The sequence below is a fragment of the Methylovulum psychrotolerans genome (genome assembly GCF_002209385.1).
GTDB lineage: Bacteria > Pseudomonadota > Gammaproteobacteria > Methylococcales > Methylomonadaceae > Methylovulum > Methylovulum psychrotolerans.
On sequence record NZ_CP022129.1, the window covers coordinates 2,595,396 to 2,653,066 of the forward strand.

49 protein-coding genes (2 of these 49 cut by a window edge) are annotated in these 57,671 nt (G+C 53.6%); 33 read left to right on the plus strand and 16 right to left on the minus strand.

Going from position 1 to position 57,671, the window contains the following annotated elements; genetic code table 11:
* Window positions 1-246: the 3' portion of a GlcG/HbpS family heme-binding protein gene (locus CEK71_RS11795; protein WP_088619573.1), read on the plus strand. The gene continues 183 nt to the left of window position 1, outside the view; 246 of the gene's 429 nt are visible here — the last part of the coding sequence; its start codon lies off the left edge, out of view; it ends in the stop codon at window positions 244-246.
* 100 nt (window positions 247-346) lie between these two features.
* Window positions 347-559, plus strand: coding sequence for a hypothetical protein (locus CEK71_RS11800; RefSeq protein WP_088619574.1), 213 nt, complete (start codon window positions 347-349; stop codon window positions 557-559).
* A gap of 502 nt (window positions 560-1,061) precedes the next feature.
* Here CEK71_RS11800 and tyrS read toward each other — a convergent pair.
* Both tyrS and recD read right to left on the minus strand, forming a co-directional pair.
* The gene (tyrS, locus tag CEK71_RS11805) at window positions 1,062-2,264 is read right to left on the minus strand and encodes a tyrosine--tRNA ligase (protein WP_088619575.1); all 1,203 of its coding nucleotides are present in this window, start codon (window positions 2,262-2,264) and stop codon (window positions 1,062-1,064) included.
* Between the two features lie 388 nt (window positions 2,265-2,652).
* Complete coding sequence (recD, locus tag CEK71_RS11815) at window positions 2,653-4,296, minus strand: exodeoxyribonuclease V subunit alpha (protein WP_232463627.1); 1,644 nt, start codon at window positions 4,294-4,296, stop codon at window positions 2,653-2,655.
* A 106-nt stretch (window positions 4,297-4,402) separates the two neighbouring features.
* Between recD and CEK71_RS11820 the strand changes: the two genes are divergently transcribed.
* Window positions 4,403-4,747 (plus strand): hypothetical protein, encoded by a 345-nt coding sequence (locus tag CEK71_RS11820; protein WP_088619577.1) that lies wholly within the window; start codon window positions 4,403-4,405, stop codon window positions 4,745-4,747.
* Here the strand turns inward: CEK71_RS11820 and nirJ are convergent.
* The gene (nirJ, locus tag CEK71_RS11825) at window positions 4,728-5,876 is read right to left on the minus strand and encodes a heme d1 biosynthesis radical SAM protein NirJ (protein WP_088619578.1); all 1,149 of its coding nucleotides are present in this window, start codon (window positions 5,874-5,876) and stop codon (window positions 4,728-4,730) included. The two genes, CEK71_RS11820 and nirJ, sit on opposite strands and share 20 nt — an antisense overlap.
* 150 nt (window positions 5,877-6,026) lie before the next feature.
* On the minus strand, window positions 6,027-6,842 hold the full coding sequence (mutM, locus tag CEK71_RS11830; protein WP_088619579.1) for a bifunctional DNA-formamidopyrimidine glycosylase/DNA-(apurinic or apyrimidinic site) lyase: 816 nt from the start codon (window positions 6,840-6,842) through the stop codon (window positions 6,027-6,029).
* 1,121 nt (window positions 6,843-7,963) lie between these two features.
* On the opposite strand from mutM, the gene CEK71_RS11835 reads away from it, so the two are divergent.
* Both CEK71_RS11835 and CEK71_RS11840 read left to right on the plus strand, forming a co-directional pair.
* Window positions 7,964-10,018 (plus strand): acyltransferase family protein, encoded by a 2,055-nt coding sequence (locus CEK71_RS11835; protein WP_088619580.1) that lies wholly within the window; start codon window positions 7,964-7,966, stop codon window positions 10,016-10,018.
* Window positions 10,019-10,295: 277 nt separating this feature from the next.
* The gene (locus CEK71_RS11840; protein WP_157679164.1) at window positions 10,296-11,294 is read left to right on the plus strand and encodes a hypothetical protein; all 999 of its coding nucleotides are present in this window, start codon (window positions 10,296-10,298) and stop codon (window positions 11,292-11,294) included.
* 58 nt (window positions 11,295-11,352) lie between these two features.
* Here the strand turns inward: CEK71_RS11840 and pmbA are convergent, their stop codons facing one another.
* Window positions 11,353-12,684, minus strand: coding sequence for a metalloprotease PmbA (gene pmbA / locus CEK71_RS11845; protein ID WP_088619582.1), 1,332 nt, complete (start codon window positions 12,682-12,684; stop codon window positions 11,353-11,355).
* A 335-nt stretch (window positions 12,685-13,019) separates the two neighbouring features.
* Here pmbA and CEK71_RS11850 point away from each other — a divergent pair, with 335 nt between their 5' ends.
* The 9 genes from CEK71_RS11850 to CEK71_RS11890 all read left to right on the plus strand — a co-directional run bounded on the left by CEK71_RS11850 (window position 13,020) and on the right by CEK71_RS11890 (window position 25,421).
* The gene (locus tag CEK71_RS11850; protein ID WP_088619583.1) at window positions 13,020-13,619 is read left to right on the plus strand and encodes an FHA domain-containing protein; all 600 of its coding nucleotides are present in this window, start codon (window positions 13,020-13,022) and stop codon (window positions 13,617-13,619) included.
* A gap of 99 nt (window positions 13,620-13,718) precedes the next feature.
* Window positions 13,719-15,857 (plus strand): protein kinase domain-containing protein, encoded by a 2,139-nt coding sequence (locus CEK71_RS22610; RefSeq protein ID WP_157679167.1) that lies wholly within the window; start codon window positions 13,719-13,721, stop codon window positions 15,855-15,857.
* Complete coding sequence (locus CEK71_RS11860; RefSeq protein WP_088619584.1) at window positions 15,854-17,314, plus strand: polysaccharide deacetylase family protein; 1,461 nt, start codon at window positions 15,854-15,856, stop codon at window positions 17,312-17,314. Before CEK71_RS22610 ends, CEK71_RS11860 begins: the two co-directional genes overlap by 4 nt.
* A gap of 88 nt (window positions 17,315-17,402) precedes the next feature.
* The gene (locus tag CEK71_RS11865; RefSeq protein WP_088619585.1) at window positions 17,403-19,652 is read left to right on the plus strand and encodes a serine/threonine-protein kinase; all 2,250 of its coding nucleotides are present in this window, start codon (window positions 17,403-17,405) and stop codon (window positions 19,650-19,652) included.
* Window positions 19,653-21,269, plus strand: a complete 1,617-nt coding sequence (locus CEK71_RS11870; RefSeq protein ID WP_088619586.1) for an FHA domain-containing protein — start codon at window positions 19,653-19,655, stop codon at window positions 21,267-21,269.
* On the plus strand, window positions 21,269-22,723 hold the full coding sequence (locus CEK71_RS11875; protein WP_088619587.1) for a PP2C family protein-serine/threonine phosphatase: 1,455 nt from the start codon (window positions 21,269-21,271) through the stop codon (window positions 22,721-22,723). The genes CEK71_RS11870 and CEK71_RS11875 overlap by 1 nt, the downstream gene beginning before the upstream one ends.
* 94 nt (window positions 22,724-22,817) lie before the next feature.
* Entirely contained in the window at window positions 22,818-23,549 is a 732-nt protein-coding gene (locus tag CEK71_RS11880; RefSeq protein ID WP_088619588.1) for a PP2C family protein-serine/threonine phosphatase, read from the plus strand.
* Between the two features lie 155 nt (window positions 23,550-23,704).
* Complete coding sequence (locus CEK71_RS11885) at window positions 23,705-24,988, plus strand: trypsin-like peptidase domain-containing protein (RefSeq protein ID WP_088619589.1); 1,284 nt, start codon at window positions 23,705-23,707, stop codon at window positions 24,986-24,988.
* A 133-nt stretch (window positions 24,989-25,121) separates the two neighbouring features.
* Window positions 25,122-25,421, plus strand: a complete 300-nt coding sequence (locus tag CEK71_RS11890; RefSeq protein ID WP_088619590.1) for a VF530 family protein — start codon at window positions 25,122-25,124, stop codon at window positions 25,419-25,421.
* Between the two features lie 50 nt (window positions 25,422-25,471).
* Here the strand turns inward: CEK71_RS11890 and CEK71_RS11895 are convergent, their stop codons facing one another.
* Window positions 25,472-25,885, minus strand: a complete 414-nt coding sequence (locus CEK71_RS11895; protein ID WP_198328186.1) for a DUF4351 domain-containing protein — start codon at window positions 25,883-25,885, stop codon at window positions 25,472-25,474.
* A gap of 257 nt (window positions 25,886-26,142) precedes the next feature.
* Window positions 26,143-27,651, minus strand: coding sequence for a proton-conducting transporter transmembrane domain-containing protein (locus CEK71_RS11900; protein ID WP_088619592.1), 1,509 nt, complete (start codon window positions 27,649-27,651; stop codon window positions 26,143-26,145).
* Window positions 27,652-28,064: 413 nt separating this feature from the next.
* Between CEK71_RS11900 and CEK71_RS11905 the strand changes: the two genes are divergently transcribed.
* Window positions 28,065-30,290 carry a fused MFS/spermidine synthase gene (locus CEK71_RS11905; protein WP_088619593.1) on the plus strand — a complete coding sequence of 742 codons (2,226 nt, stop codon included), beginning with the start codon at window positions 28,065-28,067 and terminating at the stop codon, window positions 30,288-30,290.
* 109 nt (window positions 30,291-30,399) lie between these two features.
* Window positions 30,400-31,365: a DUF4351 domain-containing protein gene (locus CEK71_RS11910; RefSeq protein ID WP_088619594.1), complete on the plus strand. Its 966-nt coding sequence runs from the start codon at window positions 30,400-30,402 to the stop codon at window positions 31,363-31,365.
* A gap of 85 nt (window positions 31,366-31,450) precedes the next feature.
* Here CEK71_RS11910 and CEK71_RS11915 read toward each other — a convergent pair whose 3' ends face one another.
* Window positions 31,451-32,128, minus strand: coding sequence for a YggS family pyridoxal phosphate-dependent enzyme (locus tag CEK71_RS11915; RefSeq protein ID WP_088619595.1), 678 nt, complete (start codon window positions 32,126-32,128; stop codon window positions 31,451-31,453).
* Window positions 32,129-32,339: 211 nt separating this feature from the next.
* Between CEK71_RS11915 and CEK71_RS11920 the strand changes: the two genes are divergently transcribed.
* Genes CEK71_RS11920 through CEK71_RS11930 form a run of 3 tightly spaced genes read left to right on the plus strand, consistent with a single transcriptional unit; the run spans window position 32,340 to window position 35,464 of the window.
* The gene (locus CEK71_RS11920; RefSeq protein WP_088619596.1) at window positions 32,340-33,377 is read left to right on the plus strand and encodes a type IV pilus twitching motility protein PilT; all 1,038 of its coding nucleotides are present in this window, start codon (window positions 32,340-32,342) and stop codon (window positions 33,375-33,377) included.
* Window positions 33,378-33,387: 10 nt separating this feature from the next.
* Window positions 33,388-34,524, plus strand: a complete 1,137-nt coding sequence (locus CEK71_RS11925) for a PilT/PilU family type 4a pilus ATPase (RefSeq protein ID WP_088619597.1) — start codon at window positions 33,388-33,390, stop codon at window positions 34,522-34,524.
* Between the two features lie 46 nt (window positions 34,525-34,570).
* Window positions 34,571-35,464 carry a phosphoribosylaminoimidazolesuccinocarboxamide synthase gene (locus CEK71_RS11930; RefSeq protein WP_088619598.1) on the plus strand — a complete coding sequence of 298 codons (894 nt, stop codon included), beginning with the start codon at window positions 34,571-34,573 and terminating at the stop codon, window positions 35,462-35,464.
* An 81-nt stretch (window positions 35,465-35,545) separates the two neighbouring features.
* Here CEK71_RS11930 and CEK71_RS11935 read toward each other — a convergent pair whose 3' ends face one another.
* The 6 genes from CEK71_RS11935 to rodA form a co-directional block, all read right to left on the minus strand.
* Complete coding sequence (locus CEK71_RS11935; protein ID WP_088619599.1) at window positions 35,546-35,809, minus strand: YbeD family protein; 264 nt, start codon at window positions 35,807-35,809, stop codon at window positions 35,546-35,548.
* Entirely contained in the window at window positions 35,806-36,648 is an 843-nt protein-coding gene (locus tag CEK71_RS11940; RefSeq protein WP_088619600.1) for a D-amino acid aminotransferase, read from the minus strand. The genes CEK71_RS11935 and CEK71_RS11940 overlap by 4 nt, the downstream gene beginning before the upstream one ends.
* On the minus strand, window positions 36,638-37,810 hold the full coding sequence (locus CEK71_RS11945) for a D-alanyl-D-alanine carboxypeptidase family protein (protein WP_088619601.1): 1,173 nt from the start codon (window positions 37,808-37,810) through the stop codon (window positions 36,638-36,640). The genes CEK71_RS11940 and CEK71_RS11945 overlap by 11 nt, the downstream gene beginning before the upstream one ends.
* 184 nt (window positions 37,811-37,994) lie before the next feature.
* Window positions 37,995-38,453, minus strand: a complete 459-nt coding sequence (locus tag CEK71_RS11950; RefSeq protein ID WP_088619602.1) for a septal ring lytic transglycosylase RlpA family protein — start codon at window positions 38,451-38,453, stop codon at window positions 37,995-37,997.
* Window positions 38,401-39,447 carry a lytic murein transglycosylase B gene (mltB, locus tag CEK71_RS11955; protein WP_232463628.1) on the minus strand — a complete coding sequence of 349 codons (1,047 nt, stop codon included), beginning with the start codon at window positions 39,445-39,447 and terminating at the stop codon, window positions 38,401-38,403. Before mltB ends, CEK71_RS11950 begins: the two co-directional genes overlap by 53 nt.
* Entirely contained in the window at window positions 39,447-40,577 is a 1,131-nt protein-coding gene (gene rodA / locus CEK71_RS11960) for a rod shape-determining protein RodA (RefSeq protein ID WP_088619603.1), read from the minus strand. The genes mltB and rodA overlap by 1 nt, the downstream gene beginning before the upstream one ends.
* Before the next feature lie 333 nt (window positions 40,578-40,910).
* On the opposite strand from rodA, the gene CEK71_RS11965 reads away from it, so the two are divergent.
* Both CEK71_RS11965 and CEK71_RS11970 read left to right on the plus strand, forming a co-directional pair.
* Window positions 40,911-41,159, plus strand: coding sequence for a ribbon-helix-helix domain-containing protein (locus tag CEK71_RS11965; protein WP_088619604.1), 249 nt, complete (start codon window positions 40,911-40,913; stop codon window positions 41,157-41,159).
* Complete coding sequence (locus CEK71_RS11970; protein WP_088619605.1) at window positions 41,160-41,570, plus strand: putative toxin-antitoxin system toxin component, PIN family; 411 nt, start codon at window positions 41,160-41,162, stop codon at window positions 41,568-41,570.
* Here the strand turns inward: CEK71_RS11970 and CEK71_RS11975 are convergent.
* Window positions 41,567-42,832, minus strand: a complete 1,266-nt coding sequence (locus CEK71_RS11975; RefSeq protein ID WP_088619606.1) for a dicarboxylate/amino acid:cation symporter — start codon at window positions 42,830-42,832, stop codon at window positions 41,567-41,569. The two genes, CEK71_RS11970 and CEK71_RS11975, sit on opposite strands and share 4 nt — an antisense overlap.
* 253 nt (window positions 42,833-43,085) lie before the next feature.
* On the opposite strand from CEK71_RS11975, the gene CEK71_RS11980 reads away from it, so the two are divergent.
* The 10 genes from CEK71_RS11980 (at window position 43,086) to CEK71_RS12025 (ending at window position 51,830) form a co-directional block, all read left to right on the plus strand.
* Window positions 43,086-45,842, plus strand: a complete 2,757-nt coding sequence (locus CEK71_RS11980; protein ID WP_088619607.1) for an Hsp70 family protein — start codon at window positions 43,086-43,088, stop codon at window positions 45,840-45,842.
* Window positions 45,843-46,112: 270 nt separating this feature from the next.
* The gene (locus CEK71_RS11985; RefSeq protein ID WP_088619608.1) at window positions 46,113-47,585 is read left to right on the plus strand and encodes a sensor domain-containing diguanylate cyclase; all 1,473 of its coding nucleotides are present in this window, start codon (window positions 46,113-46,115) and stop codon (window positions 47,583-47,585) included.
* Window positions 47,586-47,668: 83 nt separating this feature from the next.
* Window positions 47,669-48,067, plus strand: coding sequence for a hypothetical protein (locus CEK71_RS11990; RefSeq protein WP_088619609.1), 399 nt, complete (start codon window positions 47,669-47,671; stop codon window positions 48,065-48,067).
* Between the two features lie 169 nt (window positions 48,068-48,236).
* Entirely contained in the window at window positions 48,237-49,091 is an 855-nt protein-coding gene (locus CEK71_RS23190) for an HNH endonuclease (RefSeq protein ID WP_198328193.1), read from the plus strand.
* A gap of 24 nt (window positions 49,092-49,115) precedes the next feature.
* The gene (locus tag CEK71_RS12000) at window positions 49,116-49,673 is read left to right on the plus strand and encodes a hypothetical protein (protein ID WP_088619610.1); all 558 of its coding nucleotides are present in this window, start codon (window positions 49,116-49,118) and stop codon (window positions 49,671-49,673) included.
* Between the two features lie 98 nt (window positions 49,674-49,771).
* The gene (locus CEK71_RS12005; RefSeq protein ID WP_088619611.1) at window positions 49,772-50,020 is read left to right on the plus strand and encodes a BrnT family toxin; all 249 of its coding nucleotides are present in this window, start codon (window positions 49,772-49,774) and stop codon (window positions 50,018-50,020) included.
* A complete protein-coding gene (locus CEK71_RS12010; RefSeq protein ID WP_088619612.1) occupies window positions 50,017-50,259 on the plus strand; it encodes a BrnA antitoxin family protein in 243 nt (80 codons plus the stop codon). Before CEK71_RS12005 ends, CEK71_RS12010 begins: the two co-directional genes overlap by 4 nt.
* 145 nt (window positions 50,260-50,404) lie before the next feature.
* The gene (locus CEK71_RS12015; protein ID WP_088619613.1) at window positions 50,405-50,929 is read left to right on the plus strand and encodes a hypothetical protein; all 525 of its coding nucleotides are present in this window, start codon (window positions 50,405-50,407) and stop codon (window positions 50,927-50,929) included.
* A 315-nt stretch (window positions 50,930-51,244) separates the two neighbouring features.
* Window positions 51,245-51,559 (plus strand): type II toxin-antitoxin system RelE/ParE family toxin, encoded by a 315-nt coding sequence (locus CEK71_RS12020; RefSeq protein WP_088619614.1) that lies wholly within the window; start codon window positions 51,245-51,247, stop codon window positions 51,557-51,559.
* Window positions 51,549-51,830 (plus strand): helix-turn-helix domain-containing protein, encoded by a 282-nt coding sequence (locus CEK71_RS12025; RefSeq protein ID WP_088619615.1) that lies wholly within the window; start codon window positions 51,549-51,551, stop codon window positions 51,828-51,830. Before CEK71_RS12020 ends, CEK71_RS12025 begins: the two co-directional genes overlap by 11 nt.
* A 183-nt stretch (window positions 51,831-52,013) precedes the next feature.
* Here the strand turns inward: CEK71_RS12025 and recB are convergent, their stop codons facing one another.
* Complete coding sequence (gene recB / locus CEK71_RS12030) at window positions 52,014-55,556, minus strand: exodeoxyribonuclease V subunit beta (RefSeq protein ID WP_088619616.1); 3,543 nt, start codon at window positions 55,554-55,556, stop codon at window positions 52,014-52,016.
* A 215-nt stretch (window positions 55,557-55,771) separates the two neighbouring features.
* On the opposite strand from recB, the gene CEK71_RS12035 reads away from it, so the two are divergent.
* Window positions 55,772-56,437, plus strand: a complete 666-nt coding sequence (locus CEK71_RS12035) for a hypothetical protein (protein WP_088619617.1) — start codon at window positions 55,772-55,774, stop codon at window positions 56,435-56,437.
* Between the two features lie 107 nt (window positions 56,438-56,544).
* A protein-coding gene (locus CEK71_RS12040; RefSeq protein ID WP_157679173.1) for a zinc-dependent metalloprotease family protein crosses the window boundary here: on the plus strand, window positions 56,545-57,671 show its 5' portion. It continues 337 nt past the right edge of the window; the window shows 1,127 of its 1,464 coding nt (coding positions 1-1,127); it begins with the start codon at window positions 56,545-56,547; the stop codon falls past the right edge of the window.

Consider the following 57,671-nt stretch of genomic DNA (forward strand, 5'->3'; position numbering starts at 1 on the left):
GGTGCGGTTAATATGGGGGTGTCTTCACGCGGTTTGGAAACCGTCGCCCAACAACGCCCCGATTTTATGAACGCCTTGATTACCATTGCTGACGGCAAAATCATGCCTGTTCCTGGCGGGGTGTTAATCCGCGATGCCGACAATCACCTGCTCGGTGCGGTGGGCATCAGCGGCGACAAATCCGATCAAGACGAACGCTGTGCCATTGCCGGGATTGAGGCGGTGGGATTTTTTGCGAGTATTTAAGCGTTAACCCCCCTGTGTGTTAGCCCGCCCCGGATGTGCATCATGATTCTTTCAAGGACGTGGCACATCCGTATCACCTTACTTTATCAGGATGCTAACCATGCCAAAACCGTTCCGCAAACTGACCCGTGCCGACTTCACTACCTCTCCGATTTGGGAGTGGCTTATGGACGAAAATACAGAAGATGAAGAGAGCGATGAAAGCTATGTTCAGGCAACGTCTTATACGCAAGTGAAATGGTCTAATAAAGCCGGACACTTCCAAAGGCATATTATAATGTCAGCAGAGGTGAAAAATGAGCAAAACAGATAAAGTCAAAAAACCCAAATTTACCCTGGAATTTAAGCAAGATGCGGCCACCGCCACAAGCACCCACACACATTATTTCGATCCGGTCTGTTAAAGAGCGTCGGGGTTGTCACCCCGGCTAAGTCCGACTATTATACAGAGCCAAACCAGCTTGTCAAATCTTTTTTTTCGTGCCGTCCCGAAGCAAGCTTCAGAACGGCCTCAGGGCAACCATCCCGCCCCCTTTCCGCCCCGTGGGGCGCTTCACGTTTCCGGTGAAGAGCCGACTATTATACTGACTTTTCCCCGCCCGTCAAACCCTTTCGCAATTTATTTCTTTAGCACCCTATCTTTTCCTGCCAACGCATTGCATTAGCGTTGTTTTTTAAAGACTTTCTACTACTAATTAATTTAACTGCCGTCCGGCAAGCCCTGCCGCAACTGCGCCCTGAATCTGCCTAAAAAATAACGCTCCATTAGGTCACACGGGGCAATTGATTGCCGCAACGCTTGCCGTATTGGGTTTTTAGCGGGAAGCCGTCAGTTTAATCTTGGCGAATTTGCGTTTGCCGACTTGGTAGACATGCTCGCTATTAACGGCAATCTCCAATTTAGTATCGGAAACCTTTTCGCCATCAAGCTTAACCGCGCCTTGGTTAATCATGCGGATGGCCTCGGAGGTGCTGGCGGTCAGGCCGGCATCCCTTAATATAGCCGTAATGGCGTAGCCTTCGCCCACTACGGTTAATTCCACTTCTTCTATATCATCCGGTATTGCGCCCCGTTGGAAGCGGGCTTCGAAATTGTCCAAGGCTTTAACGGCGGCCGCATCATCATGGAAGCGGGCAATGATTTCTTGCGCCAGTTTGACTTTATAATTGCGTGGATTAGCCCCGTCTTTACAGTCTTGCGCCCATTGGTTAATCTCGCTCATCGGCCTAAAGCTGAGCAATTCAAAATAACGCCACATCAGTTCATCGGAAATGGACATGATTTTGCCGAACATATCATCCGCCGCGTCAGCAATACCGATATAGTTATTTAAGGATTTGGACATTTTTTGCACCCCGTCCAAGCCTTCAAGAATCGGCATGGTCAGCACCACTTGCGGCTTTTGTCCGTAAATTTCCTGCAAATGCCGCCCCATCAATAAGTTAAACTTTTGGTCTGTCCCGCCCAGCTCAACATCCGCCTTCATGGCAACGGAGTCGTAGCCTTGTATCAAAGGGTATAAAAACTCATGGATAGCAATGGCTTGCCCGCCTTTAAAGCGTTTATTGAAATCGTCGCGTTCGAGCATTCTGGCGACGGTGTGCTTGGCGGCGAGTTGGATAAACTCGGCGGGCGACATGGCGTTCATCCAAGTGGAGTTGAACATGACTTGGGTTTTGTCAGGATCAAGGATTTTAAAAATCTGCTCCTGATAGGTTTGGGCATTCGCCAACACCGCTTCACGGGTCAGCGGTTTGCGGGTGACGTTTTTGCCGGTCGGGTCGCCGATCATGCCGGTGAAGTCGCCGATCAGAAACAGTACTTCATGACCCAAATCTTGGAATTGTTTGAGCTTGTTGATGAGTACCGTATGGCCTAGGTGTAGGTCAGGGGCGGTCGGGTCGAAGCCCGCCTTAATCCGCAAGGGCCTGCCTTCAGCCAGCTTCTTAACCAGTTCCGCTTCGACCAGCACCTCGTCGGCGCCCCTTAAAATTGTTGCCAATACATCCGCTTGCAATGCCTTTCTCCAAACTTGTCTTTGATAAATGCCGCCATTATAAAGTTAATGCGCGGCGGCTTTGAAAAAATTAACTTCTGTTACGCAATCATTTTTACGATATTGAAAAATATAGCGATGAGTCGCTGTCGCGACGGTTTTTTTAATCGGGTTCTCGCACCCGAAAGCGAGATACTTTCTTTTGCTCCGCCAAAAGAAAGTATCCAAAGAAAAGGCGGCCCGGTTGCCGCTTGATCCTGCGCTTCTCGATTTTGTCGGGGGTCGGCAGAGTGGGCTCCTGCCCACCTGCCGACGCGCGGCATCCCTGCCGCGCCCCTTCGGGCTGATCCCGACAAAACCTGCGATGCTCGGCGCGGCAAACGGGGGTAAAGCACGTTACTGCGTAACGTCAGAAATTAACGCACCCATCCTGAAACTTTGCCACTAATCCAGTGACCCGCGCCACTTTTTGGGCAATGGCCTGCATCCAGAGGGCTTTATCGGCCACTATTTTCACAGTGGTTTTGGCACGCGTGATGGCGGTGTACAGCAGTTCTTTGGTCAGCACCGGATTAATGGCTTCCGGCAGGACAACCAGCACTTGGGCAAATTCTGAACCTTGGCTTTTGTGGATGGTCATGGCGTAAACGGTCTCGCAGGGCGGGACGCGGGCGGGCAGGTACTTTTTGACGCTGCCATCGGCGCGTTGGAAGTACACCATGAGCTTGCCCTGTTGCCCCTGATGCGGCAAACACAAGCCGATGTCACCATTATAGAGCTGTAAAGCGGCGTTATTTTGCGTCACCATAATAGGCCGCCCGACATACCACAAGCCCGTAACATGGATATGGCGTTGCTCGGCGAGCTTTTGCTCAATCCGCTGATTAAGGTCAGCGACGCTGTGCTTGCCTTGGCGGTTGGCGCACAAAACCTGAAATTGGCTAAATTGCTGGTAAAGGGTAGGAAAATCCGCGCCGCTGTGCAGTAACTGCAAATAAGTACGGTATTGGGCGGCGGCATAGCTAATCGGGTCTTCGCTTAACAGCAGACAAGCCGGGTCGCCTTGCTGCAATACCTGCCAAGCCTGCTCGGCCTCTTGCTGGTTGACGGCATCCGCCAAGCGTTTAATCACGCCACCAAAGCGGTGCGAGGTTTGCAGCTCTAAGGTTTGTTCAGGCAGGCTATGGGTCATGTCTGCCAGCACCGCACCGGATTCGACCGAGGCCAACTGGTCTTTATCGCCTAATAAGATTAGCCGCGCGGAGGGCTTAAGGGCATCCACCAACTTGCTCATTAAGGCCAAATCGACCATAGACGCTTCGTCAACCACCACCAAATCATAAATTAACGGCTGTTGGGCGTGGTGGCGGAAATACGGTGACGGCGGCCTTGCGCCTAACAGGCGGTGCAGCGTGGTGACAGTTTCGGGAATCTGGTTTTTTATCGCTTCGGAACAGGGCAAATCGGCCTTGCGGCTACCGATGGACTCTTGCAGGCGCATCGCCGCCTTACCTGTCGGGGCGGCTAAAGCGATTAATAAGGGCTGAGCCGCCAGTTCTTGCAGCACCGCGAGGATTTTCACCACAGTCGTAGTCTTACCCGTGCCCGGCCCGCCCGTAATGATGCTAAAAGGTTGCTTAACCACGACCTTGGCGGCTTCGCGCTGCCAGTCGATAGCGTCCGATAACGGCGGAAAATACCGCGCCAGTAAACTATCGAGCCGCTCCGGGGCGGGCGTGGCATTGGCCATCATGGCCTTAAGCTGCCCGGCCAAGCGTTGTTCGTACTGCCAATAACGCTGTAGATACAGGCGGTTTTGCTCCACCACCAAAGGCCGCCCGCCTTCATCATCCGCCAAACCGGAAGCCGCCACCAGCGCTTGCTCAGCCGCGCTGATGGCAATGCAGTTATGGCCTTGGTTCTGCTCGTAAGACAAGCGGATCAGCAATTTTTCAAAGGCTGGCCGCTGGCTGTCTTCTAGGCGGCTACGCTGGCTAAGGAAACGCGCGAACGCGCTGTCTAGGCGGGTATAGGGTTGATGTTCTAGGCTCATGTTCTTAACAGTCAGGTTATCTATCATCAGGCGGCAGGCTCCACTTGCCAGCGGCGGGTTTTTCAGGAAGAATCCCCACTAAAAAACCCGTAATTAAGGAGGCTCCATGACTGAATCCCGCTTTAACCCCGCCAAACCTTTTGCCGTGACGGCCATTTGCATTATCGGCCTGATTAACGCCATCCAAATCCTGAATGTGCTGCTGTCGCCTATGGTCAAGCAACTAGGGGCTTTTTATCCGTTGTATTTCGGCACTTCGGCATTAATTAGCCTAGCCTGCATTGTCGGTTTATGGCTGTTACGCCGCTGGGCGGCCTTGACCTATATATTGGTATTGCTGGGCAACCAAGCCGTTTTGCTGTCTATGGGCTTATGGGAACCGACCGCCTTGGTCGTGCCCATTGTGATTATCGGCGTAATTCTTCGGCATTTTAAACAGTTGCGGGACTGATCTCGTCATCACTCAAATAGCAGCCCGGATCCTCCGCCCAGACATTGCCGGTCGTCTGCATCGCCCTGACGCGGGTGTTACCGTTGCAAATCGCCTGATAATGGCAAGTGCCGCACCGCCCTTCCAAGGGCCTAGGCTGGCTCTTCAGCCCCGCCATAACAGGGTCTGACACATCTTGCCATAATTCTGAAAACGGGCGTTTTTTGACATTGCCCAAATCATAATGCCACCAAAAGGTATCGGGGTGGACGTTGCCGAGGTTGTCGATATTGGCGACGTTGACCCCAGAGGCATTGCCGCCCCATTGCATCAGCTTGGCTTGGATATGTTCGGCTTGTTCCGGGAAGCGGCGGCGCACCCAGTGTAAGAAGTACACGGCATCGGCATCGTTATTGCCCGTGACGAATTCGCGGTCTTTACCCGCCGCCAACCAAGCGTAACAAGTCTCGAACAACAAATCCATCGCCGTGCGGGTACGCGCAAAATGGGCATCGTCTTTGCGGTTCCGGTTACCGCGCCCGCCGTAGTTCAAATGCGACAGATAAAATTTGTCGATGTCATGGTCATCCATCAGCTGCAACAGGGCGGGGAAATCGTGATAATTGTCTTGGGTTAAGGTATAGCGTATGCCGACCTTAATGCCCTTATCCAAACACAACTCTACCCCACGCAGGGCTTCGTCAAACGATCCCGCCACCCGCCGGAACGCATCATGCGTACCTTTAATGCCATCCAGACTAACGCCGATATACTGATAATTCATCTCGGCAATTTCATCGATATTATCTTTAGAGATTTTCGTGCCGTTGCTGGACAGGGCGACATAAAAGCCCATCGCTTTAGCGCGGCGGGAGATAGCAAAAATGTCAGGATGCAGCAACGGCTCGCCCCCGGACAAAATCAGCACCGGGACTTTAAAGGCTTTCAGGTCGTCCATCACCGTGTAAATCTCCGGTGTGGTCAACTCGCCCGGAAAATCAATATCCGCCGAAGTGGTGTAGCAATGCTTGCAGGTCAGGTTACAACGGCGGATCAGGTTCCAAATCACCACCGGGGCGGCGGGCTTACGGGCCGGTTTAAGCGGGGTCGGCGCGATAAGCTCGCGCATATACTGGCTGAGTCTGAACATAAAGGGTATTAAGATAAGTTTGCCAAGGACGGGTAAGGCCACCTTACCCTACATCGTTACCATTATACATGAGCCGATAAGGCAAACTGAGGAATGGGCTTTAAATAAGAGGGTGCGGGCAAAATGCCCGCACGCCCAAAAGGGCTACCCTTAGCGTTGGCAAGCCTGACAAAACACCGTCGTCCGGTTCGCCAAGCGGATCTCCAGCAAGTCTTGTCCACAGCGCAGACAAGGCGAGCCGCCCCGTCCATATACCTTAAGCTGCTGTTTAAAATAACCGGGCTTCCCCGTCTCATTAACAAAATTGCGCAAGGTCGTGCCGCCTTGGGTAATCGCCTGTTGCAGCACCTCACGGATACAGTCCGCTAAGGTTTCATAGTCGGCCAAGGCGATAGTACCCGCGTGCCGGGCCGGCAACAGCCCCGCCATAAACAAAGCCTCGTTAGCATAAATATTGCCCACACCGACAACGACATGGCTATCCATAATAAACGTTTTTACCGGGACTTTACGCCGTCTGGACGCTTGATAGAGCAACGTGCCGTTAAAGTCCGCCAGCAACGGCTCAGGCCCCAAATCCTTTAACAAGCTATGCGCCTCAGCGGGCTGGTCAGTCCACAGCATCGCGCCAAAGCGGCGTGGATCGTTAAAGCGCAACACCGTATCCTCGCAAAACACCAGATCAATATGGTCATGCTTGGCAGGCTCTACCTCGCTACTGACAATGCGCAAACTGCCCGACATGCCCAAATGCACCAGCAACGTGCCTGCGGCGGTGTGCAACAGCAAATACTTACCGCGCCGACTGACTGATTGCACCGCTACGCCGATGAGCAATTCCGCCAGATTAACCGGCACAGGCCAGCGCAACCGCCCGTCGCGGACCTGCACGGCGGTGATGGTACGGCCTTGGATATGGGGCGCAATGCCCCGACAAGTGGTTTCAACTTCGGGTAATTCGGGCATAAGTTAACACGCGATAATCGATTGCCGCGCCAGGCGGGATAATAGGCGCTTATTATGCCATTATAAGGACAAGCCAAGCACATCTAAGTAACCGTGCAAATAACATCTGATGTTACGCGGTCATGCGCCTTACAATTCCTTCGCCAAGCAGGCCTTCTTTTAAAATCAGCCAGCTTTCTTATGGCTTGCCGCAAAATGTATTAAATAATTTTATATTATTTATCAAATAGATAACGGCATTATATTGGTTTTTGTGAACAACTTCACAGCTTTTCTGGTTATAGTTAATTTTATTCGCTGTCCGGTTATTATATAGTACGCAAAACATTTTTAGGTTTGGCTCTATATGGGGTTTAAGGTCTTTTTACCATTAATACCATATAGAGAGCCTTAGGCTTTATCCTTAGCGGGGATAAGCATTGCCGTTATGCTATGGCAGCTCGCGGTTTTTTTCTGTGGACGGTATAAGGGTATGCCAAGTAGCCCAACTGAAATAGCCTTAAAACGGCGTTTTTCATCGGCTTACCCAAGCCCAGTTACTGCAACGTTAGCGTTACTGGGATGGGAGTAATACCTTACCGCCGCCTATTAGCCGCTGTTTAGGAACGTGCATAAAATTAAGCAGACGTTCCATTGCGCCTCAGTGTGTTAAACCCCACCCCAGCCCTCACTGCCATTAAGTTAAAGATTTATTCTTTATATTTCAATAATGTAGATATTAAGAGCGTAGTAAGTTAATCCATTCGTGGTGAGCCTGTCGAACCATGGACGGATTAACCGCCCACCCTTCGACGACCATCGGAAGTCCCTGTGGGACAAGCTCCCCCACAAGGGGGGTCTGGGGACAGGCGAACGGTTAATCCTATCTTTTTGAAATTACAAGTACAATTCCTTAACTTAATGGCAGTGACCCCAGCCCTCCCCTTCGCGCAGGGGCAGGGGTAATGCCTTCCCCGTCGTACAGGCGACAATCAGGGGAAAAAGCCCCTCCCCCTGTCTTCTTCGGCTTCGCTCAGGGAACGCGGAGACTGGGAGAGGGTGTGCGTCTGTACAACAGATTTTATTTCATGCGCGTTTCTTAGCTGACCGCCCGATTTTACCAACCTCCTTACCCCCAACTCATGAAACCATTACCGCCGCTGTCTTTGCTTATAGGCCTGTCTTGCCAAGATGCCGCCAAGCCCCCTGCATCCGCTTCGGGACATTTGGCCTATTTGGACGGTTTGCGGACGCTGGCCATTATTGCCGTGTTGGCCTATCACCAAGATAACGCTTGGTTGCCGGGCGGCTATTTGGGTGTGGAGGTTTTTTTTGTCATCAGCGGCTTTATCATCACCCGCCTGCTCCAGCAAGAATGGGCAAACGCCCGACACATCAATTTTCAGCGTTTTTACTGGCGGCGGTGGTTGCGGCTGTTCCCATCAATGCTGGCGATGGCCTTGGGGGTTTGGGTATGGCTGGTACTGTTCCATCCTAGCGATAGCCCGCAAATCCGCGCCGACCTGCCTTATGCCCTCAGCTTTACCGGCAACTTACATTACATCTTCAATCAGGTCTCCTATTTTGAAGGTATAGGACGGCCTCCGGTCTTTGAGCATTTGTGGTCGTTAGCGGTCGAATTCCAGTTTTACTTGCTCTGGCCGACCTTCTGCCTGTTGCTGTTCCGCTTGCCCACACGCTTGGCGGCACTCATGCTCGTGTTGGGCAGTTGGGGCAGTTATGCATGGATGGCGAGCCTGTATACGCCGGATGCGGATGCGTCGCGGCTTTATTTCGGCACCGACACGCGGGCGGGAGCTTTTCTGATCGGTGCGTTGGCGATGCTGGTATCGCAACATTGGCAACCCCGCCGCCGTGTCCAGATGGTGTCCGCTCCGATTGGGGCGGCGGCGTTTGGCGCGTTGGCGACAGCCTTGTACTTCTTGGAAGCCAATGACCCGCGCTTATATTCTGGTGGCTTTGCCGCCGTTGCTTTGCTCACTGGCGGGGTGATTATCCATTGCCATGCGAGTCATCGCTACGACCCTGTCCGGCTTATCTTAGGCAACCGCTTGACAGCGTGGCTAGGCAACCGTTCCTACAGCATTTATTTGTGGCATTGGCCGGTATTCTGTTTAAGCCTGCCGTGGGTGGATATACCTTTTGAAGGTAGCGAACTGTTTTTGTTACGGCTTGCGGTAACGTTAGCCTGTGCGGAAATTTGCCACCATCTGGTCGAAGAGCCGTTCCGCAAAGGCTTATTGGCGCGGACCTGGCAAGCGCTCAGCCAAGGCGATACCCTTCGCCGCTTGCAAGCGGCGGGCTTTTCCGGCTTGGCATTGGCCAGCACCGTCGGGGGCGGCTACTATCTGGTGCGCTCCACCGAAGCCGCCATACGCCAAGCCACTTCGGAAGTGTCCGAAGCCGCCAGTTTTGGCGAAGCACTGCCCATTCCGCAAGTGTTTGATGTGGTAACGGTAGGCAACACCCGCTTTAATAGCCGCTTGGGTACATTCCTTAACAGTGATTTTTCTATGCCGCCTGCCTTATTGGGGCCGACTATTCCGCCACCTGCGGGCGGCAATGCCGAAGAGGAGGAAGAGGACGATACGCCCGAATCTGTAACGGCGATGTGCGCTAACGCGGGGGGCAACACACGCCGAAAAGTCGTTTGGGAAAAAAATAACTCGAACGGTTATGTGACGCGTGTCCACACCAGCTCGAAAAAAAAACCGGCCATCCTGGCAATTGGCGATTCGGTGATGGTGGGCGCCGCCGCCGAATTGTTGCGGAAAATGCCCGGACTCATGCTTGATGCCAAAGTGGGCAGGCAGTTGGGCGATGCCCTGCAATTGTTGGACGGTACTTATACCCCCCAAGCGGACGGTACGGTGTTAATCCATCTCGGTAATAATGGGCCATTGAACAAAGCGCAAGTCGATAAACTGATTGGCCATCTGAAAAGTAACCAGCAACTGATTTTGGTCAATTTAAAACTGCCCCGCAATTACGAGTCGGCTAATAATCACCTGCTGGAAAAAGCCGCCCAACATGCGGGGGTTAAACTGCTTAACTGGCGCTCGGTAGGCTTGGCGGGCACGAAAATCTTTGCCGACGACGGCCTGCATCTGACCGGGAAAGGCATCAGGCTATATACCGAAACCCTGCTCAAGGCCTTATGCGTCGCCAGTAAATAAGCCGCGCCAGAAATTCCGCTGCCCTTAAACGAATAAATACCTATAGCTTTCAGTTTGTTAAAACCGTTATCCGATGCGCAAGTTTTTCATAAAGCGGCCAATATGGCGTAGAATGGGCAGTGAAGGCAAGCCTTAATAGCCACGCCCAAGCGTTTGGGCAGCAGTAGCGTTATTAATCGGCAAACGCCTATGTTTGGTGTTTGATGAAAAATCAGGCGACACCTGTCACTGCCCACCCGCAGCACCAGGGCTGTTGCCTAACGATGAGGTTTTAAAAATGACTGTTTTACCCCCTGTAGCCAAGACCCTGTCCGCTTTGGCATTCGTATCCGTTATCCTGACGGCGTGTTCCACTACCCCTCCGGCACCGGAAACAGACACGGCTAAATGGCTAGTGCCACAAAATAATGCCGCTAATGACCTGAATAATCCCGCCGCCGATGCCGATGCCGACCGGGGGGCGCAAGCCGCGGCCCGGTTGTTGGAAAAAGGCCCTATAAAAGTGCTAAGGCCCGCCGCCCCCTCCCATTACAACGATGAGCCGCTAGCGCGGCACAAATCCTATTCGGATGGTTCGTTAGCGCAGTTGGGCACAAACAAAATGGTCGCGTACGCGCCTATCAACAACAAGCGGGCGGACATTCACCTGCCCAATACTTACGCGGGTAAACGGCCCGTGCTGTTTATCGGCGACTCCCACTCCACCGCCGTATTTGGCGCGACGCTGACCAATTTGATCGAACAGGAAATTCCGGGGGCGCAAGTCACCGCCATTGCCAGTTGCGGCAGCTCCCCCGATTGGTGGCTGAACGGCAACAAGGCGACCCGTTGCGGGTTCTGGCGGCACAATGCCGACGGCAGTGAAGAAAAGGGCTTAAGGGGCATGACCCCGCAGGTTGACGAACTGCTAAGCTCGCTGCAACCGCAAACGGTTATCGTCGCCTTAGGGGCGAACCTGATCCCGCAACATCAGGAGGAGCGTATCCTCCAGACCGAAACCCTGATGCGGCAAGTCGCTGGCGCGGGCCGCCAATGTTTTTGGATAGGCCCGCCGGATGCGCGTAAATTCACTTCGGCGCAAACCGATGAAGTCTATGTCTTGCTGGACAGCTTAGCGCATAGCTATAACTGCCAGCTCATCGACAGCCGCAAATATACCCATTACCCCAGCAGCGGTAGGGATGGCCTGCATTACAGCGGCAAAGAAGGCGAAGCTATCGCCAGAAGCTGGGCGACCCAGATTTTCCAAAACCATCTCCAAAACGGGATGCTATAAGACCGTTGGCCGTAGCTTTTCTGCGGAGTGCGGGCCGTTTTTGCCCGCACTCTCCTCATCATTCCCCCGCGATAGCCATTTTCTCCAGCAAGATTGACCCCGTGCGGACATTGCCGCGATAGTCGATGTCGTTGCCGATGGCGACAATCTGCTTAAACATGTCTTTAAGATTGCCGGCGATGGTGATTTCTTCGACCGGATACTGGATCACGCCATTTTCTACCCAAAAGCCCGCCGCACCGCGCGAGTAATCGCCCGTAACCATGTTCACGCCCTGTCCCATCAGTTCAGTCACCAGCAATCCGGTATCGAGCAGCTTTAACATCGCGGTAAAATCCCCGCTGTTAGGGGTGATGCTCAGATTATGGACTCCGCCCGCGTTACCCGTGCTTTGCAAGCCCAGCTTACGGGCCGAATAAGTGCTTAACACATAGCCACGCAAGATGCCGTCGCTGACCAAGTCGCGGGTTTGGGTAGCCACCCCTTCACCGTCGTAAGCGGCACTGCCGAGCGCACCGATCAGATAAGGCTGTTCGTAAATATGCACAAAGTCGGGGAAAATTTGCGTGTCCAGCGCATCCAACAAAAACGACGATTTGCGGTACAAATTGCCGCCGCTGATTGCGCCGATAAACGAGCCGAGCAAGCCGGAGGCGATTTCGGCACTGTACAGCACCGGACATTGGCGGGTGCTTAAGCTACGCGCCCCCAAGCGGCGCACGGTGCGCTCCCCGGCTTTCTGGCCGACACTAACCGCCGACTCCAGTAGGGCGGCGTTGCGGGCGACCGTGTACCAATAATCACGCTGCATACTGTCGCCGCGTTGCGCCAGAACCGAGCAGCTTAAGGAGTGGCGGGTAGAGGCATAGCCTTGTAGAAAGCCTTGGGTGTTGCCCAAGACCCGGACACCTTGGTGGCTATTGACGGACGCGCCTTCGGAGTTGCTGATTTCAGGATGAAAGCCCCGCGCCGCAGTTTCGCATTCGATAGCCAAAGCGATGGCTTGGTCAGCACCGAGTTGCCACGGGTGATAGACATCTAAGTCAGGGAATTGGGTTTGCTGAAGGGCGGGGTCAGGCAAGCACGCATAATCGTCGGCACTGGTGTAACGGGCAATGCTGCACGCGGCGCTGACGGTTTCTTTGATGGATGCGGGCGACAGGTCGGTGGTGCTGGCCGAACCTTTGCGTTGGCCAAAATAGACGGTGATGCCTAAGCCTTGGTCACAATGGTGTTCGATGGTTTCGACATCGCCTAAGCGCACCGACACCGATAGGCCGTTTTCTTGGCTCAGCCCCGCTTCGGCGGCACTCGCACCTTGTTGTGTCGCCTCGTCCAATAAGTTTTGGACAAGGTTTTTTAGCTCGTTAATGTGTTCTTGTGGTTGCACAGGTTGTCCTTATTCGACAATGGGGTTGCAGAGGTGTATTGGGCGCAAAATGGCAAGCGGCGAAGCTTAACCACTCAAAAGCCATATCATGGGGTTAGTCTGGCGATTTAGCAAGCCGCCCCTGGGCTTAACCGGGCTTATCTTAGCGCCATGGCCTAAACAGCGTAACCGCTATCGGCCCAAATGCCAAACCTAAGCCTTACTTACCTCCCGACAAGAAGTTGTATCGGCTGAGCCAATAAACGTTAGCAGATGATTAACGGTAAGCCATGTAATTTGTTTAATTCTGTGTGATTTTAATTTATTATTAAGGTTATTCAAGTTGAGGGGGCGTTATGGCGTTAAAACGTTGTGATAATGGGCATTATTATGATGAAAATAAATATAGCGGTTGCCCATCCTGCGGTATACGCGATTTGGACATGGAAACCACCAAGCCGTTACGGTCGATGAATTGGCGGAACGCGTCGCTGGATGTCAGTGATGACGCACCGCCCGCCGATGCCGCACCCACCCGCCGCCGAAACGAGGCCAAACCGGAGCGGGAACTGGGCGTGACCCAAGCGTTTTGGTCGGCCAAGCTGGGTATTGATCCTGTGGTCGGCTGGCTGGTCTGCATTGAGGGGGCCGACAAAGGCCGGGATTACCGTATCCGTAGCGAACGCAACCTGATTGGGCGCGATCCCAGCATGGATATTTGCATTAACGGCGACGCCACTATCTCTAGGGAAAAACACGCGGTCATCAGCTTTAACCCGAAAAAAAACGCGTTTCTTATTATTCCTGGAGATAGCCGCGGTTTGATTTATTTGAATGATGACGAAGTCGCCATGCCCACCGAGCTAAAGCCTTACGACACCATCGAATTAGGGCGGACAAAATTGCTGTTCGTACCGTTTTGTGGCGTACAGTTCCAATGGTCTAGCGAGGGGTAAAGCCTGCTTAATCAGGTACACTGTAAGCGCTGCACCAACAAAAAACCACGATCTTTTACCGGGCATTCAGACGCGCTTGCCCTAGGGAGCGAACAGGCAATGACAATAAACTGGGCGGTATTATGTCCTGGCTGTTTCCAGGACAAGGGCGGGGTCACCGTGTGCCCCCATTGTGGTTATGATGAAACCCTCCGGCGCGGCCCGTTGGTTTTGCCGCATCGGACGCTGTTGCAGGGGCAGTATTTGCTCGGTGCGGTGCTGGGTAAACCGGGCGGTTTTGGCATTACTTATTTGGCGTTTGACACCCGTTTGGAAACCCTGGTGGCGATTAAAGAATATCTGCCTAGGGATTTGGCCGGACGCGAGACCGGTACCTTTACGGTCAGCCCCCATTCCCAAGATGACGGCCAGTTATTCCGCTTTGGCCTGGAACAATTTTTGAGCGAAGCCCGCACCTTAGCGAAGTTTGACCATGCCCATGTCGTGCGGGTGCGCAACGTGTTTGAGGAAAACGGCACGGCTTATTTAGTGATGGACTATTACGAAGGCATCAGCCTGGCGCAATATCTTGACAAAAAAGGCCAGTTAGCCGAGCAAACAGCGGTCGATATTATGATGCCCATCCTTGATGGCCTGCGCGAAGTGCATCATAAAGGCTTTCTGCACCGCGACATCAAACCGCAAAACATTTATATCACCCACGATGGCCGACCGATTTTGTTGGATTTCGGCTCGGCGCGGGTGGCGATGGGCGAACACAGCAACACCTTATCGGTGGTGTTGACCCCCGGTTACGCGCCGTTTGAGCAATACCACCGCAAGGGTGAACAAGGCCCATGGACGGACATTTACGCCTGCGCCGCTGTGTTATACCAAATGCTCACCGGGCAGATTCCGCCGGAAGCCCCGGAACGCGCCGAGTACGATAGCCTGATCGCCCCCAAGACCTTGGTTCCCTCCCTGTCCGCACCGCTTAACCAAGCCATTATCGACGGCTTGGCGGTCAAGGCGCGGGGCAGGCCGCAAACCGCCCGCGACTTTCAGGAACGGCTGAGGCCGCCAAGCCCCAACTTCAACCCCAGCACTAGCACTAGCACCCAAACCGTTACGCCGCCCAATCCCAGCGGCTATGCGGGGTTTTGGCGGCGCTTTGCCGCCGCCCTCATTGATGGCGTGGTAGTTCTGATTATCAACGTGCTGGCCTATGTCGCCATTGCTGCCGGGGTGGTTTTCAGCGGTTTCAATGAGGCCATCATGAGCGTCAGCATCCTAGTTTGTGCCGTTAACTTGCAACTGAATTGGTTGTACTTTGCGGGTATGGAAAGCTCAGGTTATCAAGCCACACCCGGCAAATTGGCGGTAGGCCTCAAAGTCGCCGACCTTGAGGGTCGGCGGCTTTCTTTTGCACGCGCCAGCGGGCGGTTTTTCGGCAAAATCGTCTCTTCGCTGACCTTAGGCATTGGCTTTTTAATGGCGGGCTTTACCCAACGCAAGCAAGCCCTGCACGACAAAATGGCCGGGGGCTTGGTGCTGGACAAAGCCGCGCCGCTGCTCCAAGCCACCCCTACCGCAACCGGCTTAACCGCGCCCGTTTGGCTAGGTATGGGCGGCGTTTTAGCACTGTCCGGCCTACTGTTTGTGATGGGGGCGAATAACGAACTCCGCCACCAGGCCGAACAAGCCGCCGCCTATACGCAAGAACAAGAGCTGGATCAAGAACAACGTGCCGAGCAAGCCGAACAGGCGCAGCTACAGGCGCAACGCGAAGCGCAAGCTGAGCAAGAGCGGCAGCAGCAAGTACAACGCGAATACCAAGCCGAGCAGGAACGGCTACAGACACAACGCGAAGCCCAAGCTGAACGGGAAAGCTCAAGGGAGGAGCCGTCTGGTGACACCAAAGATGCAGACATCCGCAAGGCCGAGCAACTGGCCGTCAATGTGGTCAACCGCTATTTTCAAGCCATGGGCAACGATACCGAAGCCGCGCTCAAACTATGGACTGACCCCCATAGCCGCAGCAAACTGGCCAAAGCCTTGGCGAATACTGAATCTGCCGAATTAGTCAGCCCGCCCAAGTTTTACGATTTTGTTCCCGGCCCTAAAGCACGCGTGTGGGTTGATGTTTGGGTACAAGCCAAAAGCGCCACCCCGGCGCAACGTTGGCGGGGGCTGATGATCTTAGAACTCGGCACTGACCGCTGGTTGATTGCTAAAAATGAATTGGTAGAGGTGCAATGAAGCATTTACACGGATTATTCACCGACGCGGCCAGCGTCGCCCGCTTAACCGCCTGTGGGCTAAGCTTACTGGGTTTGCCCGCCATTAGCCACGCAACCGCCGATGCTCCTGAGGCGGTGTTCATGGCATTCTACCAACACGTCGCCGACCATGACTGCGCGGCGGCGGTGGCCTTAGCGGAAGGCTACACCCTAGCGGACTGCCAAAATGTGCAAAGCCTGACCCCGCCGCCCATGCCGAACAACATAATGGTCAGCCGCAACAACCGTATCACCTTTCAGACCCAACTGGACTACACCAACAAAAATCCGGCGGCAACCTATAGCTGCGACTATGCCGTTACCGTACAACGGCGGCAACAGTGGCGGGTGATCATGCCCGCCAAAGCCTTGAAGGCCTGTCTGCCATCCTCATCAGCCCCACTGCCCTTAACGCCCGCCGAGCAATTGCCTGCCGTGCCGCCGCAACCGGACAAGACGGCAGACCAAACCAAACCCGCCGCGCCGCCACCGCCCGCCCTGCCCGCTGCCCAAGCCAAACCGACCAACAGCCTATTAGGCTTATGGCCCGCCGAAGTATTGCGCGGCAAGCCCGGCGAAGAGCGCATCACCCATCTCGCCAAACCGAACGTAGACCCGCCCGACTATCTCGAAGCACCGACAAAATTGCCCGCCTTGGCTGAGGCGTGGCAACACTCCATCCGCCGGGTACGCTTACCCGCCGATAAGCCGCTGGTTGCCCTGACCTTTGACTTGTGTGAGCAAGCCGACGATGTGACCGGCTATGACCGCGACATCGTCAATTATTTGCGCGACCAACAAATCCCCGCGACTTTTTTTGCGGGCGGTAAATGGATGCGCTCGCACCCCGACAAAACCCAGCAATTGATGGCCGACCCGAATTTTGAGATCGGCAACCACGGCTGGACGCACGGCAACTTACGCGTCTTGGGCGGCCAAAAAATGCGTAACCAAATCACTTGGACGCAAGCCGAATATGCCATACAGCGGGATAACCTGAACGCCAAAGCCCAACAAGCCGGCTTAGCGGCACAGATGCAGCACATCCCCCATCAGCCCATGACCTTACGCTTCCCCTACGGCACTTGTAACAAGGCATCCTTAGAAGCGGTCAACGGTCTAGGTTTGGCGGCGATCCAATGGGATGTGGTCAGTGGCGACGCCGCCCCGCGCATCGCCCCGACCGCGTTGGCGAACGGGGTCATCCGGCAAGCGCGGAGCGGCTCGATTATCGTTTTCCACGCCAATGGCCGCGGCCACGGCACCGCCGCCGCATTACCGAAAATTGTCAGTGCTTTACAAGCCAAAGGCCTGCACTTTGTCACCGTCAGCCAATTACTGCAAGCAGGCAGCGTCGAAACTGTCCAAGACTGCTACGAAATGCGTCCTGGCGATAATCAGTATATTGACGCGAAATTTGGCGAAGGCACCCAGTAAGAAATGGGTAAGAAATAATTCGGGCAAATACTAAAACGTGATGTTCAACCATTAACAATAACCTAAACAACTAATAGGCAGGTAAATAATGAGTGTGGATTGGCAAATGCTCTGCATGGGCTGTTTCCGGCAGAAAGGCCCGCAAGCCGTTTGTCAGCATTGCGGCTATGACGAAACCGCCCCACGCGGGCCGTTATTGTTACCGCACCGCACCCGACTGCATAAGCAATATCTGGTCGGGCGGGTCTTGGGCAAACCGGGCGGTTTTGGCGTGACCTACTTAGCCTTTGATACTGGCTTGGAGACCCTGGTCGCCATTAAGGAATATTTACCGCGCGAGTTGGTCGGGCGTGAAGCGGGGCGGACGACAGTCAGCGCCCATTCGCCGGAAGAAGGCGGGCTGTTCCGTTTCGGTTTAGAGCAATTTATCATCGAAGCCCGCACTTTGGCAAAATTTGACCATGCCCATCTGGTGAAAGTACGCCACGTTTTTGCAGAAAATGCCACCGCCTACTTGGTCATGGACTACTACGAAGGCATGACGCTGGCCGAATACTTACAACAAAAAAACCGCTTACCCGCCCCAACCGCCTTGGCGATTTTAAACCCCATCCTCGACGGCTTGCGCGAAGTGCATGAGAAAGGCTTTATCCACCGCGACATCAAACCGCAAAACATTTACCTCACCCGCCAAGGCCGCCCTATCCTGCTGGATTTTGGTACGGCACGGCTCGCCATGGCGGAACGCAGCCGGAGCATGTCGGTGGTGTTAAGCGCGGGTTACGCGCCGTTCGAGCAATACAGCCGCCGCGGCGGGCAAGGACCGTGGACAGATGTTTATGCCTGTGCGGCAGTCTTGTATTTTATGCTCACCGGGCAAACGCCAGCGGAAGCAATGGACAGGGTCGAAGACGATACCTTAATCCTGCCGCAACGCTTAGTGCCCGATTTGTCCGAACGCCTAGCCAAGGTCGTCGTGCAAGGCTTGGCAACGGAGGCCAAACAACGCTATCAAACTATCCGGGCATTTCAAGAGGCGTTACTGCACGCGGCGGATACTGACGCAAACCCTAAAACCCAAACCAGCCGCATCCCATTAGCTAATTTGGGCCATAACAAGGCCGCTGCCAGAAAACCGTTGCTAGGCATCGCTTTACTTGCCTTGGTCGGTATTGGCTTTGTTTACTTGTTGCCTGCTGCCAAGCTCTTGGTCTCTCTGCCTGTTGCCGATTCTATTGAGATGGCCGACCGAAAATTCTTCGCCCATCAATACAACGAAGCATTGCCTATCTACCAGCGTTTGGCGGAAAAAAATAATGGCTTGGCGCAATTTCGCTTAGGTAGCCTGTATGAAAACGGCTTCGGCGGAGTTGCTATGGACACGCATCAAGCTGCTGTTTGGTATGAGCGTTCGGCCAATGCAGGTAACCCATTCGGCCAATACAGTGTCGGCAGGCTGTACCATAATGGCCGGGATAAACCGATAGACGAAAACCAAGCCCAGCACTGGTTCGACAAGGCCATGGCCAATGGCCTAAAAGCTGCGGCCGAACCGCTTGCCAAAGCCGACGACCCGATTATGTCATTTATTGCGGCACGGATTGCCGGCGATGAAAAGCGCTATTCCCAAGCTTTTGCGTGGTATCAGTCGGCTGCGGAGCAAGGCTATGCAACCGCACAATTTAATTTCGCCATGATGTACAAGGAGGGTCAAAGCGCGGTAAAAAACGAAGCCGAAGTGCTAAAGTGGTGTACTGCTTCGGCGGAACAAGGACTAACATTAGCACAAAACTGCCTAGGAGAAATCTATGCTCAGGGAGCAGGGGTAAAACAAAACGACACCGAAGCCACACGATGGTATCACCGGGCGGCGGAACAAGGACATGCAGTTGCCCAATTCAATCTGGGCTGGATGTATGACGCGGGAAAAGGTGTTGATAAAAGCGCTACCGAAGCGGTGTATTGGTATCGGCTAGCGGCGCAACAAGGCTATGCGAATGGTCAATTTGCGCTTGGGGTAATGTATAAAGCGGGTACTGGCGTTAACCAAAGCGACACCGAAGCGGCACACTGGTATCGGTTAGCGGCGGAACAAGGTCACGCTAGCGCCCAAAATAATCTTGGCAGTATCTATTCCGCTGCCCATGATTATCCAGAAGCCATAAAGTGGTTCAAAAAAGCCGCCGAACAAGGTGAAATGATTGCCCAATATAATCTTGGCAATCAGTATTCTTCAGGAACCGATCAGAACCTGGCGGAAGCCAAATACTGGTATCAGAAAGCGGCGCAACAAGGTTACGCCGCTGCTATCGAAGCCCTAAAAAGATTGAAACACTAAATGGCTATGGAAAATCGCGCCGTCTATTTACCCCCCCTTAAACTCCGCGCCGAAACCGTGCGATGGCGGATGACATTGCGCCCTATACAAGCCAATGGCTTGCATCCGCCACCCATAAAGCGCGTGGGTCAGCTCGTCTTATCGGCCATTTATCTGGGGCTAGCCACCACTGCCTTAGCAAACCCGCCGCCTGCCACCCTACAGCTCAGCCAAGCGCGGCAGGCCAACCCTAAGCTGATCGCCTATCTGGACGTGCGCGATGCCGACGGCAAAGCGGCGGACGCTTTAAACGCCGCGCAACTGACCGCCAGCTTGGCGGACACTGCCGTACCCGTCACCCATGTCCAAACTTTTGCCGACAGCCAAGAAGGCGTGGCGTATATATTCTTAGTCGATGTCTCATTATCGCTGCCGACTAAGCAATTCGCCCACATCCGCACCGCCTTAGCGGCTTGGGCGGACACGCTGGCAACCGCTGACCGGATGGCCCTATTGAGTTTTGGCGATAGCGTCAAGACTGTGACGGACTTTAGCGGCGACCCCGCCGCCCTCAAAACCGCCATTGCCGCCTTAAAACCCACCGACCAACACACCGCCCTGCATCAAGGCCTGATCCAAGCCCTGCAATTGGCGCGGCGCGGTGATGCCGACCTGCCGGGGCGGCGGGTGCTTGTGGTGCTGTCCGACGGTTTGGACGATTTATCCGGCGGGGCGACCCGTGAAGAAGTCCTTAATCGGCTGGATACCGACCGGATACCGATTTACGCCTTGGGCTGGGATACGCCCAACGCCGCTGCCCGGCAAGCCGAAGGCATTAAGGCCTTAGGGCTGTTCGCCCGCCGTTCCGGCGGTGCGTATGTCGGGGTCGGTAGCCGCCACCTAAGCCAAGCCTATAGCGAGTTGCGCGACCAGATTAAGGCCGTGGCCGTAGCAACGCTGGATTGCCGGGCTTGCCGCACCGACGGGCGCGTCCAACGCCTACAAATCACTTTACGCGCCGAAGACGGCCTGGTATTAAATGACGGCATGGATATACGGCTGTTACCCGCCTTGCCGACACCTACACCGCCGATTGCGCCCTCAGAACCCGCACCACCGACCGCGAACGGCTGGCCAGTTTGGCTGTATGGCAGCATAGCCGGGGTGCTACTCTTGCTGGTAACAGGTGTGATACTGGTAATGCGGCAGCGACTACCCCAAGCCGTCAGCCCACCCCCGGTTAGCGAAGACTTTTGGCCGGACGACGCTTCTTGGGACGCAGTTGCCTTGCCCGACACGGCACACCAAACCCCAGCGATAGGGCCGGGTTACGCTATTGAGTTGGCCGAACTGAATGCGGGCGGGCACGGCAAGACCTATCCGCTGCATTTATCGGGTGAGGCCGTTATCGGGCGCGGTGCGGATTGTGCTGTCACGCTGACCCGCGATGCCGAAGTTTCCGGCCACCACTGCGCCTTGGTTTACCACGCGAAGGCGGTTATGCTCCATGACCTAGGCTCGACCAACGGCACTTACGTCAATGGCGTACCCATTAGCGCGGCTTATCGCCTGCAAGAAGGCGACATCATCGGAATAGGCCGCACACAGTTGCGGGTGTTACTTTTAGGGGAAGCATAATGCACATACTGCCCGGCAATGCCCAAGCGATAGGGCAACGGCACAGCCAACAAGATGAATTTTGGTTTTCCGACATTCACGACCACGCGTTTATTGCCCATGGCGGCGTGTTAGCCTTAGTCGCTGACGGCATGGGCGGCCTGGAAAAAGGCGACGAAGCCAGCCGCTTGGCGGCCAGAACTTTCGGCACCGCCTATCTTGGCAAACGCCCGAAACAAAACATCCCCGATGCGTTGCTCTACGCCTTACAGCAGGCGAATACCGCCGTGTGCGAACTGTCGCTCAGTGTTGACGCGTTTAGCAATGTCGGCACGACCTTAACGGCGGCGGTCATCGCCGGACAATCTTTATTTTGGCTATCGGTAGGCGACAGCCGTTTATATTTATACCGTCAGGGTGAATTGACCCAACTGACCCATGACCACAATTATGGTGAGCTGTTACAGGAGCAAGTGGCCGAAGGCCGCTTGTCGCCCGCCTCGGCGGCTAACGACCCTGAGCGCAATGCCTTGACCAGCTATGTCGGCTTGCCGGACATTGTCCTGATTGACCGTAATATCCGGGCTTTTCCCTTAGAAGCGGACGATTGGTTACTGCTCTGTAGCGACGGCCTCTATGGCTACCTCAGCCACCAAGAAATAACCGATGAGCTGTTCGGCTCGCCACAGGAAGCCGCCGACTCGCTAATCCAGCGACTTTTAGAGCAAAACCATCCCCAACAAGACAATGTCACCGTCGTGATTATGGGTTGCCCAGCCGCTACACCACCACCGCCCCCAGCAAAAAAGCACGCTAAACGGCCTGCGCGTGCCGGGTGGCTACTGCCTTTACTGGGTAGTGCCATCGTCGCGGCAGGCTGGATCGCCAAGCCGTTTTTACTGCCCGCCACCCCCGCCGCCCCACCCGCCCTCATTGCCCCCGCACCTGCCGCACTGGCACAAGTGCCCGAACCGCCAGCCCCAGCCGCCGATACGCCTAGCCCCACTAACGAGGATGCGCGTATCGCGGAACTGATGGCGCAAGCGGCAGCGGACAGCCAAGCCGACCGTTTGACGACGGGACAAAACGGCAACGCCTTGGAAAAATACCGGCAAATTTTGGCGCTCCGCCCCCAGTATGAACCCGCGAAAACCGCGTTAAGCCAAATGGCCGAGCAATTGCTGGCGCGGGCCGAGCAAGCCAAGCAGGCGGGCGACGTGGCACAAGCGCAAAAACGGCTAGAGGAAGCCGGGCAAGTGCAACTGACTTTAGATCCCAACAATAAAGCCAATGAGGCGCAACGGCGCTTAGCCGCCCTACGCAGTGCGGCCTCCCCAACGCGGAAAAACCCCGCTCCCGCCGCCAAACCTGCACCGCCGCCTAAGCCTAAATCCAAGCCGCCCTCACCAACCCCGCCTAAAGCGGGTAAAAAAACCCCACCGAAACCTAACAAAAGCCAAGTGGCCCCTAAATAATGGCGTTCTATTTTAACATCACACCCCGCCCTTATTGGCATGGCGAGGCGGCAAACCGCTATTTGCCTAGGGCGGGCACGGCGGGAGTCCTGCCATGCGATTAAGCACCGCGACGCTCACCAGCGCAGGAGGCCGCCCCTACAATGAAGATTGTTTCGGCCACCGCACCCTTGGCGGCGCACAATGCTGGCTGGTCGCCGATGGCTTAGGCGGCCATGTCGGCGGCGAGGTGGCCTCACAAGCTGCCGTCGAAGGCTTTCTGTATAGTTTTGCCCAACAACCCAGGCCGCTAAGCGCCGAGTCTTTAGAACGGCATTTACAAGCCGCCCACGCGGGCGTTTTAGCCGGACAACGCGACCACCCGGACTTGGCGAACATGCGCACCACTCTCGTGGCTTTGCTCAGCGACGGCACGGCGGCACTGTGGGCGCATATCGGCGATAGCCGCTTATACGGTTTCCGCCACGGCAAACTGGCGGAGGCGACCCAAGACCATAGCGTCCCCCAAGCCATGGCGAATGCCGGAGAAATTCCCCCAACGGCCATCCGCCACCATGAAGACCGCAACCGCCTATTACGCGATGTCGGCGGCACTAAAGGCATTAGGCCGACCATCAAAGCCACGCCGTGGGTGCTGCAATCCGGCGACGGGTTTTTATTGTGTACGGATGGGTTCTGGGAACACGTCACCGAAACTGCGATGGCAATAGAACTGGCAAAATCCGCCACCCCCCAACAATGGCTGGACAATATGGCCTGGCGGCTCCAGCACCTCGGCCTACAAGGCCATGACAACTACACGGCTATTGCCGTTTTTGTGGATTAAGCAGGTGTGCATAGATCTTTTAACCTTTTTATCCCTGCCGTTCCTTAAGCGCAGCCCGCGTTCCCTTCGACTTCGCTCAGGGAACGCGGGCTGGGCTGGGATTAAATTCACAAATGTTAAAAAATAGATGAACGCCTACTTAGCTTGGATTAACAATGATGATACCTAACCAACTATACGCCCGAATGGCCAACCTACTAAAAGCCCTGCCGCCCCGCATCGGCGCCTACGCGCTAGGCTTGGCACTGTACGCCACCGCCTATCAAGCCTCAGCAGGAGTCTTGGAAGACAAAATGCTCCAAAGCACCGTCCGCCCGCTCTGTATCAACGGCGAGAAAAAAAATTCCGGTTCCGGTTTTGTGGTCGGTGACGGCAGCTATGTCGTCACCAACTGGCATGTCACAAAATGTATCGAGGATGGCGGTCAGGCTTGGATCTTCCTGGCCATAGGCAATGCCGTCAAAGCCGAGGTGATTTGGCATTCGGACAAGCGGGATCTGGCGGTATTACGGCTGGAGAAAAGCACCAACCGCCCGGCGGTGGAATTTGCCACCCATGAGACCGTGGAAATGCGTGATGCCGTGACCGCATCGGGTTTTCCTGGGGCGGCCGATGATGTTGACCGCGAAGAAGCCGCCTCCGTCACCTTAACGACAGGTATCGTCAGCCGCATTGTCGCCAAAGAAGGGGTTGCCCTCTACCAAGTCGATGCCTCCATCAACCCCGGCAATTCCGGCGGCCCGCTATTCAATGAATACGGCCAAGTCATCGGGGTCAATGCCATGAAAGCTTTGGCTCTGGTGGCGACCGTCAGCGAAGGCAGCGACGGCCCAACTTATGGCGTTGACCGGGTGCCGATAGGCGAAGGCATCGGCTGGGCCATACAGGCGGACGAACTGTTTCCCGCCCTGGACAAGCTGCATATCCCCTATAGCAAATCCAGTGTCCGGCCTAGCCACCTGCAACAGGAATGGCAACGGGAACCGTGGCTGCTCAGTGCCGTTGCCGGCACCTTAAGCTTAAGCTTATTGGCGGTAGGTCTGGTGCTGTATTCGCGCCGCCCGGCCAAGCCGCCGCGCAAAACCATCACTTATCCTCTTACTGCGCCGCGCCCCATTTTACGCGGTATAAGCGGCCATTATGCGGGTGCGGTGTTAGAATTACAGCGGGAAACCATCCTGATAGGACGCGACCCGCAAAGCTGTCAATTAGTTATCCCCAGAGATAAATCACAAACCAGCAAACGCCATTGCAGCATCCGTTACGACTATCAGCGCAAGTGCTTTCTCTTAGAGGATTACGGCTCCACCAACGGCACGTTCACAGCCAACGGCGAACGCCTTACCCCAAGGCAAGCCCTGCCGCTGCAAGCCGGAGAACGCTTTTATTTGGGACAATCCGGGGAAATGTTTGAAGTCGGCTTTACCGACCCCTCTTAAAGGCAAAATGGGCTACAATGGCCAACAGCCTCTTAGGGGCGCGGGCGGCCTGCCCGCCCTTGCGGTCAAGCTGGCCATGCCCCCACCAAGGCAAAGCCGCCTTTAACTTCCGTCACCCTATTAAAAAAAACCGATGAAACACAGCACCGATCAAACCGACCCGTCTGCCGTCCCAGCCGAACCAGCCCCCGCTGCGCCGCTTAAGCAACGCCATAACCCCTTACATGGGATTACCTTAGAGACTATAGTCACAGAACTGGTGGCGCATTACGGCTGGGCTGGCTTGGCTGAACAGATACCGTTACACTGTTTCAGCAAAGACCCCAGCATCGCCTCCAGCCTCAAGTTTTTGCGGAAAACGCCCTGGGCGCGGGACAAAGTGGAGGGCTTGTATGGTTTTATGCAGCGCGAACAACGCCGCTCAGCCACCTGACAAATGGGTCGGCGGCGCGGGTGAATGCCGTGCTATCTAGGCGGCGCGGCTCAGTGGGAGCGGAACACATCTTCTAAGGTGACGGCATCCAAGGTGTTGTCCAGCCATTGCTCCAGTTGTTCTACGGGGGCGGTTTCGATGCGGGCCAGCACATCGGCGGGTAGGGTTTGGAAGCGGCGGGTCAACAGGCGTTTGAGCGCGTGGTATTCGCCCTGATGAAAGCCTTGTTGGATGCCTTCTTCTTTCCAGCTGGTCGTCAGTTCCATCGCTTGCTCCTGTTCGGTGGGTAAAAATTCGGTGGTGATCAAATGGTCAAAAACTTGCAGCTCTTCCTGCCGCAAACGCAAATAAGTGTCAATAAAGCCCGATATAAAGCGACGGCGTGCCGGGTCAAGTTTGAGCGTCACTAGCAGACGCAGACATTCTGCCTTTACCCGTGGCCGGTCTTTCGGGTCTATCGCCATTTTCGCCATCAAAGCGCTGGCAACTGGGTTGTGGTTGCCCAGATAATCGCGCCAGTTGGCGGTTCAACTGCACAGTCCCGATTAAAAAAGCCGTCGCGACAGCGACTCATCACTACGTTTTTCAATATCGAAAAAGTGACTGCGTAACATCAGTTATTATCTGCGCAATGGCGGAGAATGGCAAATGGCTTGGGCACGGTCCCGACGGCATCTGCAAAGGCCTGACCGATAAGGATAAGCACCCTGTGTGAAAACGTCTAAAACGCCACCAAAAAAGTAATACACACAAACAGCACCAAGTATCTGGGCCGTAAGATCAGCCGCTCAAACTGGTTGACCGCATGGCCAAATTGCCGGGCAGTGCGGTTACTGTGCGGGTGGCTACTGCGTTGCACTAAGCGGCTTTCAAACCAATGCAGCAAGGCCGACAGCCATTCGGTCAGCTTACCCGCCACGCCGCTGCTATTGGTGAACGGGATGGCGGCGGGTGGGGCGATGCCGGCTTCCCAATCTTCATAATGCACCAACAGCGGCAATGCCCCCGCCGAGGGTAAACCCACCACGCGGTCGATGATGCGGTCATCGACATAACTTAAATCCTGTGCCAGTCCGCACACGGGCTTGACCAAGGCCCAATCGGCAATCGGCTCCAGCCAAAATTGCTGCAACGACAATAAATACAATCTAGCCGGCACCAAACGCGGCGGATGCGCAGCAGTGAGCGGCGCGTCCGCCAATACCAGCCGCTGCACACAACTTAGCGTCAGGTTAGCGGCCAGATGCCAGCTTGCCAGCGTCCATAACCCCAAGCCGCATTCGATAAACATCAGTCCGACCTGTGCCAAACAGCCAAACAACAAAGCACTGTGCAACGTGGTTTGGGTTTTGCCGACGATAACCGCGTACCCTACCGTGACCAGCCCCATCAGCCCCAAAACGGCACGCGCAAATGGCGACTGCATAAACAGCACCTCTAACACGATCACCATAAACACGCCCAAGTGGACGAGGATCAGACTGACCGGAACAGGTTCATCCAAGGTTCTGACCAGCCACGGCGAAAAAGGTACCAATGCGGCTTTGGCGAAAGCCGCCAGCGCGAAACACAAACTAACCCCGGTTGCCTGGGCAATCGACAATTCTGTGGCCGACACTTGCAACTGCGCCCAGTTGACGCTATCCGTCCACGCATAACACAGGCTAATGCCTAGCATAAAACCGACATCGCCCAAGCGTTGGCTAAGTAAAGCCCGGAGCGCGTTAGTGCCTGCGCGTGGCTGTTGGTAACCGTGCGCGATCAGCCCTGCGCCGCACAGTTCTGCCAGTATCCAGCCAGCTAAGCTACCGACCAGATTGGCGGACAGTAACACGAATAACACGGCGGCGGCGAACAGGCTGAACAAGGCAAAAAACCGGGGGCGACCGATTGGCAGATTGGTCGTGGCAAAACGGCTGCCCGCCGCCAATAATAAGGCGAACACCACCGCTAGCCACACGTTCAGGCCATGGCTGGTAAAGTTAACCCGCACCGTTAGGGTATCACTGCTTAACCAAGCGCCCATGCTGAAATAGCCGTGGTTCTTGCCCAGTAAGTCCGTCGTGGCTAAGGCCATCGCCATCAGGCAAGCCAACGCCAGTGCCCACAACGCCAGTTCGGTGCTGAAAGTTTGGCTGGGGCGGCGGAAGCCGCCGAACAACAGCCCGACACCGATAATAACCGCCGCCAGCAAGGGCAATAAAGGAATTAAAATGACCAGCGCATCCATATATGATTGTCTTAAGGATTGTCTTCAAGCAAAGGGGAAACTGGTGGTTATTGTAGCAAATGGGCGGCCATTTCATGCGGACAATGCAAGCTGTGTACCTATCGGCGGGCTAAGCTCACACAACGTAAAAAATTTGGCGGCAATGGCTGCACGTTAAGGTTGGACGTAATACACCCAGTATTTTATGGTTTCTTCCATAATCAGATAGCACGATAAATAAGGAGCATTGACAATGTTTGTCCCCTATCTTATCTGCTGATGTTACGCAGGCACATTCTGTGGTTTAAAAAAAAGCTCGTGATAGCGGTTCATTGCTAGATTTTTCAATATCGCAAAAATGACCATGTAACATCAGTTACTTTACCAAGCACAATGCTTTATCATTGACGTATTCCTATTGCGAGTTAACGTCCATGAATTCTGTGCCAGAGCTACCTACCGACCGCCGTTTGTCCCTTATTTTGTTGTTTGCCACGACCTTATTCACCAGCGCGTCGCTGATGTTTGTCTTACAACCCTTATTCGGCAAAATTTTATTGCCTTTGTTGGGCGGCTCTCCGGCGGTCTGGAACACTTGCATGGTGTTCTACCAAAGCATCTTATTTTTGGGGTATCTGTACGCCCATACACTATCGACCCGTTTAAGCGCCAGCCAGCAAATCCTTGTCCATGCCAGCATCATTTTATTGAGCGTATTGGCCTTGCCGGTCGGATTACCCGAACAGGTTACGCCACCGACAGAAGGTAACCCCACCTGGTGGCTGCTGTCGACCTTAGGCTTGGCCATCGGCCTGCCGTTTTTTGTCCTCTCCACCACCGCGCCGCTGATCCAAAAATGGTTTGCCCAAATCGGCCATCACAGCAGTCATGACCCGTATTTTTTATACGCCGCCAGTAACACCGGCAGTTTGCTGGCGTTACTAAGTTATCCGTTCCTGTTGGAGCCGAATATCGGCCTGGCCGCCCAGCAAACCGACTGGAGCATGGGCTACGCGCTGTTAGGGGTGCTGATCGCCGCCTGTGCCGCGATGCTGTGGCGCAACCGCCAAGCCGCCGCCACCGTAACAGCAGCAAGTGCCGATACCCTGCCTTGGCTGACGCAACTGCATTGGCTGGCTTTGGCCTTAGTGCCATCCAGCTTGTTGCTGGGGCTGACCAACTTCATCAGCACCGACATTGCCTCGGTGCCGCTGTTGTGGATTATCCCGCTGACCGTGTATTTGTTATCCTTTATTATTGTGTTCTCGAAATGGAATGATGCTATCCATCCATGGATGGTGCGCATCCAGCCGATTTTTTTAATCCCCTTTATCGCCTACGCCTTTATTAATCCGGCGGATTTGCCGTATTGGGCGTATTTAATCCTCCATGTCATCGCCTTTTTCTTGGCGATTATGGTTTGTCATGGCGAATTGGCAAAACGCCGCCCACCGACCCAATATCTGACCCGCTTCTATCTGATCATGTCGTTTGCGGGCATGTTAGGCGGCATGTTCAACACCTTTGTCGCGCCGTTTATTTTTAACGGTATTTACGAATACCCCATTATGATCGTCGCCGCCCTGCTGTTACGCCCAGGCCTGCCCTTAGCATTAAACCGCCGCCTGCTCTGGCAACTGCTCCCGCCCATCTTGCTGTTGAGCGTTGGCTTGGGGCTGTACGCGGGGGTCGGCAATTTGCTGGATTATTTTGATGCCATCGCCATCAGCCTGATGCTGCTGACCTGTGCGGTGTTTTTCCTGCGCAAACAACCGCTAGGATTTGCCTTATCGGCGGGGGTGATTATTTTCCTTTCCCTAGGGGTGCATAGCCTGTCCTCGCATACCTTATACCAAGAACGGACGTTCTTCGGCGTTCTGGCGGTACGCGAAAGCACCCTCACCGATGAGCAAGGCCAAGCGGAAACCTACCACGAACTGTTCCATGGCACGACCAAGCACGGGGCGCAACGCCTGCCCGCCGCGCTCAGCACCATCCCATTGACCTATTACAGCCGCCCTGGCCCCATGGGGCAATTGTTTAAGGCTTATGATGCGGTTGACCAAAACTGGCATATCGGTATTGTCGGCTTAGGCGCGGGCGCGCTGGCCTGTTATGCCAAACCGCAACAAAGTTGGACGTTGTATGAAATCGACCCGCTGGTGGTGGAGATCGCCAGCAATCCGCTGTATTTCACTTATCTGAGCCAATGCAATAAGACGGCGCAAATGCGTATCGGCGATGCCCGGTTATCGTTGGTGCAAGAACCCGACCATAGCTTTGATTTGCTGGTTATGGATGCGTTCAGTTCCGATGCTGTGCCAACCCATTTGCTCACCGAAGAAGCTATCAAGCTGTATTTCCAAAAGCTCAAACCCAACGGCATTCTGGCCTTCCATATCACCAACCGCCATTTGGCGCTGAAAAAAGTCCTGTCCATCCACGCCGAACACTTACACCTTGCCGCATTGCTGGAAGAATTTACCGCCCCCGATAATATGCCGCTGGTGGTGGCGACCGATTGGGTGGCGATGGCCAAGCAAGCGCAAACCTTAGAGCCGTTACAAACGGGTCTGGGCGGCTGGCAAAAAATGCCGCTGTATTTTGATATGCGGCCTTGGACGGATGACTTTACCAATATTGTCGGGATTTGGAAATAGGGGCTAATAGGCGGCTTCTTTAAGTGTCTGGCGCAACTGTGTCAGCGTTTTACTTTAGCCGCCATTGCGCAGATAATAACCCTATCATTCTAAGCCACCTTGGCCGCCCATGCCCATAGACCACGACCGCCTGTTTAAAGAACTGCTGACGATATTCTTTACGGATTTTATCGCCCTGTTCCAACCGGAGTTGCACGGCTGGCTGGAACCGGACAGTGTGGCGTTTTTGGACAAGGAAATATTCACCGACATCCAGGGCGGCGAGCGTCATGAGGCGGACTTGGTGGCGACCGTGCGCTTTAAGGGCGAACCCGCGTATTTTTTGGTGCATATTGAGGCTCAGGCGAAACGTCGGCCCGCGTTTGCGCGGCGCATGTTCAAATACTTCGCCCGCCTGCACGAAAAGCACGGCTTGCCGGTGTATCCCATCGCCGTGTTATCCTACGACACGCCGAACACACCGGAACCGGACAGCTACACGGTCAGTTTCCCTGATAAGGAGGTCTTGGCGTTCCGTTTCAGTACGGTACAACTGAACCGTTTAAACTGGCGGGATTATCTGGGTAGCCATAACCCGGTCGCCAGTGCCCTGATGGCAAAAATGGCGATAGAACCCAAAGATAGGCCGCGCGTTAAGGCCGAATGTTTGCGGCTGCTGGTCACGCTCAAGCTCGACCCCGCCCGCAGCCGCTTTATTTCGGGCTTTATCGACACTTATTTGCGCTTGCAACAGGAAGAGCTGCAAATTTTTGATCACTTAATCCATACTGAATTTTTACCTACCGAACAGGAGCAAGCGATGGAACTGACGACCAGCTGGAAAGAAGAAGGCATTCAACTCGGTATCCAACAAGGCCTCAAGCAAGGCATTGAGAAAGGTATCGAGCAAGGCATCGAGCAAGGCATCCAACAAGGCGAAAGCCGTTTGCTCAAAAGGCAGTTGATTCGGCGTTTTCGGACGCTGCCGGATGAGCTGCAAGCCCGTATTGAGACGGCTTCACCGGAGCAACTGGGGCAATGGGCGGACAATATCCTAGAGGCCACCACCTTGGATGACGTGTTTAAAAGCCATTAAGCCCCAGCTACACGGCAAAACCCACAAAAGCCAGCCGACTTTGGCGTACGCTTGCCATAAAAGGGCTGGCTTTTAGCCAATATCCCTACGGATAAGCCCTAGCCCCAAATAATGCCGTCCCTATCCTTACCACCGTCGCCCCTTCGGCAATCGCCGCCTCTACATCGCCGCTCATGCCAAACGAAAACGTATCAAAATCCGCTGCCTTAAGCGCCATAACCGCCTGCATTAAGGTGTGGTAAGGCAAGCGTTGTTTGGCAAAATCCGTTTCCGGTGCAGGGATGGCCATAACCCCGCGTACCTTTAGATTAGGCAATTGGGCAATTTGCTGATATACGTCAGAGAGTTCAGATAAGCTTAAGCCCGATTTGCTGTCTTCGGTGCTGATATTCACTTGCAAGCAAATATTCAACGGCGGCAGGTTGGCTGGGCGTTGCTCACTGAGCCGCCGGGCGATTTTAATACTGTCGACGCTATGCACCCAAGCGAAGTGACGGGCAATCAATTTAGTTTTATTGGTTTGGATGGGGCCGATGAAATGCCAAGTCATATCAAAAGCCCCTAACTGCTGTTGCTTAGCCAAGGCTTCTTGGACATAATTTTCGCCAAAATGCCGTTGTCCGGCCTGATAAGCGGCGGCAAGGGCGGCGGCGGGTTGGGTTTTGCTGACCGCCAATAAGGCCACGGTGTTCGGGCGGCGGCCATAAGCGTCTTCCGCTAGGCGGATTTGGCGGTGTAGGTTTGCTAAGTGCTGAGCTATCATGGTTGCTGAATCATAGAGGTTAAGGTAGCCTTATCCGCTAGGCGGGAAACGGCTCCGGGGTTTAAGGGCTTGTCCATTTTCCTGTCGGTTGCCGGACAAGAAAACCGTACGGTCTGGGCGGCTTTGGCAAAATTATGGTGCGCCCATTCCTATACAAGTTATATATGGTATAAAGTAACACTATTTTTACTTCACTTGGCAAGAGGAACTTATGGATATTAGCGAATTATTGGCGTTCTCGGTTAAAAACAAGGCATCGGACTTACATTTGTCGGCGGGCTTGCCACCGATGATTCGGGTGGATGGCGATATTCGCCGCATCAATATTCCGGCTTTAGACCATAAAGAAGTCCATGCGTTGATTTATGACATCATGAACGACAAGCAGCGGCGCGATTACGAAGAATTTTTAGAAACAGACTTTTCGTTTGAGTTGCCGGGCATTGCGCGGTTCCGGGTTAACGCCTTCAACCAAAACCGTGGGGCGGGTGGGGTGTTCCGAACCATTCCCTCCAAAGTTTTGAGCCTTGAAGATTTAAACGCACCGAAGTTTTTTGAGGAATTATGTAAACGCCCGCGCGGCCTCATTCTGGTGACAGGGCCTACAGGTTCGGGCAAATCGACCACACTGGCGGCGATGATTAACCACATCAATAACAATGATTACGCACATATCCTGACCGTTGAAGACCCTATCGAGTTTGTCCACGAAAGCCAAAAATGCCTGATTAACCAACGCGAAGTCCACCGCGACACGCATGGCTTTAACGAGGCCTTACGCTCAGCCTTACGCGAAGACCCCGACATTATCCTGGTCGGTGAAATGCGCGACCTGGAAACCATCCGGTTGGCGTTGACCGCCGCCGAAACGGGCCACTTAGTGTTCGGTACCCTGCACACCACCTCGGCGGCAAAGACCATCGACCGGATTATCGACGTGTTTCCGGCGGCTGAAAAAGATATGATCCGCGCCATGTTGTCGGAATCGTTGCAAGCGGTCATTTCCCAGACTTTAATGAAGAAAAATGGCGGCGGGCGGATCGCGGCGCACGAAATCATGGTCGGTACGCCAGCCATCAGAAACTTGATCCGCGAAGCGAAAGTTGCCCAAATGTATTCGGCGATTCAAACCGGGCGCAAAGACGGTATGCAGACGCTAGACCAAAATTTACGCGAACTGGTCGACAAAGGGCAAGTTGCGGCGAAGACGGCGATGGTCAAAGCGGTTAATAAAGACATGTTCTTGTGAGGTTGTAGTTATGGATTTTAACGCGTTGCTGGCGTTGATGGTGCAAAAGAAAGCCTCGGATTTGTTTATCACCGCCGGGCGGGCGCCGAGCATGAAAATTGACGGCAAATTAGTTGAGGTGTCGAAAACTACGCTGACCTCTGAACAGTCAATGGCTATTGTCCTGAGCATTATGGACCAACGCCATAAAGATGAGTTTTTGCAGACCTTAGAGTGCCAGTTTGCCATCGGTGTGCCCGGCTTAGGACGGTTTCGGGTCAGTGCCTTTACCCAACGGACTTCGGCGGGCATGGTGTTACGGCGCATCGAGCACGATATTCCCGATGCCGACAGCCTGTATTTGCCGCCTATCCTAAAAGACCTGATTATGGAAAAGCGCGGCTTACTGGTGTTTGTCGGTGCGACCGGCACAGGTAAGTCAACTTCTTTAGCGGCACTGATCAAACACCGTAACCAACACAGCAGCGGCCATATCATCACCATTGAAGACCCGATAGAGTTCCAGCACCAGCATTTAGGCTGCATCATCACCCAACGGGAAATCGGCATCGATACCGAATCTTATGAAGTGGCGCTAAAAAATACCCTACGGCAAGCCCCGGATGTGATTCTGATCGGTGAGGTGCGGACGCGCGAAACCATGCAGAATGCCCTCACCTTTGCCGAAACCGGCCATTTATGCTTGACGACTTTACACGCCAACAATGCTAACCAGGCTTTAGACCGTATCCTGCATTTTTTCCCCGAAGAAATGCACGGCCAGGTGCTGATGGACTTGTCGATGAACTTGCGCGGTGTGGTGGCGCAACAGTTGATTAAGCGTTCTGATGGTAAAGGCCGTTATCCCGCCGTGGAAGTGCTGATTAACACGCCACTGGCGAAAGATTACATCCGTAAGGGCGAAATCCATAAGCTGAAGGAGTTGATGAAAGACTCGCGCGAGCAAGGAATGCAAACCTTCGACCAAGCCTTGTATGACTTATATGCCGAAGGCAAGATCAGTTATGAAGATGCCTTGAATTCGGCCGATTCCAGAAACGAAGTCCGCCTGATGATTAAGCTGGGCGCGGAAACGAACGGGGCGTTTAATGCCGGGATGGCGTTGTCGGATACCGACGACGATAGCGGTGTCTTTAAGACGTTCTGATGTTATTGCCCTTTTAAACTACCCTTTGTACACGATAAGAGACTTTATGACCGCACCACACGCCCTGCACCAATCCGCCCTGACTTCCTTGCCGCTGCTTGCCCGCGGCAAAGTGCGGGATATGTACGATATTGACGCGCATACCTTGCTGATCGTCACCACTGACCGCCTGTCGGCGTTTGATGTCATTTTGCCAGACCCTATTCCTGGTAAAGGCCGGGTTTTAACGCAGGTGTCGAACTTTTGGTTTAACAAAATGCGCGACATTATCCCTAACCATCTGACCGACATTCCCTTAGCGCAAGTGGTTTCGGATGCAGAAGAACGGGCACAGATTGAAGGCCGCGCCATTGTCGTGAAAAAACTGCGCCCTTTGCCCGTAGAAGCGATTGTGCGCGGCTACCTGATCGGTTCCGGCTGGAAAGATTACCAAAAAACCGGGGCCGTATGCGGCATTACCTTGCCCGCTGGCCTGCAACAGGCGCAAATCCTGCCGGAGCCGATTTACACGCCGTCAACCAAAGCGGGTGTCGACCAACATGATGAAAATGTCGATTTTGCCGCGACCGTCGCCCTCATCGGCGAAGACTTGGCCGAGCAAGTACGCGCCGCCAGCTTGCAACTCTATAAAACTGCCGCCGCTTATGCCCAAGAACGGGGCATAATCATTGCCGATACGAAGTTTGAATTTGGTGTCGATGAACAAGGGACATTGTATTGGATCGACGAAGCCCTGACCCCCGATTCATCACGGTTTTGGCCAGCAGATCAGTATCAGGTCGGCATTAGCCCGCCCAGTTTCGACAAGCAATATGTCCGCGATTATCTGGAAACTTTAGATTGGGATAAAACCTACCCGGCCCCCGCCCTGCCCGCCGATGTCGCGGAATTTTGCGCGGCGAAATACCGTGAGGCGGCAAGCAGACTGACCGAGGCTTAAGGCCAGAGTCCGTTGTACGCAAATGACAAAAGCATAAATCCCGCCCGTGCACCACGGGCGGTTTAGGCTAGCTCTAATCGGCTACAAAGCAAATAAAATCAGCGGATGGTCAGTCAGATCCTGGTAAATGGCATCCAGTTGCTGTTTGCTGTGGGCTTGGATGGTGGCGGTGATGGCCAAAAAATTGCCGTCTTTACTGGGTCGTGCTTTCAGGTCGGCGGGACTGATGTCGGGGGCGTGGCGGCTGATGATTTCAATAATCAGCACATCCAGTTCCACATCGTTTTTGCCCATTGCCTTGATAGGGAACGCGCAGGGAAATTCAAATAAGGTGTCTTCACTCATGATAGGGATTGTTTATAAGCTTGAAAAAGGCTATTTAGCGTTTGCCAGAGTGGCCCCGGTTTTCCGTCGCCCACCACCGCACCGTCTAATTCGACCACCGCAATAAGCTCACGGATTGAGCTAGTGACCCAAATCTCGCTGGCAGAGTTCAATTCTGCGGCACTGATCGCGCTTTCACGGCAAGGGATAGCATTTTTCTGAGCCAACTCCAAAATCACCTCACGCGTAATGCCGGACAATAGCGCAGGGCTTGGCCCAGGGGTGACCAGCACACCGTCAAGTACGGCAAAGACATTACTGGCGGCCCCTTCGGTGACGTTTCCGTCCTTAATCAGGATGGCTTCGCCGCCGCCCTGGTCTACCGCCGCTTGGCGGTGCAATATATTGGCCAATAAGGTGATGGTCTTGGCATGGCACAGCCGCCAACGGCTGTCGTCCATAGTGACGGCGGCGATACCGTCCTGCGTACCCGCAAACGGCACAATATCGGCGCACATCGCAAAGACGGTGGGCGCAGTATTTTCAGGAAAAGCATGGTCGCGTTTCTCGGCTGCCCCACGGGTGATTTGCAAATACAGGTATTGGTTTTTATCCGCCGCCACCAGCGGTGCGAAAATGTCCCGCCATTCGCTGCGGCTGTGCGGATTTGGCAGGCGTATAGCCGCGAGGCTGTTATCCAAGCGCTGCAAATGGCTGTCAAGACGGAACGGCTTGCCATAATACACCGGGATCACTTCATACACGCCATCGCCAAACAGAAAACCCCGGTCTAATACCGAGACTTTGGCTTCCTGTAAAGGCAGGTAGCTACCGTTTAAATAGACGGCCTTACTTGCCATCGTCAGATTTCTCGAAGGACATCAGCGCCCCATCGTAAAGACGGCGAAAAATATTGCCGGAATCGATGGTTTTTAACGCCACCAAGTCTTTGCTGATGAGCGGTTCGCCTTTTAAGGTGACATTGACCGTGCCGTGTTTTTCGCCCTCGGTAACCGGCGCGGTGATCTTTTTATCGACGGTAACGACCGCTTTCAAATCGTTGTAATGGCGGCGCGGGATCGTAACGTACAAATCTTCCGGCAAGCCTAATGGCAGTGTTTGCTCCGCACCTTTCCACAGCCGCGCTTCGCTTAAAGATGTTTTGCCCTGATAGAGGCGGTGCGATTCGTAGAAGCGGAAACCGTAATTGAGCAGGCTTTGGTTTTCATTGGCGCGGGCCTTACTGCTTTTCGTCCCCATCACAATGGAGATCAGGCGCATATTCTCCCGCAGGGCGGAAGCGACCAAACAGTAACCTGCCTCGTCGGTGAAGCCAGTTTTAACACCGTCCACCGATTCGTCACGCGACAATAATTGGTTGCGGTTATGCTGGGTAATATTGTTGTAAGTGAATTCTTTTTGCGAAAACCACGGATAGTATTCAGGAAACTCTTTAATGAGCGCCGAAGTCAGGATCGCTAAATCACGGGCGGAAGTGTAATGGTCGGCAATCGGCAAGCCGTCACTGTTTTTAAAGTGGCTATTGTTCATGCCCAAGCGTGCTGCCTGTTGGTTCATCATTTCCGCAAAGGTCTCTTCACTGCCTGCAACATGCTCGGCCAAGGCGACACTGGCATCGTTACCCGATTGGATAATCACCCCTTTGAGCAAGTCTTCGATTTTAACCCGCTCATTCACCTCGATAAACATCCGCGAACCGGAAGCCGCCCGCGCTTTGGCGCTGACCGTGACCAGATCGTCAAGGTGTAAGGTGCCTTTTTTGATTTCGTTAAAGACCACATACACGGTCATGATTTTAGTCAAGCTGGCGGGTGCGAGCTTTGCGTCGGCATTGTTTTCCGCCAAAATCTTACCCGTATTAGCATCCTTTAAAATATAGGCGGTTGCGGCGATTGTCGGTGGCGGCGGGATAGCCATATCAGGCTCGGCGGCATTAGCGGGCAAGAGCGAGAATTGGAAACCCAGAAATAAGAACAAAGTAAATTTTTTGAATGGCATCATTGCTGCTCTGCGGGGGATAGGACGGAATAAAACAGCCCTTATTGTATCATGGCGCAGCCTATTTGTTGGGTTTCAGTAGCAATTTTGGCGGATGACGGCGGGTTAAAACGCAGCAAAGTTACGCGCCTTGCTGTACGGCAAGGACAACAGGGGCGGTAACGGGGGGAGGCAGACTTAAAAAAGCTTAATTCATCGCTAAGGGCGTGATTTTGATCGCCGCAGTACCTGACTTATGGATGCCTAATTCTTTGGCGGCAGCATAAGACAAATCCATCACGCGGTTGCCGGTGTACGGGCCACGGTCATTAATGCGTACCACGACTGTCCGTTGATTGTGCATATTGGTGACTTGGACATAAGAGGACAGCGGTAGCGAATTATGGGCGGCGGTCAGCTCGTTCATGTCGTAGCGTTCGCCACTGGCGGTAACGTGGCCTTGGAATTGGTTGCCATACCAAGAGGCGATGCCTTCATTGCCACCGTTACGCGAGCCTGAATGATGGTGACGGTAGTGGTGAGGGTGTCTGGCGGTGTGGTGCTGATGATGCCTACCGCTGTGCTTGGCCGCCGCCGCTGTTGAAATCGGATTGCTAAAAAAACTGCATACCACCAGATAGAGCATTGCTGTTATGAGTTTGTTCATGGGTCTGTCCCCTTTGATTTAAGATAAATTCACTGAGTTGACACACAGCCATGGCATATAAGGCGCTATGGTTATAACGGGTCAGACAATAAAAATTGTCGGTAACCGCCCATAATTCCACACCTTGCTCTTGATTTAATTCAAGAATTTTGACTTTTTCGGTCAAAACCAAGGGCTGCGATATTTTCAAGTTGAGTGATTCTAACCCAGCGAGTCTTAAATCCGGCTTAAGGTTATCATTAAGAATCGATTTATATTGCTCGCCGACCGCCTGCACAGGGCTGGCGATAGGCTGTCCGCTACGCCAGTGGAAGCGGCTAAAATAAGTCCCGACACTGGCAATCACATCGGCGGGGTCATGCCAAATGTCGCGGCGGCCATTATTATTAAAATCAGCGGCATAGCGGCGAAAACTGCTGGGCATAAACTGCGGCATACCCATCGCCCCAGCATACGAGCCTAACGGTTGGCGGGGGTCGATATGTTCCTCGCGGCAGAGCAATAAAAACTGCTCCAACTCGCCTAAGAAAAAATTGCTGCGGCGGGGGTAAGCAAAGCCCAAGGTTGCCAAGGCATCCAGCACCCGATAATGGCCGGTATTTTGCCCGTAACTGGTCTCCACACCGATAATGGCGACGATAATCTGTGCCGGTACGCCATAGCGGCGTTCAGCCTCCGCCAAGGTTTCGGCGTTGTCAGCCCAAAACTTTACCCCCCCGGCAACGCGCTTATCGGTCAAGAACAACTTCCGGTACTGATACCACGGCTTGGCTTCGGCAGGTTTGGCGATTTTTGCCAGAATATCGTCATTAATCACCGCCGAGGCCATTAAGGCCTTCAGTTCGGCGGCATCAAAATGGTGGACGGCGACCATATTATCGACAAAAGCCGCCATCGGCACTGTAGGTCTGGCGGTATGGGTACAGGCGCTCAGCCAAGCGGTGGCCGACACCAGTAGAAGACTGCGGCGCAATACGGAAAAATAAGTAGTCATCAGCGTGATAGGCGTTTTTTGTGGGTGTGGATGGACATTAAGATACCGAAACCGGCCAATAAGGTGACTATCGACGTGCCGCCATAACTGATCAGCGGCAACGGCACGCCGACCACCGGCAAAATGCCGATGACCATGCCGATATTGACAAAAACATAGACAAAAAACGTGAACGCCAGACTGCTGGCCAATAAACGGCAGTAAGTGTCATGGGCTTGCGAGGCGATATACAGGCAACGCGCGATAATCAGCACATACAGCACCAACAGGCTGACACAGCCGAACAGGCCAAACTCCTCGGCGAAAACGGCAAAAATAAAATCAGTGGAGCTTTCCGGCAAAAAATCCAACTCCGATTGGGTACTGCCCAACCAGCCCTTGCCGTAAATACCGCCCGAACCAATGGCGATTTTAGATTGGATAATATGATAGCCGCGCCCCAACGGGTCGGCTTCCGGGTTTAAGAACGTCAGCACCCTATCGCGCTGGTAGCCGTGCATAAAATGCCAAATAATCGGCAGCAAGGCGCCGACAATAGCGGCAATGCCGATAATAAACCGCCACGACAGCCCAGCAAAAAACAATACCCCTGCCCCCGAACTGGCGACCAGCAACGCCGTACCCAAATCCGGTTGCTTAGCGATCAGCAAGGTCGGCAATAAAATCAGCCCCGTAGCAATTGCCAGTTGCTTGATTTTCGGCGGCAAAGCGTGTTCGGACAAATACCAGGCCACCATCATCGGCGTGGTCAGCTTAATCATCTCAGAAGGCTGAAAGCGGAAAAAACCCAAATCCAACCAGCGCTGCGCCCCTTTACCGATTTGCCCCATGATAAGCACGGCTATCAGCAAAAACACGCCCATACCGAATAATAGAGCCGAATAGCGTTTGAACTGGTAGGGGTTAACATGCGCCAGCGCTGTCATCAGCACAAACGCCAACCCCATCCGCGCCGCTTGCCGATACAGCACCCCCATATCCTGCCCGCCTGCGCTGTACAAAATGATAAAGCTAAGCGAGGCCGCGAGGATTAGGCCGAGAAATAAAGGGATGTCGATATGCAGCCGCCGCAGTATCGTGCCGAGGATGGAAGGCGGTTCAAAATGTTCGGAACGGGTTTCGGTTTTCATGGCTTGGAGGCAGTCATAACATAAATGATTATAAAATACGGTTCCTTAATTTAATGGCGATGTCGGTTGCTGTGGGGCAAAACACCTGTCTTGCTACCGCGCCTCCCTATACGGGTTGCCACTACCGTTGTGGGCGAACCCTTGTTAACTTCCCCGCCCCAAGAAAAACGACAGGATAGCTTGTCTTGTATTTTCGCGCCTTGGTGTAGATGTTTGCTTGGCGAGTTGGTAGGCGGCGTTTATTGAAAATAAAGGGCTTAAGGCTTTACTTGACATTTGCTATATAAACACATAAACATATAGACAGACAATTTATTCGTGCGAGTTATTTTTATGGCCAATCCAGAAACAAATGCCCGTTGGAGCCTTGTGGTTTCGCGTGATACCGATCAGGCACTCCGGCAATTTCTTGCCAGCCAAGGCGGTGGGCATAAGGGCGACTTATCGCGTTTCGTTGAAGAAGCGGTACGCAGCCGTATCTTGGATTTAGCGGCTACGGCAGCAAAGGCAGACAACGCCACCTATTCCCAAGCCGAGATTGATAACGCCATTGATGAAGCGTTGGCATGGGCAAAGCAATAAATGCGGGTCATTTTGGACAGTAATATCCTGTTTAGTGCGCTGATCTCCCCTAATACGCCCCCGCACCGTATTTATCAGGCGTGGCGGCAAGGCGTTTTTGAATTAGTTACCTGTAATGAGCAATTAGAGGAAATCCGTCGAGCCAGCCGTTACCCAAAATTCAAAACCATACTGCAACCGCACCGTGTCGGGCTAATGCTCAACAATATGCAGAGTGCAACCGTCATTGACCGCTTGCCGTCAGGATATGAAGCCGCCGACCCTAACGACGCATTTCTTTTGGCATTGGCAGACAAATCACAAGCCCATTATTTGGTCACGGGTGACAAGCGGGCGGGCATCTTATCTCTGCTGGCTATCGGCCAAGCTCAGATTGTTACTGCCTCGGTATTTTGCGATAAAGTGCTTTAATTCGCCGTACGGCTTCTTGTGCCGCGAGCAGCGTCACCCGCAACCAATTTCTGCACAATCAAACTGCCGATCATATCCCCCTGCACATTGACCATCGTCCGCACGGTGTCCAATATACGGTCTATGGGCAACAAAATGGCGATGGCTTCGGCGGGGAGGCCGACCGATTGCAGCACCATGACCATTGTCACCATGCCCGCGCTGGGGATGCCGGGCGCACCGATGGCAGCAATCATGGCGGTGCAAAAAACAATCAATTGTTGGACGAAATTCAGTTCCACCCCGGCCAGATTGGCGATGAACAGCGCGGCGGCGGCTTCGTAGAGCGCGGTGCCGTCCATATTAATGGTGGCGCCTAGCGGGATGACAAAGCCTGCAATGTCCGGCTTGACGTGCAAATGCTGTTCGGCACAGCGTAAGGTGACAGGCAGGGTAGCGGAGCTGGAGCTGGTGGCGAAGGCGGTAATCAAGGCCTCGCGAGCCCCGCGAAAGAATGCCAGCGGCTTGACGCGGGTCACGGCGTACAGCATCAGCGGCAAAACCAGCACCGAATGCAAGAGGGTAGTACCCACAATTACGGCGACAAATTTCGCCAGACTGGCTAATAACGCCGTGTTTTGGCTGGCGACCAGTTGCGCCAATAAAGCCATGATGCCGAACGGGGCCAAGCGCATAATCCAACCGACCATCCGTAGGGTAATTTCCAGACCCTCTTGCAACAAGGCCAAAACCGTGCGGTAACGCTCGCCGCCCAGCACCAGGGCGACCCCTAAAAACAGCGCGAACATGACAATGGCCAACACATTGCCTTGCGCCAACGCGGCAAAGGGATTGACGAACAGGCCATGCAAAAACTTGCTGAAAAAGTCCGCCAAAGTCATTTGCTTGGCATCAAAGCCGTGCATGGCAGTCTGGAACATCGCCAGATTTAAGCCCTTACCCGGCTCAAACAGGTTACAGGCGGTCAGACCCAGCACCATCGCCGCCGCCATCGACAGCACGAAAAAGCCCAAGGTAGCGACCCAGACACGGTGCATTTGCTGGTGCAGACGCAAATTGGCGACCCCGACAGCAATCGAGGTAAACACCAGTGGTACTAACACCATTTTTAGCAAATCAATAAACACGGTACTGATTAGCCCACCCACATACAGGCCGTGGCGGCTTAAGGTGGCTTCTGTGCCGAGTTGGGCAAACAGCAAACCCAGCAGCACGCCGAGCAGCACCCCCAGAAAAATTTGCGTATTTAAGGACAGGCGCATGGCTATTTGCTCTCTAAGTTGGCTGACGGGGGGGCATTTTGCTGGCTTACCTCTATACGGCAAAACCTTTAACACGATTTTAACCGATTGCCCAGTTCCGGCAGGAAAAAATTCCGCGTGGCGCTTAGAGCCATCCCCACCTACACCCCGCCGCAGGTTTGCTATAATACTCACTTGCAATATATTGGTAGCTGTGTGATAACCCTGCCAGCATCCCTGATTTTCCAAAAGAACTATAAAAAAACAAACTATCGTGCAAACTCCAGCCCCCCGTTATCTGGTCGGCATCGACTTAGGGACGACCCACACTGTGGTCGCTTATGCCCCTATCGACAAATCCGCCGACATTCACATTTTTTCTGTCGAGCAACTGGTCGCCCCCGGTCAAGTGGCCGCCCGTCCCCTCTTGCCTTCGGTGCGCTACCATCCGGCGGAAGGCGAATTGTCGGCAGCGGATGTCAGCTTCTCCCCTGCCGGGGCCACGGCGGTCATCGGCGAGGCGGCGCGGGTTTTGGGCGCGAAAACCAAAGGCCGCTTTGTCACCAGTGCCAAAAGTTGGCTGTCACACCCGTCTGTAGACCATAGTGCGGAGATTTTGCCCTGGGGCAGCAGTGAAGACATTGCCAAAGTCTCGCCGATTGATGCCAGCGCCAGTTATTTGCAGCATATCCGCACGGTCTGGCGGCATAAATTCCCCGACGCGCCCTTAGAGCAGCAAGACATTGTCATTACCGTTCCCGCGTCCTTTGACGAGGCGGCGCGGTCTTTGACCCTAGAAGCGGCCAAACAGGCCGGGCTTAGCCAAGTGCGCCTGCTGGAAGAACCGCAAGCGGTTTGTTACGATTGGCTGCGCCGCAATACGGGTAATCTCCAGCAAGCCTTAGCCCAAGTGCATCTATTACTGATTTGCGATGTCGGCGGCGGCACCACCGACTTGACGCTGATTAAGGTCGAGCAGGGTCTGCACGAGCCGAAACTGACCCGCATCGGGGTTGGCGACCATCTGATGCTGGGCGGCGATAATATCGACTTGGCCTTGGCGCATCTGGCGGAAAGCCGTTTGGGCGCGGCGGACAAACGCCTGTCGGCGGCGGACTTTTCGCAATTGATCGAGCAATGCCGGATTGCCAAAGAACGCCTGCTGGCCGAAGACGCGCCCGAACAGGTCAATGTCACCTTATTAGGCGGCGGCTCGAAACTGATTGGCAGTTCGCGCTCGGCAGTGTTAAGCCGCGAAGAAGTCCGGCATATCGCCTTAGACGGCTTCTTCCCTTTATCCGGCTTACACGAACTGCCAGAGCGCAAACGTAGCGGCGTGGTCGAGTTTGGCCTGCCTTACGCCGCCGAACCGGCGGTCAGCAAACACATCGCGGCCTTTTTAAAGCAACATACCTTGGCGGCACAAGAAGCCTTGGGCGGCGGCGTGGGCGTACCGGACGCGCTATTGCTGAATGGCGGGGTGTTCCGTAGCCAACCGATTACCCAACGCCTGTTGGCCTTAATGGCATCTTGGCGGGAGCAACCGCCGCTGCTCTTGGAAAACCTGCATCCCGAACTGGCCGTAGCCTTTGGCGCGGTCAGTTACGCCGTCGCCCGCCGCGACAAAAAGCTGAAAATCGGCGGCGGCGCGGCGCGTAGTTATTTCCTCTTAGTCGATACCGATAGCACCGACCACCAGCAAGGTGTGTGCATCCTGCCCAAAGGCAGTGAAGAAGGCGACGAAGTGCTGTTGACAGGCCGCCAATTCGCCTTGCGTCTGGGGGTTCCGGTGCGTTTCCACTTAGCATCAACCACGGGCGACAATAACGTGAAGCCCGGCGATGTCGCGGCGATTACCGATGATTTCCATTCCCTGCCGCCTTTAGCGGTGGCCTTGCACAGTGACGGCGGCGAAGTCGCCAGCGAAGTGGTGGTGCAATTGGCGGTGACCCAAACCGAAGTGGGAACCTTAAAAATCCAATGCGTCGCGGTCGCCGACCCTAAGCAACGCTGGGATGTGGAATTTCAGATCCGCAAGAAAAACCGTACCGTCGGCAACGCCGATGTGGCTTTGCCCGCCGACAAGCTGTTGCGCTTGGAAGAAAAAATCCAAACCATCTACGGCGCAAAATCCAAACAAGTCGACCCTAAAGCGGTGAAAAGCCTCCGCGCCGACTTAGAAAAAATTGTCGGCACCCCGCGCCAAGACTGGGAAACCCCGCTGTTACGGACACTGTTCGGGCAATTATTGGACGGCAGCAAATACCACCGCCGCTCCGATAACCATGAGCGCATCTGGCTAAGCCTGATAGGTTTTTGCCTGCGCCCCGGCTTTGGTTATCCCTTAGACGATTGGCGGGTTGAGCAATTATGGAAACATTACCCGCACGGCATCCAATTCGTCAACGAGATCCAAAATTGGACAGAATGGTGGACGCTGTGGCGGCGCATTGCCGGAGGCCTGAACGCCGCCGCCCAAGAGCAATTGTTCAACGACATCAGCAAATACATCAACCCCGCTTCGGCACGGCAACCGGGCATCGCCAAACAACTTAAAACCCGCAGCTATGACGAAATCGTCCGCTTGGCGGCGGTGCTGGAACGCTTACCCGCCGCGCAAAAAAGCCAATTGGGCGACTGGTTGCTGCAACGTCTGCAAAAATCCGGCGAACCCGACCAAACCTGGTGGGCGGTCGGGCGTATCGGCGCACGCGTCCCGTTCCACGGCAGCAGCCATAACGTCATCCCCGCCGAAGTAGTAGCGGTCTGGCTGCAACAGATGCTCGGCCAAGATTGGAAAAAATCCCCGCATATCGGCTTTGCCGCCACCTTGATCGCCCGCATGAGCGGCGACCGTAGCCGCGACATCGACGACAGCCTGCGCGTACAGATCAGCGATAAACTAAAATTCAGCAAAGCCCCGGCCTCTTGGGTGGAACTGGTCGAGCAAGTCAAAGAGCTGGATGAAAAAGACGAGAAACAAATTTTTGGCGAAGCCTTACCGCCGGGTCTGAAATTGATTAACGCTTGAAGACGGATACTTAGGAGCGTGGGCATCTTGCCCGCAGGTATGGACAAGATGCCCGCGTTCCTAAATAAAAACCATCTATACAGACAACCCAGTGCCAACTTTTTTTAACCCCCCCACCTTATTCCCACAAGCGGATAGGCATAAAAGCGTATAAACACTTCTTATTTGCCAATATGTTACAGAATTTATAAATGGCAGTTGAATTATCGGCTAACGGTAGTATGCTAACCGCACTCTATTAAGCCGCTGCCCACCCGATAGGTTCCTAAAATGGCTAAGACTAAAGAAATTGTTACCGAAGCCCTCCCCACCATTGCGGATAAGCCTTTTTTTGAAGAAGACACGGATTTCAAAATAGTTGCCGAAGATGCCCCGGTCATGCTTTGGCTGACCAATTCTGAAGGCAAAGTCGTCTTTACCAATTCAAAATGGAAAAAATTTGTCGGGGCGACAACGGAGGGGCAATTAAGCGGCGAAACGTGGCTAAACGCATTACATTCTGACGACCGTGACGACTGCCTGCATGTTTTTCGGGATGCGTTCCAGTCCCACCAGCCTTTCGAAATGGAATACCGCTTGCGGCGGTTTGACAGCCAATACCGTTATATCCTCGATACCGGCGAGCCTTATATTAACAAGGAAGGCAAATTCTCCGGTTTCATCGGCTCGTCCACCGACATCACCGACCGCAAAAACTACGAAAACCGCCTGCACCTTTCGCAACTGGAGCTGACCCAGCATAACCGCGAAATGGCGCTGATTAACGAACTGAATTCGTATTTGCAGGTATGCCGTTCCTTAAAAGAAACCCATGCCATTGTCCATTATTATGCCAAGCGGATTTTTACCGACCAGTCAGGGGCGTTGTACCTGTTCAATGACGACCACAGCCTGGTGGAGGCGGTGGCCACTTGGGGCGAGGCGCAGTTTTTCTCCTCGCTGGCGATTGCCTCCGATGACTGCTGGGCGCTGCGCCAAGGGCGGCTGCATATTGTCGAAGATCCCGACAACGCCATCCTGTGCCACCATGTCCTGCCCAACATCAACCAAGGCTATGTCTGCTCCCCCGCCATCGCACAAGGCGAAATGATCGGCTTTTTGTGCGTAACCTTGGGCGATAAGCACGACGATAAGCGCGGGGCATGGACATCGGTGGAATCACGCACCCGTTTGATTTCCCTGGCCGCCGACAACTTGGCAATGGCGTTGGTCAGCCTTAAATTGCGCGAAGCCTTGCGCAACCGCTCATTGCACGACCCGATGACGCAATTGTTTAACCGCCGTTATCTGGATGAATCCTTGGCCCACGAACTGGCCAATTGCCACCGCAACACCACCGCTTTAGGCTTGATTATGATCGATATCGACCATTTTAAAACCTACAATGACACCTACGGGCATGATGCAGGGGATTTTGTCCTGACCGAAATCGCCGAAATTATGCGTTCCAAACTCAGGGAACACGACATCGCCTGCCGCTACGGCGGCGAAGAGTTGGTGATGATTTTGCTCGGTGCGAACAAAGAAACCGCCGCCATCCGCGCCGAAAGCGTCCGCGCGGCGATAGAAAAACACGAGTTTACTTACAAGGGCAAAGCCTTAGCGAAAGTCACCGCGTCGTTTGGGGTCGCGGCCTGTCCTGAGGATGGCCATAGCAGCCACGCACTGTTAAAAGCCGCCGATGTCGCCCTGTATCAGGCTAAAGACACGGGGCGTAATAAGGTGGTGCTTAGCCAAAGCTAAACAGCAGAGCGAATGGGAATTGCCTATCAGGCGACCTGCTGGCTCCGCGCCGTCCAATACCGCCGCAATCGCCGCGTAATCTAATGAATATATTGCAAGTTATCGAGAGTGCATTTCCAGGGTCAAGTCATTTAGCAATTGACTTAGATGCGGAAATCCAAGCAAACCAGAATCCTATGGAACTGCCAGGGAGCCCCGGCCTTTTGTCCCTAATACCCGCTTATATGCAATGGGCTGTCCTGAATAGGGATAACTACGGCCAATTGGTTACCGATTGGACCTTAAATGCTTTGGCTGAATATGGCCGGGCTAAGTCGGAAGAATCGGCACACTTGAATTTCAAATTTTTGTGCACTGAATTACAACGGTTAGCAGTTTGCTCTTTTTTGGAGTGGAGCCTGTCGACCCTCGTGATAGTTCCCGAAGAGCAAGTAAAGAGAGCCGTCAAGCACTGGCTTAAGTCGGTTGGCAATCCAACTTAAGCCGACACCCATTGCGTTGCCGGGCAAAATGCGCTTGAGTCATGCCCAATAAGCCAACCCCAGCGTTTCGGCCGGCGAAGCTTTTAGTTTTCACTGGCAAGCGGTTTCGCTGTAGATCATCGGGTGGGCAGCCCCTTACCTGTAACGCCAGCCTTTACACTGGATCAATATGCTACCAAAACACGCAGAGAAGATTGTTAATCTCCTACGAGATTTTGCAGAACTTGGACAATCGCAGTTTACATTTCTTGAGATAGACCAAAGTCGCGAGCTTTCAAAATTTCATAAGTCGGTTGATGGAAAGCCTTGTAAAGGCAGATACCTAATAAGGGACTCCACTGGTTGTAAATTATGGATTATCATTTTTGAGCAGTATCAGAAACAACCGGATAATTACTACCTAGTGCTTTTTCCAGAATCGAAGACTAGACGATTCGCCGAAATTCACAAGATCAGTGACACGAATAGCGAATTGACGTTGCATTGGACTTATAATCCGACAAAACAAGATAGAATGAATCCGAAGCGTCATGCTTATTTTACCCAAGCCTTTCTCTCTGACACCATCAACATATACGTTCCAAATAATGTCTTCGAAGCCAGTGATTTCCTAACAGAGCTATTTTTCTTGGCTGAGAGTCGTCAGAAAGCCGACGATCTCGACAAAAACATGCCAGCTATTAGAGACGGTTTCCCTGAAGGTAAACTAAAAGAACGGCTGCATTTGGCTAGGGAAAGAAACGCTGAACTGGCATACCGTGCTAAAGAAGAGGCCTTGCGTCTGAATGGTTGCCTCAGTTGTATGTGTTGCGGCTTTAATTTCTTTGAAAAATACGGTGAGTTAGGGAAGGGTTACATCGAGGCTCATCACACAAAACCAGTTAGCGAACTTCACGAAGATGGAGAAACAACAAAAATTGAAGACCTAGCACTTGTTTGCTCAAACTGTCATCGTATGCTTCACAGACGACGGCCTTGGCTTAAGATGCACGAATTAGTAAATTTGTTAAGCGTGTCAAAATAAACATATTAATAGGCTGTATGTCGCATGAAAAAAGCATTGTTATTCTTGTCCGGTGTCATCGTAGTAGCGGTTGCCGCATACTTTGTTTTGTTTCCGCGTGACACTTTCATTAGCTTTTCCGGGCCAAACAGCGGCATAGTCACTTTTTCAAGTTCTGGTGTTTCATTCGAGTCCGCCCCAGACCAATACGCCTCCAACGGCTTCGACCACATCGAGCCATACGTGGCACGCTTGCTCGTCCCCTCGAAACATTTCCAGTTTCTGCACATTTTCACACCAGATGACACCCGAAGCTTTAGCTTAAGTGCAAGGGACGGTGTGGTGGAGGCGGGTCTGTCATTTGAGTGGCGACAGGAGCCACAGCGAGAGGCTGCTATCAGAAAATTTTTCAGTTCACTGGGCATTGCACCGTCAAAAGACTACCTTGCCAGCAATGGCGAGCTGCCAGATGCCATTCTTTTTTTGAAATATCCAGTCAGCGGTAACACTACCGAGATCACGGCGCTCACAAAACGCATTTTGCAGGAGTTATGCGGCATTTCAGCAACGGAAGCACTGAACATTTCTTTGCAAGAAAAATAACCTGGTCAGCTAAAGGAATGCGGTATCATGGGTGCGCCGTTTTTCACCCTTAGCCGAACCTTGCTTGTCACGGTGCGAATTGCTGGCGTTCTCCGCCAATCAGAAAAAAACATGGCGTTTCTTTCGAAGAAGCCAAATCCGTTTTTTATGACGAATTTGCAATGCAGTTTTATGATGACGGGCATTCGGAAGAGGAACACCGTTTCTTGATGCTTGGTTTTAGTTGTGAATCCAGAATGCTTCTTATCTGCCACTGCGAACGCGATTCAGGCAATACAATCAGGATAATATCAGCGCGTAAAGCAACTAAACGCGAATGCAGCCATTACAAAGGTAACATGCCATGAAAGCGGAATATGATCTTTCCCAAATGAAGTCCCGAAAAAACCCTTATGCCTCCAAGCTTAAGAAGTCGGTTACTATCCGGCTGGGAGAGGATGTAGTTGATTATTTTAAAGCAATGGCGGAAAGTACGGGTGTGCCTTATCAAAGCCTTATCAATCTCTATCTTCGGGACTGTGTACATCAGCACCGGACAATTGATATTGCTTGGCAATCAAGCCCAAAGGCAAGTTCGGGGCAATGAATCGCCTTTGCTTTTTTCGGCTGATTAGCCAATCATGCCCTATAAACCAGCCCGCTGTTCCAGCTTACATTTTCAATAGTGAGCGACTTCGCTGTAAGCCATGTCCGGGTAGCCCCTTACCGTAACGTTGGGTTGCAAGGTAAATATGACCGAAAACGAAATATACCAAATACAAATACTTGCACACCTTTTGCCCGACGATGACCCTGAGTTTTGGTCAACTCTCACCGATTTTATGCTGCATCAAGTTGAGGCCGAGTTGGACGGGGTCGCTCAGGTGTTTGAGGTCTATGCACAAATTGGAGCATGTTCTCATTGGCTACGGCCTCACCAGACCCGCTGGACTGCCGCTGGAGGTTTTGCATATCCAAGCGGGTACGGCGGTTCGGGTTACTCACGCAATGGCCTTCCCGAATTCGATTGGAGTGTCACTCTGTATCGCCAACGGGAAACAAACACTTGGCAACTGGTTGAAAAACCAACTGGCAATAAATGGTTGCTGTTTCGAGCTACGTTTCCCACCCATACACGCCGACACGCCCAGGCCGCTATCCATACACAGTGGACACCGAGTAATCCGGCCAAAACTGGCCCTAAACCAGTTCGCTTTTTTGGTTTCCGTAAAATCAACGGTCACTGGAGGTGTGTAGCTGATAGCAATGACGAGTGAAAAAGCAACCCATAAGCCAGGGTTGTTCGAAAATAGAATACTGCATGGAAGTCAAGCTTTTTTATTTTTAAAAGAGATGATTTCGTGCGGCACAACGACAGTAACAAAGGTTAACAAAAAGGGGTTTACTTTTCTATGACAGGGACACGTTGGCGGTTTTGAGGTTTAGTTTTTATCTAGGTTCGGTGGCTTCGCTTGGCTTTCGTGAGCGGCGTATCCTTACCGTAACGTCATGCCCACTAATCGAAAAACATTCGATACAATGTAACCATCACTTAATTTGCGATTTATACGGCTTTGCCGTATTATCATGGCATGTACACAGTCGCCGAAACGTCTATTTTCCGCAAATACGCATCAGAAATATGGTCAGATGCCGAAGTGACGGAATTCATCAACTGGATTGCTGCAAACCCTTATTCGGGTGCGGTCATTTCTGGTTCTGGTGGTTGCAGGAAAGTCCGTTGGTCGCGTTCGGGCAAAGGTAAGCGTGGCGGAGCGCGGGTCATTTACTTTGTTATTGAAAATGATGCCATTTGGCTGTTGATTGCTTACACTAAAGCAAAATTCGACAATCTGCCAACGGCGTTTTTAGCAGAACTGAAAAAAGAGGTGGAAAATGGACTCTGAAATGGAACGGTTTCAGCAAGATTTGCTTGAGTCAGTCAAACAAATGAAACGTGGCGAAGCTGTCAGGGTATCTAACGTAGCCCTTACTGAGGCCGCACAGGCCCGGTCGTTTGTTGGCCTTTCCCAAACTGAGTTTGCAAAATTGCTTGGCGTGTCAGCACGAACTTTACAAGATTGGGAACAAGGCAGGCGTGAACCCACCGGGGCCGCTAAAACCTTGCTGAAAGTGGCAGTAAGCCACCCAGAAGTGCTTAGGGGGCTTCATGCTTAATGTCGCGGCATTGTTGCTAGGCTCGCATTTTTGTTTTACGTCAGCATCCAAAACATAACAAGCCAGTCAAAAGGACGCCCCGCCCGTTGGCGGTTTTAGCGTTTAGTTTTTATCAACATTCCGTGGCTTCATTGGCTACCACTAGCGGTACGCCCCTGCCATAAAAAAATCCTCCCAAATTAGTCATCCCCCAGCAAACAACCGCGCCAAGTCCTCCACCCTCCCCCTATCCGGCCTATCCCAATAAACCCCGCTCATCGGCTGCTCCGGCTGCATCCCACGCACGAACAAATAACACACCCCACCAAAATGACGCTCATAGTCATAATCCGGCAAGCGGATTTGTAGGTAGCGGTGCAAAACAACGGTGTATAACCAATATTGCAAGCCGTAGTTATGTTCGCGCATGGCGTGGGTGAGGGTGTCGGGTGCGTAATCGGGCAGGCTGTTGGTTTTGTAGTCCATCACATAAAAACGGCCTTGGTAAGCGCAGATCAAGTCGATAAAACCGGTCAAAAAACCGCACATTTGTTTGCTGCTCAAGGGCTGGTAGGCGGGGCTGTCTTGGAGGATGCGGTTTATTTGGCTGGCATCCATGCTCTGCATCGCCAGATAAAAGGGCATTTCTTTTAGGCAGTGCGCGTCGTCAAGGTTTTTTAGGCAAAAATTAGGGTCGGCGCTTAAGGGCGTGTTGACCACCGCTTGCAATAATTCATCCAGCAAGGTCGGTTGCGGCAGTTTTAGGCCGTAGCGTAAGCAGGCTTTGTCGCGTTGCTCGCTGATGTCCAGGCCGTTTGCCAAGTCGGCGAAACGGTTGTTTTCTAATAAATCGTGGACGACGTTACCCGTATGCGCCCCGCGCGGCAATTCGGCGGGTTCTTGCTCTGCTGCGTTGGCGGGTTCGCGGGCTTTATCGGGCGGCAGTTCCGGGCTGTCGCTTTGGCTGAGTGCGGACAGGGCGGTGTAGCTGCTCATTTGCCAACGGGTATATAAAGAGCGGTTAAGGCTACGCGCCTGTAAGGTGCGGGCGGTTTTGCCCGTTAGCCTAAGCGGGGCGGGGTTGCTGTCGGTGTCTGCCGTTAGCAGGCGGTAGGCGAAGGTGTCGGGGGCTTGGTCTGCCAGGTCTTGTAAAATGGCTTGCTGCCCAGTAAAACCGCTGTCGGCAAAGTCCAGTAACCACGCCATCGCCGAGTTGTTGGGGTTGGCTTCGCTGCGGACATTGCCCCAGACCAGATAGCAACGGTATTTGGCGCGGGTGACGGCGACGTAAAACACCCGCAAGTCTTCGGCCTGTTCTTCGTATAGGGCTTGGGCGCGGTGGGTCTCAAAGTGTTCGGAGCCTAAGTCAACGTGCATTTGCCCGTGCAGGTGGCAGGTCAATAGCTCGGTTTCATTGCTTAACCTGTCGTTGCGTTGCCAGAGATAGGGGCAAAACACGACTGGATATTCTAGGCCTTTCGAGCGGTGCATGGTGACGATTTTCACGGCATCATCATCGCTTTCTAAGCGCAATTGGGCGTTTTCGTCGCCGCTGGTGCTGGCGGCGGCGATGGTGGCGCGGAGCCAATCCAGGGTTTTCATCATGCCCAAATGCTCATCTAACACCGCTTGTTGCAGCAATTCTAAGATATGGTGCAGGTTGGTCAGTTGCCGTTCGGCCATGATGCTTTGGGCGATAGTCAGGCGGATGTTTTCGCGCTCTAACAGTTCCATCAGCATCGCCATTAGCCCAGCGGTTTGCCAGTCTTGGTAGTAGCCTAAAAAGCGGGCGTGCCATTGGTCGAGCTCGGCCTCGTTGTGGCTGAGTTGGTAGAGGCTTTGCCCGTCTAAGCCTAACCAGCTGAGGGTGAGGGCTTGTTTGAGCAAGGTGCTGTCGCCGGGGTTGGCGACGGCTTGCAGTAACAGGTATAAATCGCTGGCTTCGGGGCTGGCAAATACCGATTCGGTGCTGTTGATGACGGCAGGCACGCCCGCTTGGCGCAATTGGGCTTGGTAGTCGCGGGCTTGGCGGTTGCTGCGCACTAAAATGGCAATGTCTTTGGCCTGTAGTGGCGTGTGTTCGGGGCGGAAATCATAGTCTTGCGACAATAAGGCCACGACTTCATCAATAATATGGCGGCTGATTAACTCGGCGGCTTTGCCTGCTGTCCAATACCCGGATTTGCTGTCGCTGTCCGGCAATTGCCAAAACATCAGCGGCGGCACGGCTACCCCGTCCAGATACAGGGCGGTGCTGGTGGCGGCTTTGGCAGCTTTGACGGGATAAAAGTCTAAGTCGGGCAGTAAAAAGGCCTGTTCGCGCCGGAATAGGGTGTTGACGGCGGCGACCAGCAAGGGCTGGGAGCGCCAGTTTTTATCCAAGGTGTAGCGGTGTTCGGCCTGTTTTTGCGCGGTGAGGTAAGAATAAATGTCCGCGCCGCGAAATTTATAAATGGCTTGTTTGGGGTCGCCGATCAGGTATAAAAACGGGCGGCAGGTCTCTTCGCCTTGGGCTTCCCCGGCAAAAATGGCGGAAAAAATCAGCCATTGCTTGTCGTCGGTATCCTGAAATTCGTCAATCAACGCCGCCTGGTAGGTTTGCCGCAATTCGGTGATTAAGGCCGCACCCAACTCGGTTTCCAACACGTCGGCGAGGCGGCTTATCACATCGTCAAACGATAATAAATTCATTTGCTGCAAGCGTTTATCCAAATCCATACGCAAGGTTTCCAGCAACAGCCGCCTGAACAATAAGGGGATTTGTTGGTAAGCCTGGGCTAAGTCCTCAAAAACGGCGGTGTCGATGCCTAGCCCTTGCAGATAGGCGGCTTTGCGCTCGGCACTGGTTTGGCCTTTGGCGGCACGGAATTTATTGCCGTGCAACGCTTCCAGCAAGCCGTTTTCGGTCAACAAGGCAAACGCTTCCGGGTCGGGTATGTCGGGGCGGCCTTCTTGCAGCCAAGCGGCTAAGGCTTGGTAATGCAGCTCAAAATTGTCTTGGTAACTGCTTTTAAACTTATCCTCGGCAAAGGCTTGCCGTAGCCGTGCCGCTGTCGGTGCCAGCACACTGGCGGCTTGTTGGGCCAGGCTGGTTAGGGTGTTTAAGGCCGCGTCCAAGTCGCCGTGTTCGGGGTGGATTTTTATCCGCGTGGTTGGGCTAAGACCTGCGCTAGGGAAGCCCGCCAAACTGCCGAGCAAGGCATCGGGGGTGTTAAAGCGGGCGGTCAGTACCGCGACTTCCCATAAAGGCCGCGCCATTTGTTGCCGCCAAAAATCATCGGCGCACGCTTGTTTGATACTGGCCAAATCACCCGTCAGCTCGGCATCGAACAATTGGCCGGTTTCCAGCGCGTAGTGGTGCAAGACGTTTTGGCAAAAGCCGTGGATGGTAAAAATCCCCGCTTGGTCGATGTCCACCAAAGCCACCGCCAGCCGCTGCCGGATGTCTTCGGGCGGGATGTCTAATTGCTCTAACCAATCGCGGATGGCGGGATCGGCCAAATGCGGCGCGTTCAGTGCCCGCTTAGCTTCCGCCAGACGGCCACGGATACGCTCTTTCAGCTCTTCGGTGGCGGCTTTGGTAAACGTCACCACCAGCACTTGCTTGATACTAATGGCGTTTTCGACGACAAAGCGCAAGACCAGCATGGCAATCGCGTATGTCTTACCCGTGCCGGCACTGGCTTCTATTAAATTGACCCCCTGATGCAAGCGGGCGCTAGTCGGATCAAAATGTTCTGGGAGCATAAGCAGGGCTGTTGAGGGCGAATAACGCTATTATAAGTATTCGCCCACTATAATACAGCTTCGCATCGTTCGGGTTATGTATTACTATCTGGGTTTACGCACACGCATTGTCCCACCAACGCTTAGACCCGCCAGCCGATCTTAACGCCATCGAGACCCGTGTTTTTTGTGGGCAAACGTCCGTGCCATCAACCCAGTGCTATTGCGGAGAAAACATGCAGCCCCTTTGCCTACCAAACACCCCTCAAATCCTAGCCGCCATGGCTTTGCTGCTCTGTTCCTGCCCAGTATTGGCTGTGAATGCGTGGAATTATCAGCGGGAAACCGATGTGGTCAATAACCAAACCTACAGCACTGCCATGTCACCGATGCCGCGCCGTGACCTGTATGACGAATTGAAGCTGGAAGTGGTGTGCCGCAACCAACAATTGCAGGTTGACCTGACCGCCGATAACCTGATCGCCTCGCAAGGCAGCCAATTCGACATCAGCTACCAGATTGACCAAACCCCGCCCGTCGGCTTGCAAATGACCACGTTCCCCGACTCCAAACGTAAAGGCTATACCGATACCGACGCGCAAACGCTAATTAAAGCAATGTTAGCGGGCAAAGAGAGCATTTTTCTTAAAGTCCTCACCATGACGCGCAAAGAATTGGCAGGATCCATTCCGCTCGCCGGGGCCAGTGAAGTGCTGCAAAAAGTGGTCAGCGATTGTGCCGCCGGAGCGGCGATTGCCGCAGCCGACCCGCATCCGAAACCCCTAGAAACCGCTGCCGACTATGATTTTAAAACCTTCCAGCAAGATTTTAACAAGCTGTCGGTGGGGCAGCAAAGGCAGCTACTGGGCCGTATTAAACAATTATTGGAGGATATGCGCTAACTCAGGCTAACGTGCAGAACCCAAAATTGCGGCTATAATGAAGACGGCTCTTTACTCCGATTAAAAGGGCTTTGATGGACTTACATTCTAACTATAACGGGCATATTATGAACACATACAATAATTTGGAGCTAAAACCGCTGGCACTGCTGATCTTGGCATTAATGCCACTCGCCGCTTCTGCACAAACCTCCCAGCACTTTGGTTTAGGGATGCCAGCACCTTTGCAAATCAGTGACTTGCCTGCCAGTCAGTTCCGCGCCAAACTCAATACTTTGCCTGCCAAAGCCCAAGCTAAAGCCCTTAACACCCTACGCGGCCTGTCTTTTACCGATAAGGATTTGCCTTACTTACAAGTCGATAACACGGGCGGCATATTATATGTGGACAGCTTTTTGCCGCCCGCCGCACCAGCCACCGCTTTAAGCAGCACCGCTGAAACTGTACCGTTAATCACCGCCGCCGAGGCGTTTGCCTTGCACAGCAAAAAAGGTGCGAAAAATATCATTTATCTGGATTTTAATGGCATGGATGTCACGGGGACAGCGTGGAACGCCGGCACTGTGACGACTTACAAGGCCTTAGCTTATGATTTAGACGGCTCACCGGGTACGTTCAGCCCTACCGAACTAAACAATATTGCCGATATTTGGCATCGGGTTGCGGAAGACTATATGCCGTTTAATGTCGATGTCACCACCAAACAACCCAAAACTTTCGGGCCGACGGTCGGACGCATCCTCATCACTAAAAACGTCGATAAAAACGGTGTGGCCATGCCTGCCTCCACTGCGGGCGGAGTGGCTTATGTCGGGGCTTGGGGAGACTCTAATTATGGCTATTATTCGCCCGCTTTAGTCTATTACAATAATTTGGGCAGCGGTTATCCGCCTTATGTCGCCGAAGCCGCCGCCCATGAAATGGGCCACAACCAAGGCTTGTCACATGACGGCACATCGACAGTAGGCTATTATGCCGGTTTAGGTTCCGGCTATGTGTCGTGGGGGCCAATTATGGGCGTGGGTTATTATACTAACGTCACCCAATGGAGTAAGGGCGAATACCCCGATGCCAACCAAAAGCAAGATGATGTCGCCATTATCGCCACCAATATGGGCTACCGCCCCGATGACCACGGCAAAACCTTAACCACAGCCACGCCTCTGGTGGTGAACGCGGCGGGGACTATTGCCGCAACCAACCCCGAAACCGACCCGTTTAACAGCAACCCCGC

Bases quoted from the DNA above. Each gene is read 5' to 3' on its own strand.
- CEK71_RS11800 (WP_088619574.1), top strand. From the start codon at position 347: ATGCCAAAACCGTTCCGCAAACTGACCCGTGCCGACTTCACTACCTCT.
- recD (WP_232463627.1), bottom strand. From the start codon at position 4,296: ATGAGCCTAGAACATCAACCCTATACCCGCCTAGACAGCGCGTTCGCG.
- CEK71_RS11820 (WP_088619577.1), top strand. From the start codon at position 4,403: ATGACTGAATCCCGCTTTAACCCCGCCAAACCTTTTGCCGTGACGGCC.
- nirJ (WP_088619578.1), bottom strand. From the start codon at position 5,876: ATGTTCAGACTCAGCCAGTATATGCGCGAGCTTATCGCGCCGACCCCG.
- mutM (WP_088619579.1), bottom strand. From the start codon at position 6,842: ATGCCCGAATTACCCGAAGTTGAAACCACTTGTCGGGGCATTGCGCCC.
- CEK71_RS11835 (WP_088619580.1), top strand. From the start codon at position 7,964: ATGAAACCATTACCGCCGCTGTCTTTGCTTATAGGCCTGTCTTGCCAA.
- CEK71_RS11840 (WP_157679164.1), top strand. From the start codon at position 10,296: ATGACTGTTTTACCCCCTGTAGCCAAGACCCTGTCCGCTTTGGCATTC.
- CEK71_RS11850 (WP_088619583.1), top strand. From the start codon at position 13,020: ATGGCGTTAAAACGTTGTGATAATGGGCATTATTATGATGAAAATAAA.
- CEK71_RS22610 (WP_157679167.1), top strand. From the start codon at position 13,719: ATGACAATAAACTGGGCGGTATTATGTCCTGGCTGTTTCCAGGACAAG.
- CEK71_RS11860 (WP_088619584.1), top strand. From the start codon at position 15,854: ATGAAGCATTTACACGGATTATTCACCGACGCGGCCAGCGTCGCCCGC.
- CEK71_RS11865 (WP_088619585.1), top strand. From the start codon at position 17,403: ATGAGTGTGGATTGGCAAATGCTCTGCATGGGCTGTTTCCGGCAGAAA.
- CEK71_RS11870 (WP_088619586.1), top strand. From the start codon at position 19,653: ATGGCTATGGAAAATCGCGCCGTCTATTTACCCCCCCTTAAACTCCGC.
- CEK71_RS11875 (WP_088619587.1), top strand. From the start codon at position 21,269: ATGCACATACTGCCCGGCAATGCCCAAGCGATAGGGCAACGGCACAGC.
- CEK71_RS11880 (WP_088619588.1), top strand. From the start codon at position 22,818: ATGCGATTAAGCACCGCGACGCTCACCAGCGCAGGAGGCCGCCCCTAC.
- CEK71_RS11885 (WP_088619589.1), top strand. From the start codon at position 23,705: ATGATGATACCTAACCAACTATACGCCCGAATGGCCAACCTACTAAAA.
- CEK71_RS11890 (WP_088619590.1), top strand. From the start codon at position 25,122: ATGAAACACAGCACCGATCAAACCGACCCGTCTGCCGTCCCAGCCGAA.
- CEK71_RS11895 (WP_198328186.1), bottom strand. From the start codon at position 25,885: ATGGCGATAGACCCGAAAGACCGGCCACGGGTAAAGGCAGAATGTCTG.
- CEK71_RS11900 (WP_088619592.1), bottom strand. From the start codon at position 27,651: ATGGATGCGCTGGTCATTTTAATTCCTTTATTGCCCTTGCTGGCGGCG.
- CEK71_RS11905 (WP_088619593.1), top strand. From the start codon at position 28,065: ATGAATTCTGTGCCAGAGCTACCTACCGACCGCCGTTTGTCCCTTATT.
- CEK71_RS11910 (WP_088619594.1), top strand. From the start codon at position 30,400: ATGCCCATAGACCACGACCGCCTGTTTAAAGAACTGCTGACGATATTC.
- CEK71_RS11915 (WP_088619595.1), bottom strand. From the start codon at position 32,128: ATGATAGCTCAGCACTTAGCAAACCTACACCGCCAAATCCGCCTAGCG.
- CEK71_RS11920 (WP_088619596.1), top strand. From the start codon at position 32,340: ATGGATATTAGCGAATTATTGGCGTTCTCGGTTAAAAACAAGGCATCG.
- CEK71_RS11925 (WP_088619597.1), top strand. From the start codon at position 33,388: ATGGATTTTAACGCGTTGCTGGCGTTGATGGTGCAAAAGAAAGCCTCG.
- CEK71_RS11930 (WP_088619598.1), top strand. From the start codon at position 34,571: ATGACCGCACCACACGCCCTGCACCAATCCGCCCTGACTTCCTTGCCG.
- CEK71_RS11935 (WP_088619599.1), bottom strand. From the start codon at position 35,809: ATGAGTGAAGACACCTTATTTGAATTTCCCTGCGCGTTCCCTATCAAG.
- CEK71_RS11940 (WP_088619600.1), bottom strand. From the start codon at position 36,648: ATGGCAAGTAAGGCCGTCTATTTAAACGGTAGCTACCTGCCTTTACAG.
- CEK71_RS11945 (WP_088619601.1), bottom strand. From the start codon at position 37,810: ATGATGCCATTCAAAAAATTTACTTTGTTCTTATTTCTGGGTTTCCAA.
- CEK71_RS11950 (WP_088619602.1), bottom strand. From the start codon at position 38,453: ATGAACAAACTCATAACAGCAATGCTCTATCTGGTGGTATGCAGTTTT.
- mltB (WP_232463628.1), bottom strand. From the start codon at position 39,447: ATGACTACTTATTTTTCCGTATTGCGCCGCAGTCTTCTACTGGTGTCG.
- rodA (WP_088619603.1), bottom strand. From the start codon at position 40,577: ATGAAAACCGAAACCCGTTCCGAACATTTTGAACCGCCTTCCATCCTC.
- CEK71_RS11965 (WP_088619604.1), top strand. From the start codon at position 40,911: ATGGCCAATCCAGAAACAAATGCCCGTTGGAGCCTTGTGGTTTCGCGT.
- CEK71_RS11970 (WP_088619605.1), top strand. From the start codon at position 41,160: ATGCGGGTCATTTTGGACAGTAATATCCTGTTTAGTGCGCTGATCTCC.
- CEK71_RS11975 (WP_088619606.1), bottom strand. From the start codon at position 42,832: ATGCGCCTGTCCTTAAATACGCAAATTTTTCTGGGGGTGCTGCTCGGC.
- CEK71_RS11985 (WP_088619608.1), top strand. From the start codon at position 46,113: ATGGCTAAGACTAAAGAAATTGTTACCGAAGCCCTCCCCACCATTGCG.
- CEK71_RS11990 (WP_088619609.1), top strand. From the start codon at position 47,669: ATGAATATATTGCAAGTTATCGAGAGTGCATTTCCAGGGTCAAGTCAT.
- CEK71_RS23190 (WP_198328193.1), top strand. From the start codon at position 48,237: ATGCTACCAAAACACGCAGAGAAGATTGTTAATCTCCTACGAGATTTT.
- CEK71_RS12000 (WP_088619610.1), top strand. From the start codon at position 49,116: ATGAAAAAAGCATTGTTATTCTTGTCCGGTGTCATCGTAGTAGCGGTT.
- CEK71_RS12010 (WP_088619612.1), top strand. From the start codon at position 50,017: ATGAAAGCGGAATATGATCTTTCCCAAATGAAGTCCCGAAAAAACCCT.
- CEK71_RS12015 (WP_088619613.1), top strand. From the start codon at position 50,405: ATGACCGAAAACGAAATATACCAAATACAAATACTTGCACACCTTTTG.
- CEK71_RS12020 (WP_088619614.1), top strand. From the start codon at position 51,245: ATGTACACAGTCGCCGAAACGTCTATTTTCCGCAAATACGCATCAGAA.
- CEK71_RS12025 (WP_088619615.1), top strand. From the start codon at position 51,549: ATGGACTCTGAAATGGAACGGTTTCAGCAAGATTTGCTTGAGTCAGTC.
- recB (WP_088619616.1), bottom strand. From the start codon at position 55,556: ATGCTCCCAGAACATTTTGATCCGACTAGCGCCCGCTTGCATCAGGGG.
- CEK71_RS12035 (WP_088619617.1), top strand. From the start codon at position 55,772: ATGCAGCCCCTTTGCCTACCAAACACCCCTCAAATCCTAGCCGCCATG.